52 protein-coding genes, 1 tRNA gene and 1 riboswitch (2 of these 54 only partly in view) are annotated in these 56,789 nt (G+C 56.9%); of the genes, 35 read left to right on the top strand and 18 right to left on the bottom strand.

The window, feature by feature from the left end; all coding sequences use genetic code 11:
* Both ACFSW5_RS25545 and ACFSW5_RS25540 read right to left on the bottom strand, forming a co-directional pair.
* Nucleotides 1–816: the 5' portion of a sensor histidine kinase gene (locus ACFSW5_RS25545; protein ID WP_379279977.1), read on the bottom strand. It extends 447 nt beyond the left edge of the window; the window shows 816 of its 1,263 coding nt (coding positions 1–816); it begins with the start codon at nt 814–816; its stop codon lies beyond the left edge, outside the window.
* Nucleotides 816–1,493, bottom strand: a complete 678-nt coding sequence (locus tag ACFSW5_RS25540) for a response regulator transcription factor (RefSeq protein WP_379279974.1) — start codon at nt 1,491–1,493, stop codon at nt 816–818. The genes ACFSW5_RS25545 and ACFSW5_RS25540 overlap by 1 nt, the downstream gene beginning before the upstream one ends.
* Nucleotides 1,494–1,722: 229 nt before the next feature.
* On the opposite strand from ACFSW5_RS25540, the gene ACFSW5_RS25535 reads away from it, so the two are divergent.
* From ACFSW5_RS25535 to ACFSW5_RS25485, 11 genes are all read left to right on the top strand, one after another.
* Nucleotides 1,723–2,463: a polyphosphate polymerase domain-containing protein gene (locus ACFSW5_RS25535; RefSeq protein ID WP_379279970.1), complete on the top strand. Its 741-nt coding sequence runs from the start codon at nt 1,723–1,725 to the stop codon at nt 2,461–2,463.
* Nucleotides 2,456–3,145, top strand: a complete 690-nt coding sequence (locus ACFSW5_RS25530) for a DUF4956 domain-containing protein (protein WP_379279967.1) — start codon at nt 2,456–2,458, stop codon at nt 3,143–3,145. The genes ACFSW5_RS25535 and ACFSW5_RS25530 overlap by 8 nt, the downstream gene beginning before the upstream one ends.
* A 32-nt stretch (nt 3,146–3,177) precedes the next feature.
* Entirely contained in the window at nt 3,178–5,355 is a 2,178-nt protein-coding gene (locus tag ACFSW5_RS25525) for a carbohydrate-binding domain-containing protein (RefSeq protein WP_379279965.1), read from the top strand.
* Between the two features lie 528 nt (nt 5,356–5,883).
* Nucleotides 5,884–6,210 carry a hypothetical protein gene (locus tag ACFSW5_RS25520; RefSeq protein ID WP_379279961.1) on the top strand — a complete coding sequence of 109 codons (327 nt, stop codon included), beginning with the start codon at nt 5,884–5,886 and terminating at the stop codon, nt 6,208–6,210.
* A 12-nt stretch (nt 6,211–6,222) separates the two neighbouring features.
* Nucleotides 6,223–6,627: a hypothetical protein gene (locus ACFSW5_RS25515; RefSeq protein WP_379279947.1), complete on the top strand. Its 405-nt coding sequence runs from the start codon at nt 6,223–6,225 to the stop codon at nt 6,625–6,627.
* Between the two features lie 248 nt (nt 6,628–6,875).
* Nucleotides 6,876–7,568: a response regulator transcription factor gene (locus ACFSW5_RS25510; protein WP_379280255.1), complete on the top strand. Its 693-nt coding sequence runs from the start codon at nt 6,876–6,878 to the stop codon at nt 7,566–7,568.
* A complete protein-coding gene (locus tag ACFSW5_RS25505; RefSeq protein WP_379279944.1) occupies nt 7,565–8,569 on the top strand; it encodes a sensor histidine kinase in 1,005 nt (334 codons plus the stop codon). Before ACFSW5_RS25510 ends, ACFSW5_RS25505 begins: the two co-directional genes overlap by 4 nt.
* Before the next feature lie 99 nt (nt 8,570–8,668).
* Nucleotides 8,669–9,424, top strand: a complete 756-nt coding sequence (locus ACFSW5_RS25500; RefSeq protein WP_379279941.1) for an ABC transporter ATP-binding protein — start codon at nt 8,669–8,671, stop codon at nt 9,422–9,424.
* Complete coding sequence (locus ACFSW5_RS25495) at nt 9,421–11,358, top strand: FtsX-like permease family protein (protein WP_379279938.1); 1,938 nt, start codon at nt 9,421–9,423, stop codon at nt 11,356–11,358. Before ACFSW5_RS25500 ends, ACFSW5_RS25495 begins: the two co-directional genes overlap by 4 nt.
* A gap of 198 nt (nt 11,359–11,556) precedes the next feature.
* Nucleotides 11,557–12,222 (top strand): YdeI/OmpD-associated family protein, encoded by a 666-nt coding sequence (locus ACFSW5_RS25490; protein WP_379279907.1) that lies wholly within the window; start codon nt 11,557–11,559, stop codon nt 12,220–12,222.
* A gap of 167 nt (nt 12,223–12,389) precedes the next feature.
* Nucleotides 12,390–12,887, top strand: a complete 498-nt coding sequence (locus ACFSW5_RS25485) for an HPP family protein (RefSeq protein WP_379279904.1) — start codon at nt 12,390–12,392, stop codon at nt 12,885–12,887.
* A 57-nt stretch (nt 12,888–12,944) separates the two neighbouring features.
* Here ACFSW5_RS25485 and ACFSW5_RS25480 read toward each other — a convergent pair whose 3' ends face one another.
* A complete protein-coding gene (locus ACFSW5_RS25480; RefSeq protein WP_379279902.1) occupies nt 12,945–13,871 on the bottom strand; it encodes a LysR family transcriptional regulator in 927 nt (308 codons plus the stop codon).
* Nucleotides 13,872–13,983: 112 nt separating this feature from the next.
* Here ACFSW5_RS25480 and ACFSW5_RS25475 point away from each other — a divergent pair, with 112 nt between their 5' ends.
* The 3 genes from ACFSW5_RS25475 to ACFSW5_RS25465 all read left to right on the top strand — a co-directional run bounded on the left by ACFSW5_RS25475 (nt 13,984) and on the right by ACFSW5_RS25465 (nt 20,000).
* Nucleotides 13,984–15,204: an MFS transporter gene (locus ACFSW5_RS25475; protein WP_379279900.1), complete on the top strand. Its 1,221-nt coding sequence runs from the start codon at nt 13,984–13,986 to the stop codon at nt 15,202–15,204.
* A 336-nt stretch (nt 15,205–15,540) separates the two neighbouring features.
* Nucleotides 15,541–18,333 (top strand): sensor domain-containing phosphodiesterase, encoded by a 2,793-nt coding sequence (locus ACFSW5_RS25470; protein ID WP_379279898.1) that lies wholly within the window; start codon nt 15,541–15,543, stop codon nt 18,331–18,333.
* A complete protein-coding gene (locus ACFSW5_RS25465; protein ID WP_379279895.1) occupies nt 18,330–20,000 on the top strand; it encodes a thiamine pyrophosphate-binding protein in 1,671 nt (556 codons plus the stop codon). The genes ACFSW5_RS25470 and ACFSW5_RS25465 overlap by 4 nt, the downstream gene beginning before the upstream one ends.
* A gap of 164 nt (nt 20,001–20,164) precedes the next feature.
* On the opposite strand, the gene ACFSW5_RS25460 is transcribed toward ACFSW5_RS25465, so the two are convergent.
* From ACFSW5_RS25460 to ACFSW5_RS25445, 4 genes are all read right to left on the bottom strand, one after another.
* Nucleotides 20,165–20,416 carry an SDR family NAD(P)-dependent oxidoreductase gene (locus ACFSW5_RS25460; protein WP_379279893.1) on the bottom strand — a complete coding sequence of 84 codons (252 nt, stop codon included), beginning with the start codon at nt 20,414–20,416 and terminating at the stop codon, nt 20,165–20,167.
* 26 nt (nt 20,417–20,442) lie between these two features.
* Nucleotides 20,443–20,859 carry a MerR family transcriptional regulator gene (locus ACFSW5_RS25455; protein WP_379279890.1) on the bottom strand — a complete coding sequence of 139 codons (417 nt, stop codon included), beginning with the start codon at nt 20,857–20,859 and terminating at the stop codon, nt 20,443–20,445.
* 126 nt (nt 20,860–20,985) lie between these two features.
* Nucleotides 20,986–21,609 carry a hypothetical protein gene (locus ACFSW5_RS25450; protein ID WP_379279888.1) on the bottom strand — a complete coding sequence of 208 codons (624 nt, stop codon included), beginning with the start codon at nt 21,607–21,609 and terminating at the stop codon, nt 20,986–20,988.
* 24 nt (nt 21,610–21,633) lie between these two features.
* Nucleotides 21,634–22,674: an LLM class flavin-dependent oxidoreductase gene (locus ACFSW5_RS25445; RefSeq protein WP_379279886.1), complete on the bottom strand. Its 1,041-nt coding sequence runs from the start codon at nt 22,672–22,674 to the stop codon at nt 21,634–21,636.
* Nucleotides 22,675–22,893: 219 nt separating this feature from the next.
* Nucleotides 22,894–22,997: riboswitch (purine riboswitch) on the top strand.
* 164 nt (nt 22,998–23,161) lie between these two features.
* Between ACFSW5_RS25445 and ACFSW5_RS25440 the strand changes: the two genes are divergently transcribed.
* The 5 genes from ACFSW5_RS25440 (at nt 23,162) to ACFSW5_RS25420 (ending at nt 29,367) form a co-directional block, all read left to right on the top strand.
* Nucleotides 23,162–23,767, top strand: coding sequence for a xanthine phosphoribosyltransferase (locus tag ACFSW5_RS25440; RefSeq protein ID WP_379279883.1), 606 nt, complete (start codon nt 23,162–23,164; stop codon nt 23,765–23,767).
* 3 nt (nt 23,768–23,770) lie between these two features.
* Nucleotides 23,771–25,066, top strand: coding sequence for a nucleobase:cation symporter-2 family protein (locus tag ACFSW5_RS25435; protein ID WP_379279880.1), 1,296 nt, complete (start codon nt 23,771–23,773; stop codon nt 25,064–25,066).
* A 378-nt stretch (nt 25,067–25,444) separates the two neighbouring features.
* Entirely contained in the window at nt 25,445–26,149 is a 705-nt protein-coding gene (locus ACFSW5_RS25430) for a response regulator (RefSeq protein WP_379279877.1), read from the top strand.
* Nucleotides 26,146–27,471 carry a sensor histidine kinase gene (locus ACFSW5_RS25425; RefSeq protein WP_379279875.1) on the top strand — a complete coding sequence of 442 codons (1,326 nt, stop codon included), beginning with the start codon at nt 26,146–26,148 and terminating at the stop codon, nt 27,469–27,471. The genes ACFSW5_RS25430 and ACFSW5_RS25425 overlap by 4 nt, the downstream gene beginning before the upstream one ends.
* Before the next feature lie 69 nt (nt 27,472–27,540).
* Nucleotides 27,541–29,367, top strand: coding sequence for an APC family permease (locus ACFSW5_RS25420; protein ID WP_379279872.1), 1,827 nt, complete (start codon nt 27,541–27,543; stop codon nt 29,365–29,367).
* Between the two features lie 10 nt (nt 29,368–29,377).
* Here the strand turns inward: ACFSW5_RS25420 and ACFSW5_RS25415 are convergent, their stop codons facing one another.
* Nucleotides 29,378–30,391, bottom strand: coding sequence for a GtrA family protein (locus ACFSW5_RS25415; protein WP_379279868.1), 1,014 nt, complete (start codon nt 30,389–30,391; stop codon nt 29,378–29,380).
* Nucleotides 30,392–30,397: 6 nt separating this feature from the next.
* On the bottom strand, nt 30,398–31,342 hold the full coding sequence (locus tag ACFSW5_RS25410) for a phosphodiester glycosidase family protein (protein WP_379279865.1): 945 nt from the start codon (nt 31,340–31,342) through the stop codon (nt 30,398–30,400).
* 186 nt (nt 31,343–31,528) lie between these two features.
* On the opposite strand from ACFSW5_RS25410, the gene rlmN reads away from it, so the two are divergent.
* Nucleotides 31,529–32,611, top strand: a complete 1,083-nt coding sequence (gene rlmN, locus ACFSW5_RS25405; protein ID WP_379279862.1) for a 23S rRNA (adenine(2503)-C(2))-methyltransferase RlmN — start codon at nt 31,529–31,531, stop codon at nt 32,609–32,611.
* A 127-nt stretch (nt 32,612–32,738) separates the two neighbouring features.
* Here rlmN and ACFSW5_RS25400 read toward each other — a convergent pair whose 3' ends face one another.
* Both ACFSW5_RS25400 and ACFSW5_RS25395 read right to left on the bottom strand, forming a co-directional pair.
* Nucleotides 32,739–33,584, bottom strand: a complete 846-nt coding sequence (locus tag ACFSW5_RS25400; RefSeq protein ID WP_379279859.1) for an aldo/keto reductase — start codon at nt 33,582–33,584, stop codon at nt 32,739–32,741.
* A gap of 114 nt (nt 33,585–33,698) precedes the next feature.
* Entirely contained in the window at nt 33,699–34,928 is a 1,230-nt protein-coding gene (locus tag ACFSW5_RS25395) for an MFS transporter (RefSeq protein ID WP_379279856.1), read from the bottom strand.
* Between the two features lie 134 nt (nt 34,929–35,062).
* Here ACFSW5_RS25395 and ACFSW5_RS25390 point away from each other — a divergent pair, with 134 nt between their 5' ends.
* Nucleotides 35,063–35,437: a winged helix-turn-helix transcriptional regulator gene (locus ACFSW5_RS25390; RefSeq protein ID WP_379279854.1), complete on the top strand. Its 375-nt coding sequence runs from the start codon at nt 35,063–35,065 to the stop codon at nt 35,435–35,437.
* Nucleotides 35,438–35,562: 125 nt separating this feature from the next.
* On the opposite strand, the gene ACFSW5_RS25385 is transcribed toward ACFSW5_RS25390, so the two are convergent.
* Together ACFSW5_RS25385 and ACFSW5_RS25380 are read right to left on the bottom strand one after the other, a co-directional pair.
* Nucleotides 35,563–36,411, bottom strand: a complete 849-nt coding sequence (locus ACFSW5_RS25385; protein WP_379279852.1) for a sugar phosphate isomerase/epimerase family protein — start codon at nt 36,409–36,411, stop codon at nt 35,563–35,565.
* A 22-nt stretch (nt 36,412–36,433) separates the two neighbouring features.
* Nucleotides 36,434–37,243, bottom strand: coding sequence for a phytanoyl-CoA dioxygenase family protein (locus tag ACFSW5_RS25380; protein WP_379279850.1), 810 nt, complete (start codon nt 37,241–37,243; stop codon nt 36,434–36,436).
* A gap of 122 nt (nt 37,244–37,365) precedes the next feature.
* On the opposite strand from ACFSW5_RS25380, the gene ACFSW5_RS25375 reads away from it, so the two are divergent.
* The 5 genes from ACFSW5_RS25375 (at nt 37,366) to ACFSW5_RS25355 (ending at nt 42,237) form a co-directional block, all read left to right on the top strand.
* Nucleotides 37,366–38,184, top strand: a complete 819-nt coding sequence (locus ACFSW5_RS25375) for an AraC family transcriptional regulator (protein WP_379279847.1) — start codon at nt 37,366–37,368, stop codon at nt 38,182–38,184.
* A 39-nt stretch (nt 38,185–38,223) separates the two neighbouring features.
* A complete protein-coding gene (locus tag ACFSW5_RS25370; protein WP_379279845.1) occupies nt 38,224–38,556 on the top strand; it encodes an MGMT family protein in 333 nt (110 codons plus the stop codon).
* Between the two features lie 64 nt (nt 38,557–38,620).
* A complete protein-coding gene (locus tag ACFSW5_RS25365; RefSeq protein ID WP_379279842.1) occupies nt 38,621–39,370 on the top strand; it encodes a MerR family transcriptional regulator in 750 nt (249 codons plus the stop codon).
* Between the two features lie 329 nt (nt 39,371–39,699).
* Nucleotides 39,700–41,490, top strand: a complete 1,791-nt coding sequence (locus ACFSW5_RS25360) for an ABC transporter substrate-binding protein (protein WP_379279840.1) — start codon at nt 39,700–39,702, stop codon at nt 41,488–41,490.
* A 471-nt stretch (nt 41,491–41,961) separates the two neighbouring features.
* Nucleotides 41,962–42,237 carry a hypothetical protein gene (locus tag ACFSW5_RS25355; protein WP_379279838.1) on the top strand — a complete coding sequence of 92 codons (276 nt, stop codon included), beginning with the start codon at nt 41,962–41,964 and terminating at the stop codon, nt 42,235–42,237.
* A gap of 634 nt (nt 42,238–42,871) precedes the next feature.
* Here the strand turns inward: ACFSW5_RS25355 and ACFSW5_RS25350 are convergent.
* The gene (locus tag ACFSW5_RS25350) at nt 42,872–43,489 is read right to left on the bottom strand and encodes a DedA family protein (RefSeq protein WP_379279835.1); all 618 of its coding nucleotides are present in this window, start codon (nt 43,487–43,489) and stop codon (nt 42,872–42,874) included.
* Nucleotides 43,490–43,898: 409 nt separating this feature from the next.
* On the opposite strand from ACFSW5_RS25350, the gene ACFSW5_RS25345 reads away from it, so the two are divergent.
* Nucleotides 43,899–44,921, top strand: coding sequence for an agmatine deiminase family protein (locus tag ACFSW5_RS25345; RefSeq protein WP_379279833.1), 1,023 nt, complete (start codon nt 43,899–43,901; stop codon nt 44,919–44,921).
* Nucleotides 44,922–44,981: 60 nt separating this feature from the next.
* Nucleotides 44,982–45,863 (top strand): N-carbamoylputrescine amidase, encoded by an 882-nt coding sequence (aguB, locus tag ACFSW5_RS25340; protein WP_379279830.1) that lies wholly within the window; start codon nt 44,982–44,984, stop codon nt 45,861–45,863.
* A 161-nt stretch (nt 45,864–46,024) separates the two neighbouring features.
* On the opposite strand, the gene pepT is transcribed toward aguB, so the two are convergent.
* Nucleotides 46,025–47,260, bottom strand: a complete 1,236-nt coding sequence (gene pepT / locus ACFSW5_RS25335) for a peptidase T (RefSeq protein WP_379280252.1) — start codon at nt 47,258–47,260, stop codon at nt 46,025–46,027.
* 213 nt (nt 47,261–47,473) lie between these two features.
* Between pepT and ACFSW5_RS25330 the strand changes: the two genes are divergently transcribed.
* Nucleotides 47,474–47,758, top strand: coding sequence for an alpha/beta-type small acid-soluble spore protein (locus ACFSW5_RS25330; RefSeq protein WP_379279828.1), 285 nt, complete (start codon nt 47,474–47,476; stop codon nt 47,756–47,758).
* A gap of 68 nt (nt 47,759–47,826) precedes the next feature.
* Here ACFSW5_RS25330 and ACFSW5_RS25325 read toward each other — a convergent pair whose 3' ends face one another.
* Nucleotides 47,827–48,786, bottom strand: a complete 960-nt coding sequence (locus tag ACFSW5_RS25325) for a DNA-3-methyladenine glycosylase family protein (protein ID WP_379279826.1) — start codon at nt 48,784–48,786, stop codon at nt 47,827–47,829.
* A gap of 146 nt (nt 48,787–48,932) precedes the next feature.
* On the opposite strand from ACFSW5_RS25325, the gene ACFSW5_RS25320 reads away from it, so the two are divergent.
* Entirely contained in the window at nt 48,933–49,520 is a 588-nt protein-coding gene (locus tag ACFSW5_RS25320; RefSeq protein ID WP_379279823.1) for a bifunctional transcriptional activator/DNA repair enzyme AdaA, read from the top strand.
* Nucleotides 49,517–50,110, top strand: coding sequence for a methylated-DNA--[protein]-cysteine S-methyltransferase (locus ACFSW5_RS25315; RefSeq protein ID WP_379279820.1), 594 nt, complete (start codon nt 49,517–49,519; stop codon nt 50,108–50,110). Before ACFSW5_RS25320 ends, ACFSW5_RS25315 begins: the two co-directional genes overlap by 4 nt.
* Before the next feature lie 172 nt (nt 50,111–50,282).
* On the opposite strand, the gene ACFSW5_RS25310 is transcribed toward ACFSW5_RS25315, so the two are convergent.
* A complete protein-coding gene (locus ACFSW5_RS25310; RefSeq protein ID WP_379279817.1) occupies nt 50,283–50,717 on the bottom strand; it encodes a DUF1284 domain-containing protein in 435 nt (144 codons plus the stop codon).
* 153 nt (nt 50,718–50,870) lie between these two features.
* Entirely contained in the window at nt 50,871–52,241 is a 1,371-nt protein-coding gene (locus ACFSW5_RS25305) for an MATE family efflux transporter (protein WP_379279815.1), read from the bottom strand.
* A 213-nt stretch (nt 52,242–52,454) separates the two neighbouring features.
* Here ACFSW5_RS25305 and ACFSW5_RS25300 point away from each other — a divergent pair.
* The 4 genes from ACFSW5_RS25300 to ACFSW5_RS25285 form a co-directional block, all read left to right on the top strand.
* A tRNA-Lys gene (locus tag ACFSW5_RS25300) sits at nt 52,455–52,527 on the top strand.
* A gap of 153 nt (nt 52,528–52,680) precedes the next feature.
* Nucleotides 52,681–53,736: an autoinducer 2 ABC transporter substrate-binding protein gene (locus ACFSW5_RS25295; protein WP_379279810.1), complete on the top strand. Its 1,056-nt coding sequence runs from the start codon at nt 52,681–52,683 to the stop codon at nt 53,734–53,736.
* Nucleotides 53,726–55,618 (top strand): cache domain-containing sensor histidine kinase, encoded by a 1,893-nt coding sequence (locus tag ACFSW5_RS25290; RefSeq protein WP_379279806.1) that lies wholly within the window; start codon nt 53,726–53,728, stop codon nt 55,616–55,618. Before ACFSW5_RS25295 ends, ACFSW5_RS25290 begins: the two co-directional genes overlap by 11 nt.
* On the top strand, nt 55,619–56,789 hold the 5' portion of the coding sequence (locus ACFSW5_RS25285) for a response regulator transcription factor (RefSeq protein ID WP_379279804.1). It continues 674 nt past the right edge of the window; 1,171 of the gene's 1,845 nt are visible here — the first part of the coding sequence; it begins with the start codon at nt 55,619–55,621; the stop codon falls past the right edge of the window.

The raw sequence follows: 56,789 nt of genomic DNA, 5'->3' as shown, positions 1-56,789 counted from the left end.
GAACAGCATATCGGTTTGGGAATCGTCCAATTGGGTCAGGAACAGCAGGTCGCCGGTCAGCTTGGACATTCGTTCGGTTTCCGACTTAATATAATGCAGCCACTTGGCTTGATTCTGAATCGTGTCTTCGCCGCCCGCAAGCAGAACGTCCGCATTGGTGTTGATGATGGTGAGCGGCGTCTTCAGCTCGTGGGAGGCGTCGGCGATGAACTGCTTTTGTTTCTCGAACGCTTCCTTGATCGGGGCGATCGACCGGTTGGCGAAGTAGCGGCTCGTAAAATAAATGACGATCAGCATCGCCAGCCCGACGGCCGCAAACGTGTAGATCAGGTTGGTCAGGATCGCCTGACGGTCGCTGACGTCCAAATAAACGGCCATATACCCGTCGTACGTTTGCTGGACGGTATAAGCCCACTCGCTCCCGTCCAGCTCGAATTGGCCGCTATCCTTGCCGGCGGCGGAAGTCTCCCGAAGCGCAGCTTCGTAGAAGGCGCCGTCCATCTCGAACCGGGACTCGATGCCCGTCAGCGTCCAATTCGAATCGGCGCGCAGCATGAACGAGACGGCGCGAGCCGGCGGCGGAACGGTCTTGCCGCCGTTTACGGGTACAAACGGGTCTATGGAACCGACGGGATGCTGGTCTTCGAGTCCGCCTTTTTTATGATAGGAATCCATCACTTTCCCGAGCTCCATCCGGATATCGTTCTGCACGTCCCGGTACGTGATCGTGTAGATGGCGGCGAAAGCGACGAACATGATGATCGAGATAATAACGAGATTGACGATCAGAAACCGGTTTCGAAGCTTTGTAAACATTACTCGTTCACCTCTAATACATACCCGAGTCCCCGGATGGTGGCGATACGCACCGAGGCGTTCAGGAACGTCAGCTTTTTCCGCAGGAAGGAGACGTAAACCTCGACGTTGTTATGCTCGGCCTCCGAATCGAAGCCCCACAGCTTCTCGATGATTTGTTCCTTGGAGGTAATGCTTTGCTTTCGCAGCATCAGAAGCTCCAGCAGCTCGCTTTCCTTCAGGTTCAGCTTGATATCCTTGCCGCCTGCGGAAAGCTTCAAGGTCGCGGTATTCAATTCGATATCGCCGAATTTCAGCGCGGTATCCTGCACGACCTCTCCTTTGCGCCGCAGCGCCGCGCGGATGCGGGCCAGCAGCTCGCCCGAAGAGAACGGCTTCGCCACGTAATCGTCGGCGCCGTGGTCGAGCCCGGCGATTTTGTCCTCGACTTCGCCTTTGGCCGTCAGCAGGATGACCGGCGTGGAAATTCCTTTCTTCCGAAGCTTCTTCAGCACGCTGATTCCGTCCATCTCCGGCATCATAATGTCCAGCAGCAGCAAATCGTAAATGCCGCTTAGCGCGTAGTCCAGCCCGGTCACCCCGTCGTGAACGGCGTCTACGGAGTAATGGTTTTTCTTTAGGATTTGGGTAAGCGCTTCGGCCAGGTGCTGCTCGTCTTCCACGATCAATATTCTCATCGCAAGTCATCCTCTATTTATAATGTTGTCCTCATTATAGCAAAGCGGCCTTTAATGAACCTTAACGGAATCGAGTGCGGCGGTCATCCGCGGGGAGCCGGAGCTTTTGTTAAGAAAAAGCAAAAAAAATTGAAAGAAACGGAAAAAGGTTTAAGCTTCGTTAAAGGTTCGGGGGCTAATATACAGACATGCAAGCGAGACATGTTGAAACGAAAGGAATGGAAGCAAGATGGCCATCGAGGTATTTAACCGCTACGAAAGCAAATATCTGATGAACGAAGAAGCTTTTCGTAACATTTATAGCGCCTTGCTCGATTATATGGAGAAGGACGAGTACAACAAAAACGAGTTTTATTCGATCAGCAACCTGTATTTCGACACGGAGCACGATTCGCTGATCCGCGCCAGCATGATGAAGCCGAAATATAAGGAGAAGCTGCGCCTGCGGGCATACGGCGTACCGGACCGGGACGCGAAGGTGTACCTGGAAATCAAGAAAAAGGTAAACGGCCTCGTCAACAAAAGGCGGACGGCGCTGAAGCTGGACGAGGCTTACGAGTTCGTCCGGACGGGAGTCGCTCCCGAGCTGCAAAGCTACATGAACCGTCAGGTCGTAGGGGAAATCGGCTATTTCTTGCGGCTGTACGACCTGCAGCCGAAGCTGTACTTGTCGTATGACCGCAAAGCGCTGTTCAGCAAGGAAAGCCGCGATCTTAGGATCACGTTCGATACGAACATCCGCTGCAGACGGTACGATCTGAAGCTGGAGATGGGCGATTACGGCGAGCAGCTGCTGGAGGAAGGGCAGTGGCTGATGGAAGTGAAAGCGGAGAAGACGGTTCCCGTCTGGTTGTCCAAGCTGCTGTCCGAGCACCGGCTGTACCGGACCAGCTTCTCCAAGTACGGCACCGAATACAAGAAGCTGCTGAAAAACCGGATGGCGGAAAAGGAGCGTGTCCTGTATGCTTGATTCTCTCTTCACGAATGCTTCGCTGACGACGGCCAACCTGACGCTGTCGAACGCGCTGCTTACGATTGTCGTCTCGATCGTGCTCGGCGGCATTATCAGCTGGACTTATATGAAAACGAACGCGAACGGCTACGCGCAAAGCTTTACGTTAACGATGGTGCTGCTGCCGGCGATCGTAGCCATTATTATTTTGCTGATCGGCAGCAATATCGCCAGAGCGTTCAGCTTGGCCGGCGCCTTCTCCATCATCCGGTTCCGCAGCGCGCCCGGCGATCCGAAGGACATCGCGTATGTGCTGTTTACGATGGCGGCGGGTCTTGCCTGCGGGGTCGGCCTGTTCGGCTACGCGGTATTGTTCACTTTGATTCTATGCCTGCTCATGTTCGTGCTGAGCCGCTTTAATTTCGGCGCGAGAAAAACGCTGCAAAAAACGCTTAAGGTGACCGTGCCGGAAAATCTCGGCTACGACGAAGCGTTTGACGAAGTGTTCCGCAAGTTCGGCGTGCAATACGAGCTGAAAAAAATCCGCACGACGGAGCTCGGCAGCTTGTATGAGCTGGTATATGCCGTTACGCTGAACCAGCTGACGAACCAGAAGGAGTTTCTCGACGAAATCCGGGCGAGAAACGGCAACCTGGATCTTTCTTTAACGATGAGCCCTGCTCCGGTTAACGATTATTAAAAATTCGAGGTGTATGAAAGGATGATACCGATATGAAAAAGATACAAAAGCATAAAATCGCGATCGCTTTGCTGAGCATGGCGGTTGTGCTTGGAGCGTGCAGCAACGCCGCCGCGACGGAAAGCGGCGAGACAGCGACAACGGCGGAAACGGTCTCGTACGACAGCGGCGCGGCCGCCGTCGATCCGGCAAGCTTGTCGATGGCCGACCTCGTTACGTTCGACGATGACGATACCGCCGCCGAATGGAGCGCGGACGGTTCCGTCTCCATCGAGCTGAGCGGCACGAGCGCCGCGATAAGCGGCTCCGGGGCTGCGGCCGCGGACGGCTCGGTGACGATTACGGAAGCGGGAACGTACGTCCTCAGCGGCACGTTAAACGACGGACAAATCGTCGTCGACGCCGGAGAAGAGGACATTGTTCGCCTGGTGCTGAACGGCGTAAGCCTCACCGACCAAGACAATGCCCCGATTTATGTCAAAGGGGCGGACAAAACGGTCATTACGCTTGCCGACGGTACGGAAAACACGGTGACGGACGGAACGGAATACACGCTGGAGGACGGGGAAGACGAGCCGAACGCGGCGATCTTCAGCAAGGACGACCTGACCATTAACGGCACCGGCAGCTTAACGGTTAAAGCGAATTACAACGACGGCATCGCCAGCAATGACGATTTGAAAATCGTAAGCGGCAAGATTCAAGTGCAATCCGCGGACGACGGCATGGTCGGGCGCGATCTGCTCGCCGTCCAAGACGGCGAGATTACGATCGACGCCGGCGGCGACGGAATGAAAGCGACCAACGACGAAGAAGCCGACAAAGGCGTTATCGCCATCGCGGCAGGAACGTTCGACGTTGTTGCGGAGAACGACGCGATTCAAGCCGAAACGACGCTGCTGGTCGACGGCGGCGACTATAACCTGGTGACGGGAGGCGGCAGCGCCAACGCCGAGCCGCATGCAGAATCCGGCTTCATGGGCAAAGGCGGAATGGGCGGCGGCCGGCCGATGCCGGGCGGCCAGACCGACGCATCCGGCACGGAAGCGGGCGCCGCGGACGCGGCTTCAGGTACGGCACCGGCCGTGCCTGCGGAGCCGCCGGCAACGCCAGCGGCGGACGACGATACGGCCGATGCGAGCGCGGCGGCGGATGCGGCCGCGACAACGAGCACGGCGGATGGATCCGCCAGCGCCAAAGGCTTGAAAGCCGGCGGAGCGATCGCGGTCAACGACGGCACCTTTACGATCGATTCGGCCGACGACGCGGTTAACGGCAACGCCAACGTGACGATTAGCGGCGGCAAGCTGACGATCGCTTCCGGCGAAGACGCGGTTCACGCCGATGCGACGCTCACGATCGCCGCCGGAACGATCGATATTACGGCCAGCTATGAAGGGCTGGAAGGCGCGGAAATCGCGATGGCCGGCGGCGATGTGCACGTTACGGCTTCCGACGACGGCGTCAACGCGTCCGGCAGCGACACGACGATGACGAATGAAGCCCAGGATACGGCCGAAGCGGCCGAGGATGCCGCTGTAGATGCGACTGCAGATGCCACTGAAGATGCCACTGAAGATACCGCTGCGGATGGGGCGGCCGGGCAGCGGCCGGGCGGATTCGGAGGCGCGTCGAACGGCAAGCTGACGATCAGCGGCGGCTATCTGTACGTGGATGCCGACGGCGACGGCTTGGATGTGAACGGGTCGGCTTCGATGTCGGGCGGCACCGTCATTGTGAACGGCCCGACGAACAGCGGCAACGGTTCGCTTGATTACGACGGTACGTTCGAAGTAAGCGGCGGAGTATTGATCTCGGCGGGAAGCTCCGGCATGGCGCAAGCCCCGTCAACCGATTCCGGCCAGTCTTCGATCGCCATGACGTATCCGGAAACGCAGGCGACAGGCACGATCGTTCGCTTGGAGGACGCAAGCGGCAACGCGATCGCCACCTTTGCCCCATCCAAGGATTACTCGATGATCGTCATCAGCTCGCCGGAACTGAAGCAGGGCGAATCGTACACGCTTTACTCGGGCGGAACGTCGACCGGCACCGCGAAGGACGGCCTGTACACGGACGGCGAATATTCCGGAGGTACGAAAGTCGTCGGGTTCGAGCTTTCCTCGGCCACGACCTGGTTGAACGAATCGGGCGTGACGGAAGCGCAGACCGGCCGCGGCTTCGGCGGCGGCGGACGCCGTCAGCCGTAACGCTCCAATAAACGAATCTTGTGACACGACCCGCAAGCTGGGCGCTTCGAACGAAAGCGATCCGCTTGCGGGTCGTTTTTTCTTTGCGAATTTTTAAGGCGGAGAAGCTCTTCCACTCGACCGTTCCTTCACTTCGCTGCAATCTATGGCCAAATTTTATCCAAAAGTCTCGCACGGAATGAGTAAGAGATGAATAAATTGGTGAAAATATAATAAAAATATTGAACAGAAAACAAACAAGAAAAATGCTTAAAATTTTGTTCGGAATTTTTGACATATTCATTTGCTGATGTTAATATGGAAAGTGAGGCGACCATGTAGCCCATGCCGAGTTCGTATAACGATGGAGATCATAAAGAGTCATCGGTTGATGAAAAACGAAAAAACGAAAAACGTGTACACAGGTCGAATAAGCAAAGTAAAAACAGTGAAAAGTTAGATCATCTCAATAAACATACGGATAATAATAGTTCTATTCACAGTCTAAATAGTGGTAATGGGATCCGTGTTAGAAAGGATACTTTAAAAATGATAACGAAAACGTTTGAACCAAAGGAAATGTTGCCGTTCAGTCAGTTGAGGACGCTCAATCAAAAAGAGCTGCTGCACTCTTTGGAAGAAAACGACAAGCTCGGCATTGTGATCAAAGACCAACTTAAAGTGGCGATGATCGACATGGACAAATATCAAATGATGGTGGATCTCCTGCAAGAGTACGAACGGCTGCTAGAATGGATTGAGGAACGCGAAGAGTACGAACGGATTCACCACCGTTTGGATAGCGATCGCGTTGTAGAATACAAAAAAGGCATGTCCCTTTTGGAAATGGCAGGCATTCATCGTCAAGGAGGATGAATGTAGCAATTTATGAGTACGCAGACGCAGATTTTATTGGAGCAAGAAGTCCTCGATCTGGACATTCATGACATCGCCGCGGCATTCGGGAATGACGTAAATGGACTTCAAGAATGTATGGGGTTGATTCAAGAAGAATTGGACCGAATTGGCTTGCATCCGGTCCGTCAAGGCAAGGATTGCGAATATGAGCCGCTTAAATCCGCTGGGTATCGTAAGGTAAAATTATATTCAAGCAAAGCTTTACGAACAACAAAAGGCGAAAAACCCGACCTGCGTATCATTTACAAATATGACGAAGCCGATGATATGGTGAGAGTGGTCTCCATTGGGTTTCGAGCGAAGGAAAAGCCCCGCCCTGACCATGATCCCTACAGCAAGGCAACGAAACGAGAGAAAGAACGGCAACAAGTATAAATAGCAAAAAAGGGCAACGTATAGGCAGGCCTATGCATTGCCTTTTTATTTTGCCGTGAAACGTAAGCTTTGTCCTCAGGACAAACGGCTACAGCTCCTCATGCACCTTTTGTTCGTGTCGCTGCTTGGGGTGTTTATACGGGCTCCAGGGGTGGTATACGATTGGGTTGGGGAGGTGTACCACAAACCGCCGCTTTGCTATACACTGGAAACGATGTGTTTATTATAGAAAATGTGTGGTGACCGAATTGTTCAAAATTATGCTGATCGAAGACGACGTTACGCTGTTCCAGGAAATCAAAGAGCGGCTGCTGCAATGGTCCTACGATGTGTATGGCGTCCGCGATTTCGGCAAAGTGGCGCAGGAGTTTACCGAAATCAACCCGCATCTTGTCCTTATCGACATCCAGCTTCCGAAGTTCGACGGCTTTCATTGGTGCCGGATGATCCGCTCTCATTCCAACGTGCCGATCATCTTCTTGTCTTCGCGGGATCATCCGACCGATATGGTCATGTCCATGCAGCTCGGCGCGGACGATTTCGTCCAGAAGCCGTTTCACTTCGAGGTGCTGATCGCCAAAATTCAAGCGACGCTGCGCCGCGTCTACAATTACGGCGCCGAGCAAGCGGAGCTGCGCGCTTGGCGGGGAGCCGCCGTCGAATATGTCCGCAATATCGTTACGAACGAGGAAGGCTCGGTCGAGCTGACGAAAAACGAGATGTTCATCTTGAAAATGCTCATCGAGCGCAAAAACCAAATCGTCAGCCGGGAGGAGCTGATGAAAAGCTTGTGGGATAACGAGCAGTTCGTCAGCGACAATACGTTGACCGTCAATGTCAACAGGCTGCGCAAGAAGCTGGAGCCGCTTGGGCTTGCGCCCTTCATCGAAACGAAGGTCGGGCAGGGCTACATGGCGACCGAAGAGGCGGGCTCCTTATGATCGGGAAGTTTCTGCGGGAACGGCTGAGCTGGATCGTTTTATTCCTGTTTCTTCAGTTGCTCGTCTTGTTTATGGCCGCTATCGACACTTCGATTCCGTTCGGGTCGCTGCTTTATATTGTCTTCCTGTCGGTTCTTGTATTTGCGGCCTTCCTGTTCGTCCGATACCAGAAGGAGACCCGGTTCTACAAGAGTCTGGAGGCTTGGGACGACACTTATGAATTGGCGTCCATCGCCTATCCTTCCAGCCCGTTCGAGGAAATCGCCATGGACGTGCTGACGCTGCAGACGAAGCGCTATAAACGGGAATCTTCGCTGCGCCAGATGGAGCTTGAGCAGGAGAAGGACGAGCTGCTGAGTTGGATTCACGAGGTGAAGACGCCGCTGACGGCGATGCAGCTTATGATCGAGCGGCTGGACGACGACGCGCTTCGGTCGCGGCTGATGTACGAGTGGCTCCGCATTCACTTGCTGCTGGACCGGCAGCTGCACCAGAAGCGGATTCCTTTTATGGAGAACGATCTGTTTATCGAGGAGACGCAGCTTGAGCCGATCCTTCACGCGGAGATTATGGCGCTGAAGTCCTGGTGCATGCAAAAAGGGATCGGGTTTGACATTACGCTTCCCGCGGCCGAGGCGCTGACGGACGCCAAATGGCTTGGCTTCATTCTCCGGCAGCTGCTGACCAATGCCGTGAAATACAGCGAAGCCTCGGATATTGTCATCGAAAGCGGTACAGCGGAAGAACGGGTATGGCTCCGCATTCGGGATTTCGGGCGCGGCATCGATCCGAAGGATTTGCCCCGGATATTCGACAAAGGGTTTACTTCGACCGTTCAGCACCAGGATGCCGCCGCCACCGGGATGGGGCTGTATCTTGCGCGTAAGGTCGCCGATTCGCTGCACATCCGCATCGACGCGGAATCGGCGCCGGGACAAGGCACGGCCTTTACGTTAACGTTCCCGCGTCCTAACGATTTCGTGCGTTTCACAAGCATGTGACGAACTTGTCACATGCTTGCTTGCTTTGTTCGGCGAATCGAAGGACTGTCGGCGCCGCTCGGGGTTATGATAAGGGCATGAACGATAGGAGTGATCAAGATGACGATATTGGAAGCGAACAAAATTTATAAAAGCTACGGCAACAAATTCAACAAGCAGGAAGTGCTGAAGGGCATCGACCTTCGTGTGGACAAAGGCGAGTTCGTCGGCATCATGGGGGCGTCCGGATCGGGCAAGACGACGCTTCTGAACGTGCTTTCCTCCATCGACAAGGTGAGCCTCGGCAGCATCAAGATCGGCGGGAAGACGTTTACGGAGATGAAGGAGAAGGAGCTTGCGGAATTCCGGAAGCGGCATCTCGGCTTTATTTTCCAGGAATACAACCTGCTGGACACGCTGACGGTCAAGGAGAACGTGCTGCTGCCGCTGTCGATTGCGGACGTGTCGAAGAAGGAAGCCCACCGCAAATTCGAAAGCATCGCGAAGGAGCTCGGCATCTACGAGCTGAAAGACAAATATCCGAACGAAATATCCGGCGGGCAGAAGCAGCGGACATCGGCGGCCCGCGCGTTTATCCACGATCCGAGCATTATTTTCGCGGACGAGCCGACGGGAGCGCTGGATTCGAAATCGGCTTCCGATCTGCTGGGCAAGCTGGGCGAATTGAACCGGAAGATCGAAGCGACCATCGTCATGGTCACGCACGATCCGGTCGCCGCCAGCTACTGCAGCAGAGTCGTCTTCATCAAAGACGGACAGATCTATACGCAGCTGAACAAAGGCGAGGAAACCCGCCAATCGTTCTTTAACGACATCATCAAGACGCAAGGCGTATTGGGCGGTGTTCAGGCATGAGTTTGAGCTCCCTCATATTCCGCAATCTGAAGAAAAACATTAAAAATTATTACTTGTACGTATTCGCTCTTATGTTTAGCGTCGCGCTTTATTTCTCCTTCGTCACGCTGCAATACGATCCGGCCATGGACGAGTACAGCAGCTCGATCAAAGGGGGAGCGGCGCTCCGGGCGGCATCGGTGCTGTTGGTTGCCATCGTGGCCATCTTCCTGCTGTACGCCAACAATATCTTTATTAAACGGCGGGGCAAGGAGATCGGGCTGTTTCAGTTGATCGGCTTGACGAAGGGGAAAATATTCCGGATTTTAAGCAGCGAAAATTTGCTCTTGTATTACGGCTCGATGATCGTCGGCATCTTAATCGGCTTCTCCGTTTCCCGGCTGCTGCTGATGGTTTTGTTCCGGGTCATCGGGGTGGAAGCGCGGGCGGAGCTTAATTTCTCGAGCGAAGCGCTGATTCAGACCGTCATCGTGTTTTCGGCCGTTTACTTGCTCATTATGGCGATGAACTATGCCTTTATTAAAAGACAAAGCATTCTTTCGCTTTTCCGCGTCGTCTCGACCGCGGAGAACCGGGTGAAAAAGATGTCCGTTCTCGAAATGCTCGTCGGATTGCTCGGGATCGGCCTCATTCTGCTGGGATACTTCATATCGACCAAATTGTTCGGCGGCGACTTCGTGGAGATGAAGGAGCTGTTTCTGGCGATGATTGTGATTTTGGCTTCGGTTATTATCGGAACGTATTTGTTTTACAAAGGCTCCGTCAGCTTTCTGTTCAACGTCGTCCGGCGGAGCAAGAGAGGGTACCTGTCGCTGAGCGAGGTGTTGTCGCTTTCGTCCATCATGTTCCGGATGAAATCGAACGCCGTGCTGCTGACGATTATTACGACCGTATCCGCGCTGGCGATCGGTCTGTTGTCTCTCAGCTATATTTCCTATTATTCGGCGGAGCATACGGCGCAGCAAAGCGTCCCGAACGATTTCTCCGTCATGGAGGAAGGCGATATCGCCGCCTTTACCGAAGCGCTGAACAAAGCGGGGATCGGCTATGAGTTGACGCGCCGGGACGTTATTCAAATGAATGCGGACGCATCGGACATTATCGACATGTCGCTGGCCGGAGGGGGCAGCGGAGCGGTTACGTTTCCCGTCGTCAGCGATGCGTCGCTGGAAGGCGTCGACGTCGCTCCGGACGAGGTATTGCTTGACGGCTCCAACGACGCGCTGATGAAGATGCTGTCTCTCCGCGAGACGGGAGAGGTCGTGTTCAAAGGGAAGAAGGAGTCAATTCCGCTCCGTCTGGCCGGCTTAAGCAAACATACGTCCGTATCGCTTTATTATTCCGGCAACTGGCCGTCGGCGATCGTCGACCAATCGGTCTTCGAGCGGCTGGCAAAGGACGCCGATCCGGCTCTTCAACGGGAAAGCTCGGTATATGTCGGCATCGACATTACGGACAGCTCCAAGCAGAACGAAGCGAACGAGCTGTTCCGGGGAATGGGCCTCGGCGATAAAACGGGCGGCTATTCGCAGTACGACATTATGATGAGACAAAAAACGAACATGGGACTGGTCATGTTTATCGTCGCCTTCCTGGGACTGACCTTCCTGATCACCTCGGGCTGTATTTTGTACTTTAAGCAAATGGGCGAAAGCGAAGAGGAGAAACCGAGCTATACCATTTTGCGCAAGCTTGGCTTTACTCCGGGCAATCTGGTCCGCGGCATTCAGTTCAAGCAGCTGTTCAATTTCGGCATTCCGCTGGCCGTCGGGCTTGTTCATAGTTACTTTGCCGTACAATCCGGCTGGTTTTTATTCGGAACCGAGCTGTGGACGCCGATGGTGCTGGTCATGCTGCTGTATACGGCGCTGTACTCCGTCTTCGGGCTGTTGTCGGTACTGTATTACAAACGGGTGATTAAAGAATCGTTGTAACGTCCGGACCTTGCAGCGCTTACGAACCGGGCGCAGCCGCAAGGAGAACGAAGCCGGCCTTCCCGCCATTTTCGCGAGGGGGCCGGTTTTGCTTTGGAAAGGTTGAGTTCGGGCGGCATGAAGATGTAAGCTAGGTAGTATCGAATAGGGCCAAGCATCATCAGGTCAAAAAAACGTACCGAATTTGGAGGCAGACCGATGTCCAAAACGATCGTCGAAAAGCTGAATCTTCATAAATATAAAAAAGCCGCCGTGCTGAATAGGCCGGAAGGCGGCAATCCGCTGGCGGGCCTGGCGCCATACGATACGGAGCTGAAGGACGGCTCCTACGATTTGATCTTTGCGTTTGTGTTCGATATGGAGCAGCTGCGTAAGCTCGTGAACAACGTGATCGTTAGCGGCTCCCTCGAAGAAGGGGGGTATTTGTTTGCCGCCTATCCGAAAAAAGGAAACAAAGTGTACCCGACTTATATCCATCGGGACGAGCTGCTGGAAGGGCTCGGCGCGGACGAGGACGGCTATATCGGGACAAGCGGCATCAAGTTCGCCCGCATGGTCGGCATGGACGACGTGTTTACCGTCGTCGGCTTGAAGGCGGAAGCGCGGAGCGCCGTTAAGAAAGCTTCCAGGCCAAGCGCCCGGGTGGACGATTATGCGGCGATGATCCCGAACGTGGAGCAGGATCTGCAGGACGATCCCGCTTTGCTTGCTTTTTATCAGTCGCTCACCCCGGGCTACCGCAAAGATTGGGCCCGTTACGTCTACAGCGCGGTCCAGGAGGAGACCCGCGCGAAGCGGCGGGAAGAGATGAAGGAAGTGCTGGGAGCCGGCTATAAAAGCATGGACCTGTATCGGCGGAAATAACGGCAGCCAATCGTTCCGGACTCGGGGAATCCGCCCGGAAGCGGTCTATTCCTTCTAAACAACTCTCTTTTAACGGATTGACATCCGCGGCAAAACTCTATAGAATGGTGCAGGCTGCAGCAAAGGGCTGCACCAATCCGTTTTGCCCGGGGGTTAAGTCGGTTGGCATGAAGATAAAAGTCGTGTTTGTTTGTACATATATCATGTTGATTTATTGGTTGTCTTTGCACGTTTCGTTTTTGGACACTTTATTTTTTCCGACGATCGGGGCGTTCAGCTTCCTGTTCGTATCGAGGTCGTTCCGTTACGCGGAGCTTGGCAAAATTACGCTCGGCGCCGTTATTTCGTCGGCGATCGGCACGCTGCTGTATTCCGTTTATCCGAGCCCGGTGTCCCTGTTCGTCAATGTACTGATCACGATCTGGCTCATTACGAAATTCAAGTGGAACGCGCCGCCGATCGTCGCGGTGTCCCTGATTCCGTTTTTCTCGCATTCTTCCCATCATTGGATCATTCCCGCATCGGTATGCGCGGCGCTGCTTGGGCTGATGCTCGTCTTGTTTGCGGCCGAGCGCGCGGAGCGGGGATGGGGCAACGTAACCGCAGTCTGGTTGGGAAGCAAGCGAGTCCCCGAAACCGAGAAGCTGGATGCGGCAAGCCGATAAACGCGCCGCTCCAGCCATTGCTAGCCCCCGTTCCGATGGAGCGGGGGTCTTTTGCGTTTATGGCGAAGCGGCTTCGTCCGCCGGATCCCCCGGCGTTTGATTCCCCGCCGGTGTTAAAAACCGCAAAAATTGCTTCGCCGCCGGCGCCAATTCGCCGAACGAATGAGCTATCACCCCGATCTTACGGGCGATTGCCGGCCGAATTTCCTTGACTGCCAACTCGTGCGTCACGGAAGACAGCGTGAAACTCGAGATGAGTCCGATGCCCAAACGGCTCCGGACCATGCGGACCAGCGTTTCGGCCGTTTGCACCGTCAAGCTCTCCTGCAATTCAATGCCCTGCTCCCGAAGTATGGCCGATACGGCGATCTCGTGACCGCCTTTGCAAAAAATGATTTCAGCCCGGCGCTCCTTCAGGTCGATGACCGCTTCGTCCGCCAACGGATGGTCGTCCGGAACGATGGCGACCATATGATCGCGAGACAAAGTTTCCGATTCATACGGCTCGAAAGGAGTTGTCACGATGCCGAGTTCGATTGTCCGGTTCTCCACCCATTCCTTGATTTGACTCGAAGTTCCTTCGATCAGCTCGATTTTGACCAGCGGATATTCCGACCGAAAGGCTGCGATGGCTTGAGGCAGCAAGATCGCGGACGCGGCGGGAAAGGAGCCGATCTTCAGCTTCCCGCTAAGCAGCCGGTTGGCCTTGCCGGCGATTTGATAAATGCTCGCCTCGATCGCCTTCATTTGACGCGCCAGTACAAGAATTTCCCGCCCCTCCTCGGTCAGGAGCAGCCCGTTATGCTTATCCCTCAGGAACAGACGAATTTGCAGAGAAGCTTCGAGGTTTTGAATCGCCTTGCTGACTGCCGGCTGCGAAATAAACAACGCTTTGGAGGCCTCCGTCATATTCATCTTCTCGGCAACCTGCACGAAAATGCCGAGGTTGTTCAAGTTCACCGGCTTACCTCCTCTCCAAATCATAACCATATCGTTATGGCGTATATTCGAATCATGTATTTCAGTTATCCAAAATTATAACCTATAATGGGGTCCGACACGAATAACCGTGAGCTCTTTAAAGGAGGTAAACGTTATGTCTCCCCTCGCCAAAACGACCGAACGTATCCCGGCTTCCGTTCAAGCGTCAAGCGTCCGGCGAATCTGGACGGCCGCCTGGACGATCACGTCGGTGTTCGTACTCTCCAACTCGGCAACACCGCTTTACGTGCGCTGGCAAGCGGAAATGGGCTTTTCGAGCGGCACGCTGACTTTGATTTTTGCCGCTTATATCGCCGGTTTGCTCGGGACGCTGCTGTTCGCGGGGCGGCTGTCGGACCGGTACGGCCGCAAGCCGGTTTTGTTCCCCGGTCTTGCGGCGGCGGTTATCGCTTGTTTCCTGTTCGTATCGGCTTCCACGGTCGCCGCTTTGCTCCTCGCCCGCCTGCTGTCGGGCATCGCCGTCGGCGTCATCGTTTCGGCCGGCATGGCTTCGGTCATGGATGTCGGAGGCGCAGCCCGGCGAACGACAGCTTCGCTTGCGGCATCGGTCGCCATGGTGCTCGGCGCAGGTCTGGGACCGCTGCTTTCGGGCGTCCTGACCGAGACGCTCGCCGACCCCATCGTTGCAGTCTACGGAGCTCAGCTGGTTATACTGGCGAGCGCGTTCATTGCCGTCGGGTCGCTTCCGCTTCCGCGTTACGCTCCGGCGGGGGACGGCGGCCGCCGATTGCAGCTGCCCAGCGTGCCCGAACGGAACCGCCGGCATCTCGCTTTCGGAATCGCCGTCTTTGCGCCCGGCATTACGGCTACTTCGTTCGTTCTGTCGCTTGGCCCTTCGCTGTTTTCCAAGCTGCTTGGCGCCACCAGCCCGCTTGTATCGGGAGGAACCGCCTGCATCATGTTTCTGACGGCGACGGGTATCCAGTTTGTTCTGAAGAAGCTTCCGGTTCGAACGCTGCTGCTGCTTGGCGCCTTGGCCACGCTCTTATCGATGGCGTGCACGGCGGCCGCGGTTTACGCTTCCGCGGTCGTACCGCTCGTGCTGGCCGCCATGCTGGCCGGCGCGGGCCAAGGCCTGGGGCAGCTCGGGGGCTTGACGCTGATTGGGCTGCACGTCCCGGAGAACCGCAGAGCCGAAGCGAACGCGGTTCTGAACATGGGCGGCTATATTCCGGCGGCGCTGCTGTCCGTAGGCACGGGCTATTTGACGGATTTCGCCGGATTGGCCCCCGGAGCCACGGTTTTCGCTGCCGTGCTGGCCGCGGTATCCGTCGGCGCGATGCTGGCGATAGGAGCGAAAAGAGAATTCGACTGAATTTAGCTAGGGTTCGCTTCAAAAAAATAGTTGTTCCGTCGGAAAGCCGACGTCGGGAAATAACCGGCGCCGGCTTTCCGTTTGTAGCAAGACCGGCTTCGGCCATTAGGAGCGGACTAGTTCCCGGGGCTTTGCCCATGCAATATTATGGGTGCGTTTCCAAGTAAAATAAGCCGGAGAGAAGCTATGGAACTATTGAATTAGTTACAAAATCTGATTTTCTAATTATAGGGTGAAAGGATATTCAAACTATTTGTAGAATCTTGTAGGTTAATATTATTTCAGTCTGACTCTTGATATCGTCGCATTATCCCAGATTGAAGAACGGGTGATGAAATGCTGAAAGAACAAATGAGATATTCGCGGCTCGCCACTTTGACGAAATTGATCAACACGAAGCTGGAGCTGCGCGAGGTGCTGGAGCATGTCACCTCGGCCATATCCGAGGAAATCGTCCAATGCGATTCGGTCGGCATTTATTTGCCGCAGGAGGACGGGACGTTCAAAGGCTATGTGGGCAAGCCGGAGGTCATTAACGGCTGGACGCTGGACATGCACGTTATCGATACGGATGACGACCTGCTAGCCCAAGAGGTCATCGAAACGCGGAAAACGATTTACATCCCCGACACGTCGGCGGACGGCAGACCGGACCCCCGAGCCGTCGACGGCTTCCGAATCCGCTCGCTCCTTGCGCTCCCCATATCGTTTGAGGAAGAATTGTACGGACTTGTTTTTCTATTCAACTACGGCACCCCGATGAACTTGACCGAATCGGAAATTCAGACGGTGGAGGCTTACGTGAATATGGCCGCCGTCGCCATCCGGAACGCCAACAATTTGACCCACAAAACGAATTTGATTGCGGAGAAACAGCTATTGCTCGACGTCACGCGGGATTTATCGATGTGTTCGACGATGCAGGAAAGCTTGGATATATGCTTTTATTATTTGGGCAAGGTGCTGAACAACTTCAACATCGGCGTTCATTTGCTGGACCCGATCACCGAGTCGGTCATGCAGCCGGCGAAGCTGTATAAGGACAGCGACTGGACGGAAGAAGACTGGATGAGGGAGCATCACAAGTTTCGGATCGACGACAACAACGATCTGGTGTTCCAAGAGGTCATCCGGACGAAGAAGGCGATTCTGATTCCGAACGTGTTCGCGGACGATCGTCCGAATCATGAGCTCTGCCGCAATTTCGGCATGAAGGGCTTGTTCATGCTTCCGCTCGTATCCAGAGGCGAAGTGTTGGGCGTCATCCCGGTCGTCAGCCTGAAGGAAGGAGAGCTGAAGTATTCGGAAGCGACGATCCAGCTCGCGCAATCGATTGTGGATGCGACCGCCTCCACCTTGTCGAACCTGCTCTATATGGAGCAGCAGGACATTATTATCCAGGAGAGAACGTCCGAAATCATGGTCAAAAACAAGGAGCTGGAGCGGGTTGTCGCCGAGCTGCGGCAGCTCAGCCGGGAGAAGGAGCTCATCCTGAATTCGGCGGGCGAAGGCATTTTCGGGCTTGATCTCGACCGCAACATTACGTTCTGCAATTCCGCGGGGATTACGATGCTGGGCTACGACTCCGAAGAAGAGCTGATCGGAAAGCCTTCTTCCGTTATTTTCGACGATCCTGCCGCCGACCTTCAGACGGTGCATGACCATTATTTTCAGGAAAACAAGTTTTTCCGCAAGAACCGCTCGGGCTTTCCTGTCGAATACGTCATCTCCTCGATCAAGGAAGGGGACGAAATCGTCGGCGAAGTCGTCACGTTCAAAGACATTACGCAGCGGAAGCAGCTGGAGGAGGAGATCCGCTACCGCGCTTATTTCGACAGTCTGACCGATCTGCCGAACCGCATGCTGCTGAAGGACCGGCTCAGCCAAGGCATTATTTACGCGCAAACGCACGGCGAGAAGCTGGCGGTTCTTTATTTGGATTTGGACCGGTTTAAATTCATCAACGACACCTTGGGGCACAGCTACGGCGACTTATTGCTGCGCGACGTCGCGCAGCGGCTGACGAATTGCGTGACGAAAGGCGTGACGGTTTCCCGCCAGGGCGGGGACGAATTTACGATATTCGTGCCGAACATCTCCAGCGAGGAGGAGGTGCTGGAGGTCGTCCAGCGGATTATCGATTCGTTCGCCGATCCGTTCCGGCTTATGGATCACGAGATTTACATTAAAACGAGCATCGGCATTAGCCTGTATCCCGACAATGGAAGCAGCGTTGATGAACTGATTAAAAACGCGGATACGGCTATGTATAAATCCAAGGAAATATCCGGCAACAGCTATCATTTTTTTAGAGAGGGGATGGATACGCGGACATTCGACAGCGTGAAGCTGGAGAACGAGCTGTATAAGGCGCTGGATCAACAGGAGCTCGTTATTTATTATCAGCCGCAAGTGGACTACGGGACGAGCCGGATCGTAGGGGTGGAGGCATTGCTTCGGTGGAACCACCCGACAAGGGGAATGATCGCGCCGGACCAATTTATTCCGATCGCCGAGGAAACGGCTTTGATCGTGCCGATCGGCGAATGGGTGCTGAAAGAAGCTTGCAAGCAGCTGAAGGCGTGGCAGTCGCAAGGCTTGCCGCTCTACAGCATCTCGGTCAATTTGTCGGTTCGCCAGTTCGAGCAGAACAACCTGTTTGCGACCGTCAAGCATGTCCTGGACGAAGTCGGCCTGTCGCCGGAGTGCCTGCATCTGGAGCTGACGGAAAATCTCATAATCAAAAACACGGAATTAACGCTGATGACGATGAAGCAGCTGAAAGGGCTCGGCGTTAAAATCGCGATAGACGATTTCGGCACGGGGTACTCGTCTTTGGGGTATTTGAAAAATTTGCCGATCGACACGCTCAAAATCGACAAATCGTTTCTGCAGGACATTAGTCCGGACGGCGACAATGCGGCGATCACCAACTCGATCATAATGCTGGCGCAAAATTTGAATCTGAAGGTCATCGCGGAGGGCGTGGAAACGAGCCATCAGGCGGATTTCCTGGCAACGCGAAACTGCCATCTCATGCAAGGCTATTACTTCAGCCGCCCGATGAAGGCGCAAGATCTGACAGAGAAATTGGCCGAAAATTATAATTTGGGAGGAATCATACAGTGAAAGCGGCACGAATGGTATTGGAATTTTTGAAGAAAAACGGCGTTAAGCATCTGTTCGGCATTCCGGCGGGCTCGGTTAACGGATTTTTCGACGCGCTGGTCGAAATGCCGGAGATCGAACCGGTCGTCGCGAAGCATGAAGGCGCGGCTTCGTATATGGCGGCCGCCTACGCGAAATATTCGGGACGGCTGAGCGTGGCCATCGGCTGCAGCGGACCGGGAGGCACGAATCTGATTACGGGTGCGGCCAATGCAATGCGCGAGCACTTGCCGGTGTTGTTCCTGACCGGCGCCGTGCCGGTCAATACGATGGGGCTGAACGCTTCGCAGGAGCTGGATGCCGTTCCGCTGTTTAGCCCGGTTACGAAATACAGCGTTCGGATCGAGAAGGCGGAAGACCTGATGCATGAGCTCGTCAAGGCATGCCAGATCGCAATCTCCGGCGTGCCGGGCCCCGTCCATCTTTCGATACCGATCGACGTGCAGCATACGGAGATCGGCCAAGCGGACATTCCGGAGCTTCCCGCCAGAAAGCCGATGGTGCCGAATCTGGATACGATCATCACGGCGGCCAAAGAGCTGTCCAAGCGGAAGGACGGCTATATTCTCGCCGGGCAAGGCGTGCGGGATTCGGTCGACTCCTTGCTGGAGCTGGCTGAGCTTTTGAACTGGCCGATCGTGACGACCCCGCAAGCCAAAGGCTACATCCCGGAAGAGCATCCGCTTCTGGCGGGCGTCTTCGGCTTCGCCGGCCACGAGGCCGCATCGTCTTTAATTACCGAAGGGAAAGGACAAGCGCTGCTGATCGTCGGCTCCAGTCTGGGCGAAACGGCGACGAACAACTATAACGCCAGCCTCACGAAAGGCCGCTTTACCGTGCAGCTGGACTTCGACAATTCGGTCTTTAACCGGAAGTATCCGATCGACGTGCCGGTGCTGGGGGATATTCGGCTCAGCCTGCTTATGCTGATCGAAGAGCTGAAAGGATTCGGCGTGACCGAGGAAGGCCGGGCCGCAGCGGCGGCCGCGGCGGCGGCGAAAGCGGAGGCGGCCGCAGCAAGCGAGGCCGTGAAGCCTGCGGACGAATACAACACGCAGAACGTGCTGCTCAGCCTGCAGCGCCATCTGCCGGGCAACACGCGTTATACGGTCGATATCGGCGAGTTTATGTCTTATGTCATTCATTATATGAAAGTGCTCGATCATAACACGTACGACATCAACGTTCATTTCGGAGCGATGGGCAGCGGCATCGGCTCCGCCATCGGCGCGAAGCTGGCCGATCCGGACCGTCCCGTCGTGTGCATCACCGGCGACGGCTGCTTCTTCATGCACGGCATGGAAGTGCTGACGGCCAAGGAATACCGGCTGCCGATCCTGTTCGTCGTCGTCAACAACGCGCGGCTCGGGATGGTTTATCACGGCCATGCGCTGCAATTCAAAAGAACCCATCCTTCGTTCGAGCAGGAGCCCGTATCGATTGCCGGCATGGCTGCGGCGATGGGCATCCCGAGCTGCCGGGTGAACGAGCTTTCCGACATTAACGAAGACGCGATCGGCAAGCTGCTTGGCGCCGGAGGACCGGCAATTCTGGAAGTGGCCTTGACCGACAACAACACGCCGCCGATGGGCGACCGGGTGAAATTTTTATCTTCCTTCGGCAAATGATGTGAAAAGCGGCAAGCTAAGACTCGAAGTCTTAGAATGCCGCTTTTTTTGTTGTGCGATCCTCTCTCCATTGGAGGAACAACCGTAAAAAAGGGGAGGTTACCATTCGGCTGTCATACGATTTCGAAAAAAACCGCCGTTTGGACCGTTATCATCGAGTGTAGCTAGCCATACGGCGGTATCCGCTCCTTCGGCGACCGGCAGCGCTTCGCGAGTACATCAAGACGGCCGTACTTTATTTTTACACGCTTCATCAATTGGTCGATGCTATTGCGGCAATTCACATCAACCGCTTCTAAATCAACGTCCACTCCCGACGTGCTTAATTTTTCAATTGCGATTCTGCCCCTTTCCTCGTCCCGGCAGCCGATCAAGACTTTTAAACCTTTCATGGAAAGTTGGCGGGCGATTTCCATTCCGATTCCTCTGTTCCCTCCGGTTACTAACGCAATTCGCTGTCTGTCCGGTTGACTATATTTTTCCACCTCCATAAACTCCTTTCTAATTGCGATTCGGCTTTACGCAAAAATTCGATTTGGATTTTGATTTCGTTTAATTTTCTTTCTCCAACTTCAATAGCATTAGGCAGGCATTGCAGTTTATCTTCATTTTGGAATAAGCAGTCAAAGAAATCGGTTATTTCTTTCGTTGTAAGCCCAAGGTTAAAGTAAAGTTGAATAAACTTCACTTTTTCAATATCCGACTCCGCATAGTCCCGATAGCCATTTTCCAGGCGGGTGGGTTTTAGTAATTTTTTTTCTTCGTAGTACCTTAACGAACGCAAGCTTACACCTGTTTTTTTTGATAACTCGCTAATATGTATCGAAATCCTCTCCCATGATTTGATTAATAACCACACTAAACCATCACATGATGTGAAGGTCAAGAATTTCTAATGAGAAGGGGAAAGATATCTATTTCCGGTAGATAATAAAAAGTGGATAGAATTCAGATCTCTCTGAATCTCTATCCACCTTTATAAATATCAATGGGAGCGGGTTTGACGGATGGCGTCCAAGACGGCTTTCATCGTTTGGCCTTTAAAAGCGTCCGGTACGGCTTCGCCGGTTGGGCTGAGGTAATAGCAGCTTCCCGTTTCCGGTTCGAAGTCGAATCCCAAACGGACGAGCTCGCGAACCAAGTGGTCGGGCAGCTCCTTCGCCCCGGTTTGCCGGACGAAGGAAGGGGCGGGCGATATGCGGACGTCGAGGTCGCCTTCGCCGGTATAAACGATAAACAAATCCGAATCGTCGCGAACAATCCATTGGCCCTTGGAAAACAAGGAGATGCCGGCTCCGTCAAGCGCCGAGATGGCATCCAGATTAATGCCGAACGATTCGTTGATCATCGTCCGGATTTCCGCGCCGGCTGCCTGGCGGCCGCATTGCTCCAGCCAAGCGCCGATGGCCGTACGGGCATCCGTCTTGTCCGCTTCGGCGGAAGCCGCGCCAAGCAGGGGGGCCGACTCCAAATCGATGTTATAAATTTCGTTCACGGCCGCCACGATATCCGGTACGCCGATGCCGGCAGCTTCGGACTTCCGGGCTTCAAGGTACTGGTCCATTCGTTCGGATTTGGTGCGGATTCGGTTATCCGGACCGGTCATCATGGAAACAACCCCTTCTACAAAAGATTAAGATTGAAGCGCCTTGCGCACGATCGGGGCAACCTTGGTGCCGAGCAGCTCGATGGCGCGCAGCACTTCGCGATGCGGTACCGCGCTGACGTCCACATGAAGGAAAAATCGCGTAACGCCAAGATTGCGGCGCAGCAGGACGATTTTCTCCGCGACGTATTCGGGGTCGCCGACGTACAGCGCCCCCCTCAAGCTTCGGGCCGAGTCGAACGAATCGCGCGTGTACGGCGCCCAGCCCCGCTCACGGCCGATCACGTTCATCTGCTCCTGCACGGCGGGAAAAAAAAGGCTGCATGCCTGCTCCTCCGTCTCGGCGATAAAGCCGTGCGAGTGCGTCGCGATTGGCAGCGTATCCGGGTTATGGCCGGCTTTGGCGGCCGCCCGCTTATACAGATCGACTAGCGGCGCGAACCGCTCCGGCATGCCGCCGATGATCGCGAACACGATCGGCAGCCCCAGCATGCCCGCACGGATCGCCGATTCCGGTGTGCCGCCGCTGGCGATCCAGACGGGGAGCGGGTTCTGGACGGAACGCGGATAGACGCCGAGATTGTGGATGGCCGGCCGATGTCCTCCGCGCCACGTCACCTTCTCGGATTCCCTGATCTTCAGCAGCAGCTCCAGCTTCTCCTCGTACAATTCCTCGTAATCGTCCAGCTTGTAACCGAAGAGCGGAAACGATTCGATGAACGAGCCGCGGCCCGCCATAATTTCGGCCCGGCCGTTCGATACGGCGTCCAAGGTGGAGAAAGACTGATAGACGCGAACCGGATCGTCCGAAGACAAGACGGTAACGGCGCTTGTCAGGCGGATCCGCTTGGTGAGGCCGGCAGCGGCCGCCAACACGACGGCGGGCGCGGAGGCCGCGTAATCGGCCCGGTGATGCTCGCCGATGCCGTAGACGTCAAGGCCGACCTGATCGGCGAGAACAATCTCCTCGATCGCTTGCCGCAAACGCTCGTCATGGCTGACGGCTTTGCCGGACGCCGGATTCGGCAATGCTTCCAAAAACGTGCTAATACCTATTTCGATGGTCATAGGGTGACCTCCTGTTTTTTATCGTCCGCAAGCAGAAACGGCTTCGTCGGCCTTGCCCCGGGATGAACCGTATCGTCGAGGCTTGTTTCGGTTTGCTTCCTTCAGTTTACTTAAATTTTTAATGTTTCTCAAGTATCGTAAGTCAAGTAGCGCCGGAAACAACGAAACATGTCGAAATTCCCACTTGCTCCGCCGCGAGAGGGTGGTGTAGTATTAGTTCTATATTTTTCGCTAACTGCTCATATAATTTTGGGAATATGGCCCATAAGTTTCTACCGGATAACCATTGCAATTGTCCGACTATGAGTGAGACCGTGAATGCTCGGCGAAGAAGCGCGAACCCGATTGCCGAATCGGGCCGGGCGGACAAGCCGCATGCAACCGGCGCACTGCATTGGATATAAAATCTGTAGAGACAGGCCTGACTTAAGCGAGTCGCTTAGGAGGTTTGTCTTTTTTTTCATGAAAAAAGGAGCCGTGATGACAGATGAAAGAGTTGGAAGACCGCATTAGACAGGAAGGAGTGATCCTGTCCGACACGGTGCTTAAGGTCGATTCGTTCCTGAACCATCAGGTCGATACGGAGCTGGCGCTGTCGATCGGCCGGGAATTCGGCCGGCTGTTCGCGGACAGAGGCATTACGAAGGTGCTGACCATCGAAGCGAGCGGCATTCAGTTTGCGATGGCCGCGGGCATCGCGCTGAAGGTGCCTTTCGTTTACGCCAAGAAGAAGAAGGCGGTCACGCTTGCCGAGCAAGTCTATTCGGCCTCCGTTCACTCCTTCACCCGCCAGGAGACGTATCAGGTCAGCTTGTCGCGGAATTATTTGGGACCGAACGACAGGGTGCTGATCGTGGACGATTTCCTTGCGACGGGCGCGGCGCTTGTCGGCCTCGTGCAAATCGTCAGGGAAGCGGGCGCGGAGCTGGCCGGCGTCGGCTGCGTGATCGAGAAGGGCTTCCAGGAAGGCCGCAGACTGCTGGAGGATATGGGCGTGCATGTCCATTCGCTGGCGAGAATTTCGTCGATGGCCCCGGGGGAAATCCATTTTGTCGACAATGACGCTCCAATCCATGTAAAGGAGAAAGTATAATTCATGCTAAGCAAGAAAAAGGTTGTAGCGCTGGGCTTCCAGCATGTCCTGGCGATGTACGCGGGCGCCGTTGTCGTGCCGCTGATCGTAGGCGGCGCGTTAAATCTGAATGCGGCGCAGATGGCGTATCTGATTGCCGCCGACCTGTTCACCTGCGGCATCGCCACTCTGCTTCAGGTGATGGGAACCCGCTATTTCGGCAGCCGCCTGCCGGTTATTCTCGGGTGCACGTTTACGGCGGTCGGCCCGATCATCGCCATCGCGTCCGGCTCGAATCTGGCTACCGCTTACGGAGCCATCATTTTATCCGGTTTATTCGTCGTGCTGGCCGCACCGTTGTACGGAAAGCTGCTCCGATTTTTCCCGACGGTCGTCACCGGCTCGGTCGTTACCATTATCGGCTTGTCGCTCATTCCGGTCGCCATGAACAACGTGGCGGGCGGCGACGGCAGCGAAGACTACGGCGACCCGCAAAATTTGCTGCTCGCGCTTGGCACGCTTATCGTCATATTGCTCGTTAACCGGTTCGCCAAAGGCTTCTTGCGCTCGATCTCCGTCTTGATCGGATTGGCGGCGGGAACGCTCGCCGGATACGCGCTTGGCATCGTCAGCTTCGCGTCGGTCGGCGAAGCGTCTTGGTTCAGCATTGCGCAGCCGTTCTATTTCGGCTGGCCGGAGTTCAGCCTGACCGCCGTCGTTACGATGATTATCGTCAACATCGTCAGCATGGTGGAGTCGACGGGCGTCTATCTCGCGGTCGGCAAAGCGACGAACCAGACGGTGGAGAAGCAGCAAATCGTAAACGGCCTTCGATCGGAAGGCGCGGCGATTATGCTGGGCGGCATCTTCAACGCGTTCCCTTATACGGCGTTCTCGCAGAACGTCGGGCTCATTACGCTGAGCGGCGTCAAGACGCGCAACGTCATTGTGGCGGCCGGCGGCATTATGGTCGTTCTCGGCCTCTTGCCGAAGCTTGCCGCGGTAACGACGGTAATCCCGAACGCGGTGCTCGGCGGCGCCATGATCGTCATGTTCGGCTCGGTCGCGGCTTCAGGGATGTCGATCTTGTCGGAAGTGAATTTGCGCGAAGAGCGCAATCTCTTGATCGTGGCGACCAGCATCGCCGTCGGCCTCGGCTCGGCAGCCGTGCCGGCCGTGTTCGATCAGCTGCCGGATTTCGCGAAGATGCTGACGCAAAGCGGCATCGTAACCGGCTCGCTGACGGCTATCGTGCTTAATTTGCTCCTGCGGAGCAAGAAGGACAAGCACGGTCAAACGGCGTCTTCTTCGCCGCAATAGAATTTATAATATCGTTTTTCCCATAACAAAACGCTCCTGTGCCTTGACGGCGCAGGAGCGTTTTGGCGTTTTGCGAGCCTTGACGTTTCAAGATAATGCGAGGTTCTCGATCTATATCAGGATTAGGCCGATGATGCCGTGGATCCGGTACGTGCCGAACCGCTTGGTATCGAGCTGTCGGTCGGGATCGGCGACGATAAAGATGGAACGCCTCCTCCCTTAAGGGGATTTTTTTGAGGATAAACGGCTGCGCCGCTTCAGCTTGAATGTTGCGAACTTATGACGGCGGCCTGCGGGTTCTGTGAAATTTCGGCCCGGCCCGCGATAAAGGCGCATGCCCTGTGGCATAATGGGTTCAAATGAAAGGGGGAGGCCGAAATGGCTCATACGATCTTGATCGCCGACGACGAGCGGAAGATGCTCGATTTCGTCAAGCCGTTTCTGGAGGATGAAGGGTATATCGTATGGACGGCATCGGACGGGCAGGAAACGCTGCGTCTCGTGCGGGAACGGGAGCCGGATCTGGTGGTGCTGGACTGGATGATGCCGGGAAAAAGCGGAATCGAAGTATGCGCCGAGCTGCGGAAAACGAGCCGCGCCGGCATCATTATGGTGACGGCCAGAACGGAAGAAGCGGATAAGCTTGTCGGTCTGGAGGTCGGAGCCGACGATTATATGACCAAACCGTTCTCGCTGCGGGAGCTGGCGGCGCGCATCCGGGCGGTATTGCGCCGGCTCCATCCTCAAGGGAGCGTCCCTTCCGAAGAGCGGCTGGAACGGGGAGAGCTTACGATATCGCCGGCGGAATACCGCGTATGGAAAAACGGGCGGGAGCTATCGTTAACGCCTACGGAATATAAGCTGCTGACGACGCTGGCCGAGAGGCCGGGCGTCGTGTACAGCCGTCTGCAGCTGTTGAGATTGGCCTTGCCCGACGATCTGCTGAACGACGAACGGACGGTCGACGCCCATATAAGCCGCTTGCGCAAAAAGGTGGAGGACGATCCCGCCCGGCCGGTCTATATCCATACCGTCTACGGTTTCGGCTACCGGTTCGCGGACAAGGCAGGCGGCCAGCCATGAGCGTCGCCCGCAAAATTTTTGCCGGATATTCGGTGCTGATTATCCTGATGGGCGTGTTTATGTTTGCGGGGGTCTATACGATGGCGAACCGCCTCGTCAATCATCTCGCGGAAAACCGGCAGGACGAAACGATGGACGCGATAGTCGGCGGGCTTGAAGCCCGTTACGTCCCGTCCTCGGGCTGGAGCGGATTGCCCTCGGAGCTCATTCGCGAGCTGACCGGCGACGGCAACGGGACCTTGATCGTGAAGGACCGGAACGGGAAAACGGCGGCTGTATTCGGAAACGAGGACGATGCGGAGTTTGCCCGAGTCGGGATAACCGAAACGTTCACGACCCCCGACGGCACAACGTGGACAGTCGAATATACCGATCCGACAATCCGGTTCGCCGCCGTATTCCGATATGCGTTCCGCGATTCGCTTGTGCTGGTGCTCGGCGTGCTGATGCTTCTGTTTGCGGCCGCCGGCATTATGTTCTCCTACGGGCTGTCCAAGCAGCTGACCGCTCCGCTCCGCCGCATGATTCCGGTCCTCGACGAGCTTGGCAAGCGGAACTTCGGCGTGAAGGCCGACGCCTCGTCGAACGACGAGTTCGGCATAATCGCCGCCGCCGTTAACGCCATGTCCGCCGAGCTCGAGCGGTCGGAACAGACCAAAAGGAACATGACGGCGGATATCGCGCACGAGCTGCGGACGCCGCTTGCCATCGTGTCCGGGAAGCTCGAATATTTGCAGCATCGAAGCTTGCCCGTACAGCCGGAAGAGCTGCTTCCGCTGCAGGACGAATTGATTCGGCTCGACCGGCTCGTGTCGGATCTGAAGGAGCTGTCGCAAGCGGAGGGAGGCCGGCTTGTGCTGCATATGGAGGAAGTCGATTTAGCCGAGCTGCTGGCCCGCGTGGCGGAACGTGTCGGCGTCGAGGCGGAGGCGAAAGGGATTCAAGTGAAGCAGGCCGAATCCGGACTTCCGGTCCGCGCTTGGGCAGACCGGCATCGGACGGCGCAAATTCTGCTGAACCTCGTCATCAACGGCATTCGATATACGCCTGAAGGCGGGGAAATACGGCTGTCGGCCGGATTCGAAGAAGGGTTCGCCGTCGCCGAAATCGCGGATAACGGCATAGGCATCGAAGAGGAGCATTTGCCGCATCTGTTCGAACGGTTTTACCGGACCGACCGCGCCAGAAGCCGCGACAGCGGCGGTTCCGGGTTGGGCCTTGCGATCGCGGCCGAATACGCGAAAGCGCAAGGAGGCGGCATAACGGTGCAAAGCCGCGCCGGCCAAGGCACGACATTTAAGGTGAAGCTTCACGCGGTGTAAGGCTGGTTCGTCGGGACGGAAACGGGACACTATAAAGGCATCCAAGTGAAACGGGGTGAGCCTAACGTCATGTTGTCCGGTTTAAAACGGTTGCTGATCGGCCGTCCGCTGAAATCGAACGAGCTCTGCGAGCAGAAGCTGAACAAGACGAAAGCGCTGGCGATTTTATCCTCGGACGCCTTGTCCTCCGTCGCTTACGGGCCGGAGCAAATTCTGCTCGTGCTTATGACGGTGGGGGCGGCCGCCTTCTGGTATTCGATACCGATCGGCGTCGGCGTATTGATTCTGCTTCTGGCTCTTATTTTGTCTTACAGGCAAGTGATTTACGCTTACCCGCACGGGGGCGGGGCGTATGTCGTATCCAAAAGCAATCTGGGGGAAAATGCCGGACTTATTGCCGGCGGCTCGCTGCTTGTCGATTATATATTGACGGTGGCGGTCAGCATCTCGGCCGGCACGGACGCCATTACGTCCGCCTTTCCCGTCTTGCATCCGTATCATGTCCTGATTTCCTGCCTGCTGGTCGTTTTTATTACGGTGCTTAATCTTAGAGGCATTACGGAGTCGGCCTCCATACTGGCCTATCCGGTTTATTTGTTCGTGCTCGCTTTGTTTATTCTGATCGGTACCGGGTTATACCAGATCGCGTCCGGGGCGGTGCCGGACCATCTGCATGCGCCCGTCGGAACGCCGGTTGCGGGCATTACGCTGTTTCTGCTGCTGAGGGCTTTCGCCTCCGGCAGCTCGGCGCTGACCGGGGTGGAGGCGATCTCGAACGCCATTCCGAACTTCCGGGAGCCGGCTCCGCGCAATGCGTCCCGTACGCTTGCCGCCATGGGCGTTTTATTGGCGCTGTTGTTCGCGGGCATCGTATACCTCGGTTATTATTACGGGATCGTTCCAAGCGAGAAGGAGACGGTCGTATCGCAAATCGCGTCAACCGCCTTCGGCCGCGGTATCCTGTATTATTTCGTGCAAGCGACGACGGCGATGATTTTGGTGCTGGCCGCCAATACCGGCTATTCGGCCTTCCCGCTGCTTGCGGTCAATTTGGCCAAAGACAAATATATATCCCGCATGTTTACCGTCCGGGGCGACCGGCTAGGGTATTCCAACGGCATCATTTCCTTGGCCATCCTGTCCATCATCCTCATTATCGTGTTTGAAGGCCGGACCGAGCAGCTAATACCGCTTTACGCCGTCGGCGTCTTTATTCCGTTCACGCTGGCGCAGACCGGCATGATGGTAAAGTGGCTTCGGGAAAAGCCGGGCGGCTGGACCGCCAGGTTTATCGTCAATTTGATCGGCGCGGTTATTACTTTCGGCGTCCTGATCGTGTTTTTCGTCACGAAATTCGCCCAAGTATGGTCCGTTCTCGTCTTTCTGCCGCTTATCGTCATCATGTTTCACCGGATCAAAAAGCATTACGACGCCGTCGGCGAGCAGCTGCGGATTACGAACTGCGAACGGGCGCCGCGGGCTCATGGAAATATCGTCATCGTGCCGGTTGCGGGCATTACCCGTGTCGTCGAAAATTCCTTGAATTACGCCAAGTCGCTGCAGCCCGAACAGCTCATCGCGGTTTATGTCGCCTTTGAGCGGGAGCAGGAGAAGCAATTCGAGGAGAAATGGAACAAATGGCAGCCGGACGTCCGCTTGGTGACGCTTCATTCCCAATACCGGAGCATCGTCCAGCCGCTTACGAAATTCATCGATACGATCGAGCATAAAGCGAACGAATTGAATTACCGGGTTACGGTCGTCATCCCGCAATTCATTCCGAAGAAGCGGTGGCACAACGCCCTTCATAACCAGTCCAGCCTGCTCATCCGCGCAAGGCTGCTGTACCGCAAGGACATTATCGTTACGACGGTGCCGTTCCACTTGAAGAAATAACGCGCGCGGCCTAATAGACGAACTTGCGCTGCGACCAATAGCTGAACACGAAGAGTACGCCTTCGGTCAACAGCTTGGCAAGCAGAAGCGGCAGTCCGATCCGCTCGTGAAGAACGGACAACAATTCGTAGTTGAGCAGCAGGATCAGCAGGACGAGCGCGAAATACTTGGGCGCCGAGCGCAGGACGGCGGCGCTTCGATCCTTCCTTTGGAACACGAATTTCCGATTCATGGAGTAATTGAACGCCGAGCTGCATATCCGGGCGCCCGCCACCGCGAGCAGCAGACGGCCGGTCAACCATTGAAGGATGAACAGCAGCGCGAAATCGATAGCCGCCGACAACAGAGAAGAGCCGCTGAATTTCAGAATCGGGGCGTAAATTTTGGCCGAATCGGCCAGCGGCCGGAAATGGGACGATTGATTGTCGTTCAAGTAAACCGTGTCGATCGGGATCTCCACCATCGGGACGCCTTCCTCGTGCGCCGCAAGCAGCATGTTCATCTCGTATTCGAACCGGTCGCCGGGGATGCGGCACAGAAACTCCAGCATCGAGAAGGAGAAGCCCCGCAGTCCCGTTTGCGTATCGTGAAGCCTGATGCCGGTCGTGAAGGCGAACACGCCCCGCGTGACGGCGTTGCCGAATCGGCTGCGCGCCGGCACTTTGCCGGTAAACCGGCGGCCTCCGAGGACGATATGCCCCGGATTCTCCCGGACTTGCTCGGCAATTCGCTTGATGTCTCCCGGCAGATGCTGTCCGTCGCTGTCCGCGCATACGACGCCCTCGCGGACGCCAAGCGTTTGGACGTACCGGAAGCCGGTTTTTAGCGCTTGTCCTTTGCCGCGGTTCGCTTCGTGGGCGAGGACGACGCATCCCGCCGCCCGGGCCTCCTCGAATAGATGGGCGTAGTCGCCGCCGCTGCCGTCGTCGACGAGGACGATGGATAAGTTCGTGTTGTCTTTCAAATCATGCACGAGCCGAATGAGACGTTCGTCCGGCTCGTAAGAAGGGATTAAGCAGATCATGTTCGCTCACTCTCCGATATAAATGATGTCGCTGACGCCGCGTTCCTCGTTTTTGCCGCCTTGCGGCTGGTTGACGACGCGGCCCATGAAATACATGGTGGAGGAGCCTCCTCCGTCCAGGTTGTAAGCTTCCGTTGCGCCCAGCTCCTTGAACAGATTCGCGAATTCGGTCAAGGTCATGCCGCGGCTGTAGCCTTCGTCGCGTCCGTCCACTACGACGAATACGTAGTGGTTCGGAGCGATCATGCCGATGCCGGTGCGCGGATTGGCGCCTTCGATCGACCGGTTGCCGAAGTTGGTGTCGATGCTGACATGGTCCAGATCGCCGGCGACTTGTCCGTCCTGCACGAGAATGGGGCCAAACGACAGCGTGTCTTCTACGCCTTGCTCCAGCAATTCGGAGGAGGAGATCTCCTCTTCGTCGAACGTTTGCAAGGTGCCGTCGGCGAACAGGCCGAGCGCGTCGCGCGCGGGCTCGTCCCGGTACAGCGTGCCGTTCCGAATAATGACGCCGTCGTCGCGGAAGCCGTAGTAGTCGCCGTTAATGGCGAAGATGGCGTTGTTGTTTTCGGCGATGGTCGACGTGTTCTCGATAATGTTCCGGCCGAACGCGTTTTTGGCGAGCGCCGTTTTTAATGCCGAAGCGTCCTGCAGCATGACGTCCGCGACGAAATAGGTGACCGTGTCGTCACCCGAACCGGTTTGATTTTTCGTAATATGGATGGAGACGTCGTCGCTTTCGTAATTCCAATCGTCGTAAGCCGCATTCTGCGGCTCCGTTTCCGCGGAGTCGCCTTGGCCGGCAGTTTCCGCCTCGTTGGCGACGACGGCCTCGACATGTTCGATTAAGTAGCGGTCGGCAAGCTTATATAGAATCGCTCCAACCAGCAGCAGAACAAGGGCGGCGATGAGCGGCCATTTTTTTCTTTTTCGGGTTGCGGATGTATTCATCGTTCTCCAACTCCTTGCGTCGAAAATGTATGCAAGAAGCATAAGCCGGCAAGCTGAAATGAATCTTAACTAAAGCCGGTCTTGTTTTCGCCATAACTTTTTGGGAAAATAAGAAACAGACTTCCGGCTGCGGCTGCGCAGCCTGAAATCAGGCTTGCCAGGGAAGATTCGAAAAGAGGGTAATTCATGACAAAACATTCAATATACGGTTTGACGTTCGACCAGCTGGCGGAATGGCTGCTTGAGCGGGGACATAAGAAATTCCGCGCCTCGCAGGTATGGGAATGGCTGTACCGGAAGCGGGTCCGCTCGTTCGCGGACATGGAGGACGTGAACAAGGAATGCGTGGCGCTGTTGTCCGAGCATTTCGCCATCGAGACGATGGAGGTGCATACGCGGCAGGAATCGTCCGACGGCACGAACAAATTTCTGTTCCGCCTGCAGGACGGGAACCTGATCGAGACCGTGCTGATGCGCCACAAATACGGCTTGTCCGTATGCGTCACGACGCAGGTCGGCTGCAACATCGGCTGCAGCTTCTGCGCCAGCGGGCTGCTGGCCAAAAGCCGCGACCTGACGAGCGGAGAAATCGTGGAGCAGGTTATGAAGGTTCAGCATTTCCTGGACGGAAGAGGGAATGAGGAGAAAGTCAGCCATATCGTCGTGATGGGCATCGGCGAGCCGTTCGACAACTTCGTCCATTTGACGAATTTCTTGCGGATCGTCATTGACCATAAAGGGCTTGCGATCGGTTCCCGCCGGATTACCGTATCGACGAGCGGACTGGCGAAAAAAATCGTCGAGTTCGCGGATACGGACCTGCAAGTGAATCTGGCCATTTCGCTGCACGCGCCGAACAACGACCTTCGGACCCAAATCATGAAGATCAATAAGGCGATTCCGATCGAGAAGCTGATGGAGGCGGTCGATTATTATTTGGAGAAGACGAGACGCCGCATTACGCTCGAGTATATATTGCTCCGCGGCGTGAATGACCGGCCGGAGCACGCGCTGGAGCTGGCGGAGCTGATCGGCGACCGCAGGCCGCTCGTGAACGTGAATCTCATTCCGTACAACCCGGTCGACGAGCACAGCCAATACCAGCGCAGCACGCAGGAAGCCATTACGGGTTTCTACGATACGCTGAAGAAGCAGAACGTCAGCGTCAGCGTCCGGCTGGAGCATGGCGCGGACATCGACGCCGCCTGCGGCCAATTGCGGAGCAAGCAGATGAAGCGCTCCGGGGAAGCGGGCAGCGCCGCCGTTTGATGCGGCAGGTCGTCAATCTGTTAAAACCAAACGCGAAATAGGCGCAAAAAGCCGCCTCTAACGCCATTTTTAGGCGCTGAGGCGGCTTTTTGCGTTTTTTCATGCGTTCGGATTGTCCATTGGAACATTAGAAGTCGAAGTTGTCCGGGTCCGGGCCGATGCGTTGATCCCGGTTCAAGCTGTCGATCCGTTCCATGTCCTCGTCCGACAGCTCGAAGTCGAATACGGAAGCATTCTCCTCGATGCGCTGCGGACGGATCGACTTCGGAATCGTGACGACGCCGTGCTGCAGATCCCAGCGGATAATGACCTGCGCAATAGACTTGCCGTATTTGTCCGCGATCGCTTTCAGCTCCGGGTTGTCCAGCAGCTGGCCTTGCATAAGCGGGGACCACGCTTCGAGCTGAATGCCGTGACGCTTGCAGAACTCGCGCAGCTCCGTCTGCGTCAGGCGGGGATGGAATTCCACCTGGTTGATCATCGGAACGACTTGCGCGTCCTTCATCACATCTTCAAGATGGTGGATTTGGAAGTTGCTAACCCCAATGGCTTTGACGCGCCCGTCGGCGTACAGCTTCTCCAGCGCTCGCCAAGCATCCTTATATTTGCCCTTTACGGGCCAATGAATCAGATACAGGTCGAGATAATCGAGTCCGAGCCGCTCAAGGCTTGCTTCGTATGCGGCAAGCGCCGATTCGTAGCCGAGATCGGCGTTCCATACTTTGCTCGTCACGAACAGGTCTTCCCGCTTGAGGCCGGTTTCGGCAAGCGCCTCGCGGATGCCTGCTCCGACGCTTTTTTCGTTCTTATAAATCGCCGCGGTATCGATGCTTCGGTACCCGAGCTTGACGGCGGCCTTGATCGCTTCGACCAGCTCCTGGCCTTCCTCCACCTGGAATACGCCGAGGCCAAGCCAAGGCATCGCAACCCCGTTGCGCAGCTTTGCCGTATCGTGCAGTTGCAGTTGTGTCATGATCGTATCCTCCTGTTATTGATTTACTTTCCATTTTAATTTGAGCGGCATGTTGCCGCAACGGATCGCGCCAACCCGCCGCGGCGGCGTTCTCCGGTCCGGCCTCGTCGCCGGTCAGGCGGGCTGCCCGTATCCGGACGGCTTCTCCTGCTTCTCGTCGCCGCTTCTGCCGCCGGCTGCGAGCTTCCGGCTCCAGCCGGTCAGGATCACGGCGAGAGCGACCATCGCTGCGCCGGCCCATGGCGTATATAGAAGTCCGACAGAGTCCGTGACCAGTCCGCCTATCCAGGCTCCGACGGCGATGCCGGCGTTAAAGGCGGCGATGTTGACGGCGGATGCGGTGTCGATCGCCTTCGGCGCGTATTTCTCCGCGAGAACGACGACGTACGACTGCAGACCCGGAACGTTCATGAACGCCAGAAGGCCCATAAAGAACACGGTCGTAAGACCGGCAACCCGGTAAGGCGCCGTAAAAAACAATACGACCAGCACCGCCGCCTGAGCGATAAACATATAGAACAAGGCGCGGAGCGGGTTGCGGTTCGCCAGTTTGCCGCCGGCGGCGTTGCCGATCGCGATGGCAATGCCGTACAGCAGCAAAATGAGCGCGACCGACGATTCGGAAAAGCCGGTTACTTCGTGCAGCAGCGGGGACAAATAAGTGTAGACGACGAACGTGCCGCCGTATCCGAGCGCCGTTACGGCAAACAGAAGCAGCAGCCTTTGGTTTCCGAACAGCTTCCCTTGCTCGCGAAGCGGCGTTCGTTGCCCTTTGCGCAGGTTGCCGGGCACCAGCACGGCGTTGGCGGCAAAGGCGACGACGCCGACTGCGGCGATCGCCAGAAACGCGATGCGCCAGCCCCACAGCTGGCCGAGATACGTGCCGAGCGGCACGCCGGTGACGGTGGCGATCGTCAGGCCGGAGAACATGACCGCAATGGCGCTTGATCTGCGGTTCTCGGGCACGAGATCGGCCGCGATCGTCGAGCCGATGGACATAAAGACGCCGTGCGCGAACGCCGACAGCACCCTGGCGGCCAGCAAAACGGCGATGCCGGTAGCCGTAGCGGCCAGCGCGTTGCCCGCGATAAATACAATCATGATCCCGAGCAGCAGCTTTTTGCGGGAGACGCTTGCGGTCAGAGAAGTCAGCACAGGAGCGCCGATCGTTACGCCAAGCGCGTACAGCGTTACCGTCAATCCGGCTGTCGTGACGGATATATGCAAATCATCGGCGATAAGCGGCAGCAAGCCGACGCTGATGAATTCTGTCGTTCCGATGGCGAAAGCGCTGATGGCAAGAGCAAGGAGCGCAAGCGTGCTTCTCTTTTTATCGAATATCATACTTTTCCACTCCTACAGCATGGTATTGCCGGCCGGCAAGTGATATTATGAGGGACAATAGCCGAAGTGAACAGTACGCACTTCTAAGTACCGAAGGCACAAAAAAGTTACTTTTGGAAAGGAGCGCGCCTTGCATGCCTATAACCACGCAGAAAAAGTACAACATTTCCGTCGAAGCGACGCTGGAGGTGATCGGCGGGAAATGGAAGACGGTCATCTTATGCCACCTGACGCATGGGAAAAGACGGACCAGCGACCTGAAACGTATCATGCCCCATATTACGCAGAAAATGCTAACCCAGCAGCTGCGCGAGCTGGAAGCCGACGGCATCGTAAGACGGATCGTCTACAATCAGGTGCCGCCGAAGGTCGAATACGAGCTTACGGAATACGGCTGGAGCTTGAAGCCGATTCTCGATTCCTTGTGCAAGTGGGGGGAAAACCATATTTTGCGGGAGTACGGCGATTTGTCCGGCGTCCTTGAGGATAACGGGCTGAACAACCTGTAAACCCGGGGCAAGAGGGGCAAGGGATGCGGCGGTCTCGGCATTGCGCCATTATGGACGGGAAGCGCAAACGCTTAAACAGCTCTCTCCGGGGTGTCCGGAAGAGAGCTGATCATGAATCGGGGGGCTTAAGCTCCAAGCTCCGCCCAGAGCCGGCGGGCAAGCCGCTGCAGCTCGAGCGACTGCCGCCAGCGGTCGCTTATTTCGCGTCCGTCGCCAGCCGTAATGGCGTAGGGCGGCGGCCCAAGCTCGACGACGAAAGGCAAAGCGTCCGTTCCATGCCCGGACCGCTCCCGCCAGCTTAACATGCCGGCCGACCACCAGCGCGCGAAATGAGCCAGCATCGGGTGGCTGTCTTCCCCGAAGCCCGGATCGATCTGCACCTGCTCGCCGTTCGAGACGCGCGCATGGATGCTCGCCGTATGGGGAAGCAGCTTGCCGAGCCATTCCTCGGCTTGCGGGGTAACCGTATGGAGCTCGCCCGCCACGACGTAATGCGAATAATCGATCGTAAGCCGCAGGGACGGGAGCGCTTGTGCATATTCGACGGTGCGGATCAAGTCCTGGGTAATCGTCCCCCGGTGGGTCTCGACGAAGACGGGAATGCCGGCCTCCCGCGACAGCCGGTCGATGCCGGCCAATAGGCGGACCGCTTCGTCTCCGACGAGGAACGGCTGCATCACCTGCGCGTTGATATAATCGATCGTGCCTTCGTAGCTTTTCGCCTTCTTCAAAAATTCGTCCATGTCGGCAAGCGACGCCGGATAAGCGTTTACGCTGAACGACAAGCCGTAATGCGCCAGCAGGCGCCGCCATTCGGCGGCGTTTTCTTCGGCCGGCAGGAAGCCGTTAATGCCGTCGAAGCCGTGCTCCGCGATCAAACGGCAGCGTTCCCCGGCCGACTCCGCTTCTCCTTCCGTCCCGGCGAGGCTGTTCATTTCCCACCACGACATTTCCACTTTTAAATTTTTGTCCATAGCCGTTTCGCCTTCGCTCCGCTTAGTGCGGGTAAGCGGCGTCGAATTCAATGCCGCAAGGACCGCCGTCCGGATTGATTTCGAGGTCGACCGGCGTTCCGTCGCCGCGGTACAGCGGGCGGTAATGCGTATTGATGCGGGCGGCGGAGGCGTTCGCGTAATGACAGATGAACGCGCGGCGGAAGCGGTCCTTCGTCCGGTTGCGGTACGAGCCGTGAATCAGATTGCCGTTGAAAAAAAGCACGTCCCCCCGGTCCATGACGGCCGGCACGATGCCCCGGTCTTTCGGCGGCTTCACGAAATGCTTCGTGAACGACTCGTTCTCGTCCGCGAGCTCCGGACAGACGATGTCGAAGCCGCTTGTGCGCGGCACGACCAGCAGTCCTCCGTTCTCCTCGTCCGCGGGATCGACGGCCGTCCAGGCGGCGATGCAGTTGCCCGGCTCCACCTGCAAATAGAAATTGTCCTGATGCAGCGCCTGGCCCCGCGAGCCCGGCGGCTTGTAATAGAACATGCTTTGCGCGGCAAGCGCTTCTTCGCCGTACAGATCCTCCAGCACGTCCATGACCGGACGGTGAAGCATGTACTTCATCGCGGTTTCGTTAAACCGGTGCGGGTGCATGACGCGCGGATATCGCTTCAGCGGGTCCTCGCTTCCCCCGCTCAGATCCGGCTCGAAATAGCCGGGAACGGTCGTATGGCTGATCGCCTCGAACGTTCGGTCGATTTCCATCAGGTCGCTTTCGCTGAACAATCCTTTGACGATGAGATACCCTTCGGTATGAAACTGGTCGAGCTGCTCGTCGGTGAGCGCTTTGCGGATCGTGTCCATCGTTTCCTCTCTCCTTTGGTTTGTGCCTTGACTCCAGCTTAGAGCATTGGCTATCGTAGAAGAAGTCGGATTACGGCTGAAAAGTATCGGAATTCTGCTGAACGAGTGGAGGTGCGCTTCCTGTGCCCGCATATCCGCAAGATCCCGAGTATAAAGAAACCCCTTACGGCACGATGCTGGCGGGCCATTTCGACCAAGACGACGGATACGGCCACAGCCGGCCGAAAGGAATGGGCGACTGGCTGATTACGTATACGATCGAAGGCGCCGGTTATTTCCGGACGCCTGCGGGGGAGCGGCGCTGCGGAGCGGGCCAGGTCGCTTTGCTGCGCTCGGGCGTTCCTCACGTATACGGCACGGTAAGCGGCGAACGGTGGAACTTTTATTGGGCGCATTTTGCCGCGCTGCCGGAAACCGGCTGCCTGCCGGACGAAGAGGTGCTGGTGCAGACGATGCCGGAAGGGTTCCACCGCGAACGGACCGTACAGGCTTTCCAGAGCATTCTGCATTACTCGAGGGAACGGTCCGCCCATTGGTACGCCTTATGCGAGAACGCGGTCCGGGAGCTGGTGCTCCTGCTCGCGCAGCGGCTGGACAAAAAGCGCGATCCGCGCGTGGATCAAGCTTTGAAATGGCTTGCGCTTCGCATGAAAGAGGAGGTCCGAGTGGAAGAGCTGGCGAAGGAGATCGGTTTGTCGGCCTCCCGTCTATCCCATCTGTTCAAGGAAGAGACGGGCGAGGGCGTCATCGAGCATTTGAACGGCATGCGGCTGCGCCAGGCGGCTTTGTATATGGAGCATATGGGGCGCACCGCGACCGAAGCTTCGCAGGACGTCGGATTCAATCACTATAATCACTTTGCGGATTTGTTCCGCAAACGGTACGGCGTAAGCCCGAGAGCTTACGCGAAGCAGGCGAAAGGCCGGCGGGACGGGAATTAGCCGCGTGACGGGCCGTTCGCCGGTTGAGGAGGGTATTGGATGCAGCCATTTACGGAACGGGTAATCGGCATTATTCGAAGCATACCCGAGGGCAAGGTGATGACGTACGGCCAAGTGGCCGCCCATGCCGGGAGCCCGCGGGCGGCAAGGCAGGTCGTGCGGATCTTGCACGCCATGAGCGCCGCGCATAAGCTGCCGTGGCATCGGGTCGTCAACGCGCGCGGAGAAATCGCGATCCGCGACGGGGATTCGCGCACGCAGCAGATGCTGTACTTGAGCGGCGAAGGCGTCGAAGTCGGCGACGAAGGCGCCGTCGACCTTTCCCGATACGGGTACGTTCCGGGAGAACCGGAACCGGCTGAATTTTTTTGAATTCGCGTCTTGACTCTCACGTAACGTGAGCCCTTAAAGTGATCCTTGAAGGAGGGATGAAGGCATGGCGATGATGGTGAAGGAGGTTGCGGAATTGACGGGGGTCAGCGTGCGCACGCTGCACCATTACGACGAGATCGGCCTGCTCGTGCCCGACGAGGTGACGGAGGCCGGATACCGGCTGTATTCCGACCGCAATCTGGAAATGCTTCAGCAGATTTTGTTTTTCCGAGCGCTCGAATTTCCGCTGAAGCAGATCAAGGAAATCGTCAGCCGGCCCGATTTCGACCGGCTGGAGGCGCTGGAGCTGCATCACAAGCTGCTGCTGGAGAAGCGAAGCCGCCTCGACCGGATGATCGCGACGCTTGAACAAACGAAGCGTCATATGAAAGGGGAAATTCGGATGACGAACGAAGAAAAATTCCAAGGCTTTGATTTCAGCAAAAATCCTTACGAGAAGGAAGCCCGCGAGAAATGGGGCGACCAAGCGGTCGACGGCATGAAAGCGAAGCTGGTCGACATGGGCGAAGCGGGGCAGGAGAAGCTCGGCGCCGAAATGAACGCCATCTATGCGAAGCTCGCGGAGCTGCGCGGCGGAGCGCCGGATTCGGACGAGGCGCAGGAGGCGATCGGCGAATGGTATTCGTTCCTGAACCGCCTCGGCAGCTACACGCCGGAGGCGTTCCGGGGACTGGGCCAGCTGTACGTCGACGATACGCGCTTTACGAACAACATCGACAAGTTCGGCGAAGGGTTGGCGCTGTTCATGCGGGACGCGATGGCCGTTTACGCGGACCGTCTGGCAGGACGGTAGGACAAAACGCTAAGGCCTAGGGCCGATGAAGACGGGTGGAGCGGCCGCCGGATAAGTTAGCGGGCAAGGGATAGCCGGTTACGCGAGTGGCGTAACCGGCTTTTTTTGATCTATAGGAAAGCTCGTTTGGGTCAATCGTTCCAAGCATGCGAGTTCCTCCCTTTACTTCCGATATGCGCCCCCGTATACTTTCTAAAAAGACGAACAAAAAGAGAACAGGGGCGGGATTCGCTTTCGCCTTTTAACGAGCAAAGCTGGCTCATACAGCCGAAGTCGATTTTTGCCTGAAGACGACCAAGAAGCGAAGCCTATTACAAAAGGAGGATGGCATGGACGCAATTGCGTATTACGATCGTTTGAAAAATCAATACGCCTCCGTTCCCGAAGGCGAGCCGTTTGCGCTGCCGATCGAGGAGCTTGCCGAGGCGCTTGGGTGTACGCGAAGGAACGCCCAGCTCGTGCTGAAGAAGCTGGAGGCGGAAGGCTATGTCGAGTGGCGCCCCGGACGGGGGAGAGGGCATCAATCCCGGCTGGCGTTTCTCGTCTCCGACAGGGAGCTTTTGCTGCGCAAAGCAAAGACGCTTGTTATGCGCGAGAGCCTCGGCGAAGCTTGGAAGGTGCTCGGACAGCTTCGCGCGGACGACAGCCTTAACGGGCAGTTCGAGGAATGGCTTGCCGGTCTGTTTGGCGTCCGGCAGGACGCGGAGCGGCAGGACGTGCTTCGCTTCCCGTTTTACCGGCCGGTTCCGGCTCTCGATCCGGCGAGTGTGGTGAGCCGGGCCGAAGCCCATTGGGTGATGCAAATGATGAACACGCTCGTAGCTTGGTCCGGCAAGGAGCGGCGAATCGTACCGCAGCTTGCCCATGCTTGGGAATCCAACGACAGCTGTACGGAGTGGACGTTTTATTTGCGCAAGGGCGTACGGTTTCACAACGGCAAACTGCTGACCCCGGAGGATGTGATTCATTCGTTCGGACGGGCGTTAAACGGGCCGGTATGCCGTTGGATGGGAAAGGTTATCGCGTCCATGCGCCCCGCGGGAAAGCACGGCGTTTCGTTTAGCTTGAACGAGCCGGTCTCATCTTTTCCCCATTTTATATGCACAGAGCATTACTCCATTGTTCCCGTGGGATGGAACGGCGAAAACCCCGGAATGCCGATCGGTACCGGACCGTTCCGCATCGTCAAAAATAACGAGTCGATGCTGGCGGTCGAGGCGCACGAGCACTATTACGAAGGACGTCCGCATTTGGACCGGATCGAAATGTGGGTATGGCCCAACTATCAAGGCGAACTGGACCGCCATATCGATGAACGCGACATGCAGCTGCTTTATTCCGAGGGCCAATTAAATAGGGGAGGTTATACCCGTCCGGTTCTCAAACAATTGGAGCAGGGCAGCACTTATTTGACGTTTAAATTGAATAAGCCCGGACCTCTCCGGGACGAGCGGTTGAGGCGGGCGCTGCATTACGGCCTCGACCGGAGGCGGATGGTTCATGAGCTCGGGGGAATCAGGGAGCGTCCCGCAGCTGGATTTTTTATTCCTTCGGCAGAGGAGAGCGCCGATTTGGAAGAGGAAGGCGGATACGATTACGACCCGGAGCGGGCCCGGGAGCTAGTGGCTGCGTCATCGTACGAAGGCGAGACGCTTAGCCTGTACACTTATGAAATGAGCATAGAGGATGCCGAATGGATGATCCGGGAATACGGCCGATTGGGCATTCGGATGCGCATGGTCAAGCTGCCGGTCGAACAACCTTCATCCCCGGCCGTGCTGGCCCAAGCGGATATGGTTTTATCGGGCGAAGTGCTGGGCGAGCAGCCGGATATATCCATGATCGAAACGTACAGCCGGGACAACGGTTTCGTGCGCAATCATTTGAGCCCCGCCGAGCGGCAGGCGCTTGATCGGCTCATTTCGGCTTGCCTGCGGGCGGAGGACGCCTCTTCCCGGCTTTTATTGCTGACCGAATGGCAAGAAACGATGAAAAGGGCCTGTAACGTCTTGTTCTTGTACCATTCCGTACAGGTGGCGGGCCATCACCGCTCGCTGGGCGGCGTCGCCATGAACGCATGGGGCAAAATCAATTACAAGGACATATGGGTTCGGCCATGAGCGGCGGCTTCGGCTCGCGCTGACTGTGTAAGAAAGACGCTCCATTAAGGCATGGGGTGTCTTTTTTGTATTTGGAGTGCCGCTTCGCCGCTATTGTAAAATATTTACTGAGTGAAGAGCGCGGACCTCCGGCGATAAATAAATGTAAAAAACATCCAGTCTTTTAAAGGAATAAATTTACAACCCCATTCTCTCTCCCTCACCCTTCTTAACGGTAACATGCGGCTTCCGGGGCGCAAAATCGGCCTCTTTTTGGCAAATTTCCTCTTATTATCGCATTTGAAAGGCCGATCCGGCTCGAATAAGTGGAGGTTTCGTCGTTGTCGATGCGTTTGGGGACGGTCATGGCCATCGCCGAAGGAAATAAGAAGCAGGAAACAAAGGGGTGCAACGATCGAAGCGGGAAGCATGGTATCGGGCTCGCTGCATCATACTAATACGGACCTTTGAGACGATAGGAGATGACGGCGAATGAAGGAATGGAACGAAAAGGAGCTGCTGGACTTTGTGGCGAAGGAGACCGGGCTCCACGAAAAGGATGTCGCGCTTGTTCTAAAGCATGAACAGTCGTACATCGATAAAGCCGAGGTGAATGCGGAAGGCGAGGCCGAGATCGACGGCGACGAGCTTGTCGATTACATTATGAGCCGGCCCGACGTACAACTGAACGAGCTTGAAATCGAATCCGTCCTGGATACGGAGATGGATTATTTGGCCGATAAAGGGCTGGCCGGGCCAGTCGGCTAATCCTTGTTTGTCCAAGGCCCCGGCTATTACTGGGTTTGGGAATATTTAACTGAGGGCCGGAGCGGCATGGCGAAGCCTTCTCAAATGTAAATATTATACATGAAACGATTGGATAAAATTTACATACAAGAGATTGCTCCCTCACCCTTTTGGACGGTCTTATGCGGCTTCCGGGGCCTAAAACCGACCTCATTTTACCAAAAACGCCGAAAATCGCAGCCTTTGCATCGCGGATGTTCTCGGTCCGTCGGTTATTTTGCCGAATCGAAATGCCGAACGGACAACAAATGGTTCTGGGGAAGCCGGCTCGATCTAAAGCAGCCGCTTGACGGCTCACCGGTAATGGTCCGGGGGAGAGGTGTATGCCTGTCTAACGTTCCGACGAGGACTAGCAGGAAGCAAGTCCAATAACGATTGGTTTGACACGGGTACGGGCAGACTTTGGCTGTAAATCGCTTAGCCTTTCGTACATACGGGCGCTTTATCGCCTGCGTCCTCGCGCAAAAAAACGGTCGCAAAAGGTTGAAAATCGATAAAAATCGTAAAGATTCGAAAAGGGGATAAATGCGAAAAAACCGCCTTTCTGAAAGGCGGTTTCACAATTTGTCGGTTTATCGCGATTGGGTGATTATCGTTATTTGTTCTTTTTCAAGAAGCGCGTCTTGATAAACCAGCCTGCGGCGGCAAGCGCAATAACGGCGATCAACGCGTAAGCGACGTTAGAATAGACGTCCATATATTCGACGATCGTTTCCCACGAATCTCCCAGGACGGAGCCCAAATACACGAGAATCGTGTTCCATATAACGGATCCGAGGACGGTCAACAGAAGAAAAGGAACGATCTTCATCCGCGACATCCCGGCCGGAATCGAAATGAGGCTTCGAATGAGCGGGATCAACCGGCAGAAGAACACGGTCCATATCCCGTATTTGTCGAACCAGGCATCGGCCTTGCGAATATCTTCTTTTTTCAGCCGCAAAATATGGCCCCATCGTTCGACTATGCGCTCCAGACGGGTGACGTCCAGCAGCCGTCCGACCGCATAGAGCGCCAAAGCCCCGATGACCGAACCGAGCGTGGCCGCGATAATGACCCCGATGACGGTAAGGTCGGAATTCGTCGTCATAAAGCCCGCGAACGTAAGAATAACCTCGGAAGGGATGGGCGGAAACAGGTTTTCCAATCCGATCAGGAGGAATACGCCCAAATAGCCGAAATCGCTCATAACTTCCGTAATCCATTGTTCCATACGGTCTCTCCTTATTCTCTTTATATTTTTTAAAGTGTCGTACCTGCGGCGAATTCGTCTGCGCCGATCGTCAAGCTGAAATTGATAATCTTCTGAATCAGGGCATGCGCAGCGGATTCTTTCTTCTTTCTGCTTTTACTATAGGCGGTTTGCGAGCTTCCAACCATCTAGGCAGCCGAAAGAGAAGTGACATTTTCGTCACTTGGGCAATGCCGCTTGCGGACGTGCTCCGAACACTTACGTTCGAGCGGCCGCGAGGTTTCATGATTTAGGGTAAAGAACAATGGAGGAGAAGGGGAAAACCGCCATTGAGCCGAGGGCCGATTTGTTATATGATGAAAGCTGCGCGAGTGGGCGGATCGCCCGTATCCGCGCAAGGTTCCATTATCAACTTCAAGCGAGGTAAGCTATGTATCCTAGAGATCTTTCTTATAAAATGCCGCCCGAATGGGCGCCGCATACCCGTTCTTTTATTTCGTGGCCGGTTAAGGCGTCGATGGTGCACCCGGACAATTACGAAACCGTCTGCGCCGGTTATGCCGCCACGATTCGCGCCATGGCCGAATTCGAGCCGGTTACGGTCATCGTGAACGAAGAAGACAAAGCGAAGGTTGAAGCTTTGTTTGCCGGCAACGATCGCGTAGATTGCCTCGTCGTTGAGCATAATGATGCATGGCTGCGCGATAACGGGCCGACGTTCGTCGTGAACGACCAAGGCGATGTCGCGGGGGTGAACTGGAAGTTCAACGCCTGGGGCGGCAAATATTCGCCGTGGGATCTGGACGATGCGGTTGCGCCGCAAATTATCGAGCACTACGGGAAGCGCCGGTTCGACGCTCCGCTTGTTATGGAAGGCGGCTCCCTGCATGTCGACGGCGAAGGCACGCTGCTGACGACGGAAGAATGCTTGCTTAATCCGAACCGCAATCCGGAGCTGAGCCGGGAACAGATCGAGGAATACTTGAAGCGGTACTTGTCGGTGGAGAAGATTATATGGCTGAACCGGGGCCTAAGCGGCGACGAAACGGACGGCCATGTCGACAACGTGGCGTGCTTTGCCGCGCCGGGCAAAGTCATTATCCAGGTGTGCAACGATCCGTCGGACGACAACTATGCGATTTCGCAGGAAAATTTGCGGATATTGCGCGAAGCGACCGACGCGAAAGGCCGCAAGCTTGAAATTATAGAAATCGAGCAGCCGCCGTACCGCGAGTATGACGGCGACCGCTTGACGCTTAGCTACTTGAATTTTTATTTTGTGAACGGCGGCATCGTGCTGCCGGTGTTCGGCGGGGACGCGGAGGAGACCGACCGCAAGGCGGTTGAGGCGCTTCAAGCGGCGTTCCCCGACCGCGTCATCCGTACGGTAGACGGAATGGCGGTTATCGCCGAAGGCGGCAACGTGCATTGCACCACGCAGCAAATGCCTTAACCATGTTTCGGCAAAGCGCGATGCTTTCGAAGCAAAATTAACCTTTAGGAGGGAATAAGCATGAGAAACGTAACGGTAGCGGCAACTCAAATGAGCTGCTCTTGGAATATCGAAGACAATATCCGCAAAGCGGACAAGCTTGTCCGCGACGCGGCGTCGCAAGGCGCGCAGATCATTCTGCTGCAGGAGCTGTTCGAGACGCCTTACTTCTGCCAGAAGGAGAAGGCGGATTATTACCGCTACGCGACGGAACTGACCGACAACAAAGCGATCAATCATTTCCGCCAGCTGGCGAAGGAGCTGCAGGTCGTGCTCCCGATCAGCTTCTACGAGAAGCATAACTATGCGCGCTACAATTCCCTTGCGGTGATCGACGCCGACGGCGAGGTGCTGGGCCTGTACCGCAAGAGCCATATTCCCGACGGCCCGGGATACGAGGAGAAATTTTATTTCAACCCCGGCGACACGGGCTTTAAAGTATGGAATACGCGTTATGCCAAAATCGGCGTAGGCGTCTGCTGGGACCAATGGTATCCCGAAGCCGCCCGCGCGATGGCGCTGATGGGAGCGGAGCTGCTGTTCTATCCGACGGCGATCGGCTCCGAGCCGCAGGACAGCACCATCGATTCCAAGGATCATTGGCAGACGTGCATGCTGGGACATGCGGCGGCGAACCTGATGCCGGTTATCGCTTCGAACCGGATCGGCACGGAGACGGACGAGGATATGAGCATCACGTTCTACGGATCTTCCTTTATCGCGGGTCCGCAAGGCAATAAAATCGTAGACGCCGGACGTACCGAGGAGTCGGTGATCGTCGCCGAGTTCGATCTCGACCAGCTGGAGAACCAGCGCCTCGAATGGGGCATCTTCCGCGACCGCAGGCCGGATCTGTACGACATTATCGGCACGTACGACGGATCCACACGCTTTAAAAAATAAACTAAACCGAAGGGGATGCCTCCGTCGCTTCGCTTATGCGAGCGGGAGACATCCCCTTTTTTCGTTAGTTTATTGCCGCCGCCTACCGGCATTGATCCGGTTGGGACAGTCAGGCGTGAGGCGTTTATGGTTAGAAGCCTAACCCGGCTTTTGGCCTCGGATCAGGAAGCTTGCTCCTCGAACAGCCGCGCGATTTCGACGATGACCTGCACCGCTTTTTCCATCGATTGAACGGATATATATTCGTATTTGCCGTGGAAGTTTTCGCCCCCGGCGAAAATATTCGGCGTCGGCAGTCCCATGTAGGACAGCTGGGAGCCGTCGGTGCCGCCGCGGATCGGCTGAACGATCGGCTCGACGCCGACGTTTCTCATCGCCTGCTTGGCGATGTCGACGATGATCTTCACCGGCTCGATTTTGTCCCTCATGTTGTAATACTGGTCGTACATATCAAGCGCAATGTTCTTTTCCCCGTATTGGGCCTGAAGCTCTTGCACGATAGCGCGCATATTCGCCTTCCGTTCCTCGAACCGGTTCCGGTCGAAATCGCGGATAATGTAGTACATGCGGGACTTCTCGACGTCGCCCTCGAGCGACAGCAAATGATAGAAGCCTTCGCGGCCGTCCGTATATTCCGGCGCTTCTTCCCGCGGAAGGCGGGCGTTCAGCTCCATGGCGATTTTGACGGAGTTGACCATCTTTCCTTTGGCCGTACCGGGATGGACATTGGCGCCGGTTATCGCAATTTTGGCCGCGGCGGCGTTAAAGCTTTCGTACTGCAGCTCGCCGAGCGGGCCGCCGTCGATCGTATAGGCGTATTTGGCGCCGAAGGCGGCGACGTCGAATTTGTGCGGGCCGCGCCCGATTTCCTCGTCCGGCGTAAACGCGACGCGAATGGCGCCGTGCTTGATTTCGGGATGCTGCGCCAAGTAGCGCATGGCGGTCATAATTTCGGCGATCCCCGCTTTGTCGTCCGCGCCGAGCAGCGTCGTGCCGTCCGTCGTGATCAGCGTTTGTCCTTTGTAGGCCGCCAGCTCGGGGAAGCTATTCGGCGACAGAACGACGTTCAGCTCCTTGTTCAATACAATGTCTCCGCCGTCGTAGTTTTCGACGATTTGCGGATTGACGCCCGCGCCGGTAAAGTCGGTCGCCGTATCGAGATGGGCGAGAAATCCGATGACCGGTACCCGTTTGTCCGTATTGGCGGGAAGGGTAGCCATCAGGTAGCCGTTCTTGTCGAGGGATATATCCGTGAGGCCGATGGCCTTCAGTTCGTCCGCCAATTGCTTGGCTAGGACAAGTTGGCCGGGAGTGGAAGGGCAAACGTCGTTATCCTCGTTCGACTGGGTATCCAGCCGGGCATATGACGTAAACCGTTCGATCAGTTCGTCGCGTATCGATGACATGGCTATCGGTCCTTTCGTTTCCAATCATTTGATCTTATCTCATCATACCATGTCCGTTAGCCTGGATGAAGGGAGACGATTCTGTGCGGCCGGTCGAAAATCGTCAGGACCGGGAAAGCGGCAAATAAACGCCCGCTTAAAGGGGAACGGTAATAAGCAAGCCGCGTTGGTTAGTGGCATCGAAGTGCACGAGGAGGTGAGCGTATGGGCAGAAGGAGCAACAGAAGGCTGCTTGTGCCGGAAGCGCGGAGCGGCATGGAAACCTTCAAGGCGCAAGTGATGCGAAGCGAAGGCTATGCCGTTGATCCAAGCCGCCCGGAGGAAGTGAAATACGAGGTTGCGTCCTCGCTGGGCATACCGCTGCAGCATGGCGATAACGGCGAGCTCACGACGGAGTCGGCCGGCAAGATCGGCGGCAAAATCGGGGGAACGATGGTCCGCGAGATGATTCGCCTGGCGCAGGAGCAGCTGAACCGGGACAAGCAATAGAAGGCGAGGCTTCCGCGCGGCGGCGGACGGTTCGTTCGGGCCGCGCGGAACGCTTCACACTTCAGGTTTTAACCGCAGACGCGCCACAAGTAAAACGTCGCGTACGCTTCCCATCCCGACCAGCCGGCCGCGAGCCGCATAATTTCCGATTTCGACGGCTTCGCCTCCGAGCCGATGACCGTTTTGATCGCGTTGTGCAGCCCGACGTCGTCGATCGGAAAAGCCGCCTTCAGCCGCAAGCATCTCATCATGACGTAGTTGGCCGTCCAAGGGCCGATGCCTCTTAAGCCGACGAGGCTTTTTTCGATTTCGGCAACGCTCCCTTTCGCCAGAAGCGATTGCTTGTCCAGCCGTCCTTCGGCCATCAGCCTTGCAACGCCGATCAGATACTCCGACTTCCGCGCCGTCAGCTGGAGCGGGGTCAAGTCGCCGACCTCAAGCTCCGCGATGCGCTGCGGCTCCGGAAACATCCACAACGTATGCCCCTCCGTCTCCGCGCTTTGTCCGAACGTTTGGACGAAACGTTTTTTGAGCGTATAAGCAAAAGCCAAATTGATCTGCTGCCCGATAATCCCCCAGCATAACGCTTCGAACAAATCCGGTATGCCCATCAGCCTAAGTCCGCGAAACCGGCCGGCCGCGCCCTGCAGCAAAGGATCGGCGTCCGCCATCGCATAAAAGGGCTGCAGCTCATGGTCCAGATCGAACCATTCCCGTACGTAACGGGCCGCTTCGTCCTTATAATCGATCCGCGCGGCGTCCGCCTCCGCCGGATTGAATGCCGCCTCGGCTTCGCCGAGCGTCTCGATCCGGACGTCGAGCCCGGGTTCGACGTCCTCCGCTTCCCGTATTTCCAGCAGAACGGGCCGATCTCCCAGCCGGACGGCGCGATGGATGACGCCGCCGTCCGCGATCCGGTACAAGCATTCGTCGGGCGATCGCCGCAAATAATCCAGGTTATGCGCGTAGCTGAACGGCTCCGCCGCGGACAATCGAATAAATTCGCCGTTAGGGCGTTGAAGGGTCATAACTCGTCTCTCCCCGCTTTTGTCGTGTTGTATTAGTTTTACCATAACCCGGCGGCGAATGCTGTTGAAATGTTGCGCTCTCACTCTCGCCCGCTATCTATCCGCCAAGCCGCTTTGGTATAGTGGAGAAGGAGGTGCATGACGCGATGAAACCGTCCTTGGAGCTGAACGATGAATTATGGCTGGCCATCGTGGAGAACAATGAGGCGTACAACGGAAAATTTTTTTACGGGGTGGAAACGACGGGGATCTTCTGCCGGCCGTCCTGCGTTTCCCGGCAGCCTAACCGCAGCCATGTCAAAGTGTTCGTCTCGCCCGGCGAAGCGCTTGAAGCGGGATTCCGCCCTTGCAAACGATGCGAGCCGACCGCGGCGGCGCTGCCGGAGGAAAGCTGGGTCGATTCCGCCGCCTTCTGGCTCGAGACGCATTACGCGGAAGCGTTGACGCTGAATGTTCTGGCGGAAGCGATGCACCTAAGCCCCTATTATTTGCAGCGGACGTTCAAACGGGTAAAGGGCGTTTCGCCGACCGAATATTTGCAGGAAATCCGCATTAAGCAAGCGAAGCGTTTCCTCGCCGAAAGCGGCGGAACCGTCGCCGATATCGGCCTTGCGGTCGGCATGCGGAACCCGGCTTATTTCGCCGCCGTCTTTCATAAGCAAACGGGCATGACGCCTACGGAATATCGTGCGCTGGCGCAAAAAGCCAAGCGGAAAGGAGATGAGCCGCGATGAACGGACGGAAGGAGAAGATGGCAAGCTTGGCTGAGAACGTCTATTGGGACGAGCTGCAAGCCGGAGATTGGCGGATCTATATCGCCTGTACGGAGAGAGGCTTGTGTTATGTGGGCACGCCAAACGATTCGTTCGAGACGCTGTCGGCTTGGGTTCAGGCCAAAATGCCGCAAGCGAAGCTGGAACGCAGGGAAGAGAAGGTCGCCGGCCTGAAAAACGGGTTAGCCGCTTATTTGCGCGGCGAAGCCGCCGATTGGCGTTGTCCGCTCGATCTGCGGGGAACGGACTTCCAGCGCTCCGTCTGGAACGCCTTGATGGCCGTCCGACCCGGCGAAACGGTGTCCTATTCGGACATTGCGGGACAGCTCGGAAGGGCGGAAGCCGTCCGCGCGGTCGCTTCGGCCATCGGCGCCAATCCGGCGCTTGTCGCCGTGCCGTGCCACCGGATCATCGGCAAGAACGGCGCCTTGACGGGCTACAGGGGCGGCTTGCCGATGAAGGAGCGGCTGCTTCGGCTGGAGCGGGAGGGGGTTGCAGCGTCAGGCGCAGCGGCGCTCGCCGCGGGCGATCGCGTTGCGCCGGCGCGTTAGCCGGAGAGAAAGCATGGCGCAGCGTGGCGCGGCGTAGTGTGGCGTGGTGCGCCCAGCGCGCCACGCGCCCCGGAAGCTTGCGGATGCCGGGCACTCTTGAAAGCTCGCAGGCATTTGGTACGGCCTATCCTCCGGCGATCGCCGAATGCAGACGGGCACTCGGATGACGCATTCAGCCCGCCGTGCCGTCCGGAAGCTCGCGAAGGCTGCGCGCATCCGCCATATGGGCCACGCCTTCCTCGCATAATCCGTACGGCTGCCAGCGGCAATCGCGGCACAGCACGCGAATATCGGCCGGCCGCAGCGATTGGCCGACGGCCGCGCAGACGTCCTTCCAGCGGAAGCTGTCCCCTGCCTTTACGCCGAGCCTCGCCGCGATTTCGCGGTCCTTCCTGTAGACGCTTGCGTTCTCGCAATGCGAAGGCTGGTCCTTCGGGAATGCGGCGCATATGTCGTCGGGCCCTTCGATGAGCTCGATCAACGTGTCCGGGTCCGTTCTTAACGTTTCGTAGACGGCGGTCATATTGGCGCAGAAGCCGTCGGAATAGCCTTTGCCGCGATAACCCATTAGACAAAGCAGATGATGCCCTCTTAATCGAACCGCCACTTTCGTCACGCCTTTCTATTGTCAACTATTCTCAATTGGTTACAGGTTAACATATGGGGAGTTGTCCCATCAATGCCGCAAATTAAAAACAACCGGAGAAAACGGGTTTCTCCGATTGTTTTTTTGCTTTTATCCGTAATAGGAAGGACTCCGTTACTGCGGCTGCAAAGCTCCTTGCCTCTTAAAGCGGCGCTGGATGTACAGCAGCCTGACGGCAAATCCGGCGGCCGCGCCGGTCAAGCCGATCGTAATGCCGACCCAGAAGCCGAACGGGCCGAAGCTTGTCCAAGCCGACAGCGCGTAACCGGCCGGCAGGCCGACTCCCCAATAGGCGGCTAAAGCGATGATAAACGGGACGGCGGTATCCTTATAGCCGCGAAGCACGCCTTGCAGCGAAGCTTGGGCGGCGTCGGACAGTTGGTAGAACACCCCGAACACCAGAAATTGCATCATCATCCCGATGACTTCCGGGTCTTGCGAGTACATCCTCGCAATTTGCCCGCGGAACAAATACAGGAAGACGGAAGTGAAGCCGAGCAGCCCGATCGCTGACCCCACTCCCAGACGGCTGTAGGCCCGCGCATTCTGAAGACGGTCCGAGCCGACTTCGAAGGCGACCAGAATCGTTAGGGCCGATGCGATGCTAAGCGGGATCATGAACAGCAAGGACGTAAAGTTGATGCTCGATTGATGGGCCGCAACCGTCGCCGTATCGTACATCGACCCCATCAGCAACGTCACGATGGAGAAGATGCTCGCCTCGAAAAAAATCGACAGACCCATCGGCACGCCGAGGCCAAGCTGCTCCTTCCACGCTTTCCAGGACGGCTTGAACCATTGCTTGAACAGCCTGAACGAACGCACCGCTTCGATGCGGAACGTCATGAAGACGCTCAGCGCCAGAATGAACCAATACGTAATGCCGGTCGCATAGCCCGCGCCGACGCCGCCAAGACGCGGAAACCCCCAGTTGCCGAAGATCAGCAAGTAGTTCAGCAGCACGTTCACGGGGACGGCAATGACGGTAATCGTCATCGTAACGCGGGTATAGCCTTGCGCGTCAAAAAAATACCGGATGACATTCGAAGCGAACAACGGCACGATGCCCGTACACAACCCGATTAAATAATGGAAGGCGATGTCCTGCACATTGCGCTCCAGATTCATGGCTGTCAGAACCGGCTGCAGCACCAAGCCGCCGATGAGCAGCACCGCCAGCGCCAATAGGACGGACAAGTATAACGCCTGCGCGACGGTGCGGGAAATTTGCCGCCGGTCCTGACGGCCCAGCAATTGGGCGATCATCGGGGTTATCGCCATCAGAATGCCGTTCAATCCGACGGATACCGGCATCCATAGGCTTGCTCCGATGGCGACGCCGGCCAGATCGGCCGTCCCGGCGCGGCCGGACATCATCGTATCGAACATCGTCATCAAGTTGTAGCTGACTTGCGTCACAAGTATAGGCAGCAGTATCGTCAAAAACAAGCCGATCCGCTGTTTCCAGGTTGTTGCGTGATACATGTCTGAAAACTCTCCAATCTGCCGGACAAGCGCCGTCCACCAGGCCGCTCTTGCCCGAGTAAAAGGTAATAGGCCGTTTTTCGTTTCTTCAAAAAAACCGCAATTTTTTTATTATACATGAATTTGGAGGGGGACGCGAGAATGGACACGCGCGGATTTTGAGCCTGTTGGATTGATTCTGCCTTGGATGCCTGTTATAATTTTCCTTAATAAAGGTCCGTAGCTCAGCCGGCAGAGCAGGTGACTCTTAATCATCAGGTCGTGGGTTCGATCCCCACCGGGCCTATATCCTGGCAGCATGACGATAACCGTCGTGCTGCTTTTTTTGTGTCCCGCGCCGTCGCCCATCCGGCCGGGCAAGCCGTGATCTTTTCAAGCCGGACGGGGAATGTTACCCTTAGATTATCAACAATAAAGCGCATTCAAATGAGGTTATGGAATGAGATGGAAATGGTTAATCGTCCTGCCGCTATGCTGCCTGTTGACCTCTTGCGCGGCGTTCGGCGGCGGTCCGACATACGAAATCGTTTATGAACTGAAAGGCGAAACCGCCGGCTCGACTCCAACGTCCGGCTCCGCCGAGCCGGGAGGGGATCGGTATACGATTGCCCTCGTCCCCAAGTCGACGGACAATCCTTATTTCAAGGTCGCGAACGACGGGGCGCAGGAAGCGGGGGACGATCTTGGCGTCGAGGTGTTGTATCAAGGGCCCCGGACGGCCGACGCGGCCGGGCAGGCGAAGACGATCGAGGCGCTTGCGGATGCGGGCGTCGATCTGATCGCCGTCTCGGCGAACGATCCCGATCTGCTGGCTCCGGCCCTTAGGCGCGCGCGGGAGAAGGGGATAAAGGTCGTGACGTGGGATTCCGACGCCAGCGCGAATGCGAGGGATTTTTTTATCAATATGGCGGACCCGGAGACGCTTGGACGTCATCTGATGGACACGCTTGCTTCGCATACGGGGCAGAGCGGCGAGTTCGCCGTGCTGACTGGGGCGCTATCCGCGGCCAATCTGAACGAGTGGATCAAATGGATTCGCGTCCAGCGGGAGCAGTATTATCCGGGCATGAAGCTGGCGGAGGTCGCGCCGACCGACGACGACCCGCAGAAAGCTTACGCCGCCGCCAAGCAGCTGCTGGAGGAGCACCCGAATCTGGCGGGCATTATCGGCAACTCCTCTATTGCGACCCCGGCGGCCGCGCAGGCGGTGCAGGAAGCGGGGAAAGCGGGGGAGATCAAGGTCGTGGGCTTGTCGACGCCGGTTCTGATCGGCCCGTATTTGCGGGACGGCTCGGCGCAGATGGCGACCTTGTGGAGTCCGAAGCGGCTCGGTTACTTAACGGTAGCTTTGGCGAAGCAATATTTGGACGGGACGCTCCCCGAGAACGGCCAATACGTGCGGAACGTCGGCAGCATCCGGGTGAACGGCGACACGGTCATTATGGGAGAACCGCTCGATTTCACGAAGGAGAACGTGGGGCAATATGATTTTTAAAAGCAAGAAGCGGATTCGCCCGGAAATCCGCAAGACGCTAAGCGGAGCGGGGCTTGCCCGGCGCATATGGCCGCTTGGGGACGCCCGGCTCAGCACGAAGCTGATCGTCGCTTATTTGCTGCTGACCGTCGTGCCGATGTCGCTGCTCGGTTTAATCTCCTACCGTCAGTACATGCAGTCGATCGAGGAGCAGAACGGCGAATATATGCCGAAGCTGCTCCGGCAGGCCGGATTGGGGATCGAGAGCCGGATGGACGAGCTGGCCGCGCTGCCGGAGCAGCTCGCCTCTTCCGAGGCGGTCATGACCATTTTGCGCAAGGAATCGGAAGGAAGCCGGGCGGATGCGAACCGCGACCGGTTTACGGTGAACAGCTTTTTGGCCAGAACGTATTTGGAGGGCGGCAATCCGGACGTGCTCGGCGTGTTCGCCGTTTCGGGAGGGCGGTTGTTCGCCAGCTCGAGGACGCCGTATGCCGGGCTTGACGGAGACCGGGCCCAATGGCTGCAAGAGTTGAACCCGGAGCTTGGCCGGCATGCCCGGATTCTGCTTCCCGGCGACGCCGGCTTGACGTTCGGGGACGGCGAGCCTTATGTGCTGCTCGTTCGGCAGCTTCACGACGCGGACAACCAGCGGGCGCTCGGCACGATGCTTATTGCCGCGGACCTGTCGTTTATGGACGAAGCGGCCAGCCATTTGAACTTAACCGGCGATGCCGTGCTCCGGCTGCAGACGGCGGAGGGAGCGATCGTTTACGACAGCGGCGCGGCACGCATCGGCACGGTCGATCCGGAAGCGGCCCGTTACCCGACCCGCAACGGCAGCTTTGTTCGGACGGACGGGAGCGAAGCGGCCCTTGTCAGCGTAAGCGAATCGGAAACGTACGGCTGGCTGCTGTCGTACAGCGTGCCGATGAAGGCGCTGACCGAACGCACCGACCTGATTCGGGACGTGACGATCGCTTTGTTTATCGGCTTCGCGGCCGTGACGACCGTGATCTCGATCGCGTTCGCCCTGAATGTGACGCGTCCGCTCAAACGGCTCAGCGGGTTGATGCGGGAAACGGAGCTTGGCCGGCTTCGCCGGGCGGACGAGCGGGAGCTGAAGGGCGCCGAGGTCGGGATGCTGGCGCGAAGCTTCAACGCGATGGTGTCGACGATCGAAGAGCTGATCGACAAGAACGTACGGATCGAAACGAGCCAGAAGGAAGCGGAGCTGTACGCGCTCCAGTCGCAGATTAACCCGCATTTTATATACAACACGCTGGAGACGATCGGGATGGCGGTCGAAGAAGGAGAGCGGGAGTCCGCGGTCGAGATGGTCACGCTGCTCGGCCGCATGCTCCGTTTCTCGGTCGGCAACCGCTCGAAGTTCGTGACGGTGGAGGAGGAGCTGAGGAACGTGAAGGACTATCTCGCCATACAACGGTTCCGGTTCGAGGACCGGCTCGATTATGCGATCGAAGAGGACGGCGCTTCCGGTCTGGATCGGATCTTCACGCCGAAATTCGTTTTGCAGCCGATCGTCGAAAATGCGGTCAAGCACGGACTCGAAGCGCGAAGGCGCCTCGCGGTAACGATCCGGGCGGAGCTGATTCGCTTGCCGGAAACCGGAGAGGAGCGGCTTGTGTTTACCGTCATGGACAACGGACCGGGCATTCCGGAGGACAAGCTTGCGGAGCTGCGCGCGCAGCTGTCCGGCGGGGAACGGCTGAAGAAGGCCGATTCCGGGCTTGGTCTGGCGAATGTCCACGCCCGCATCCGGCTTATGCTGGGAACGGATTACGGACTGAGCCTCGAAAGCGGGACGAAGGTGGCCTTGCGGCTGCCGGCCTTGCTCGGCCCGCAGCCGGAACACCGATTGACTGGGGAGGGGGATCGCTGAATGAGCGCGATTAAAGTGATGATCGTCGACGACGAGCCGCGCATCCGGCGCGGCGTCGAACGGCTTGTCGCCTCCTGCGGCGGCGGGTGGGAAGTGGTGGCGGCGCTTGGCGACGGAGCCGAAGCGCTCGAATATATGCGGAACCATGACGGGGGCGTGGATTTGCTCATTACCGACATCAAAATGCCGGAGATGGACGGGCTTGCCCTGATCAAAGAAGGACGGAAATCGTACGGATTCAGCCCGCTGCTGCTGACCGGCTATGACGATTTCGAATATATGCAGACCGCCTTGCGGGAAGGGGCGATCGATTATTTGCTGAAGCCGATCGACCGGGAGCAGTTCCGTGAGCGGCTCGCCGCCTTGAAGGAGCGGATCGAGCGGGAACGGCTGAGCAGGCAGCGCTGGGCGGAGCTTAACCGCAAGGCGGGCCAGCTGGAGGAGATGCAGCGCAAGCAGGCGCTCGCTTATATTACGTCGTCGGCCGGCGAGGATTTGTCGCATCTCGGCTTCTGGACCGACGATTTTCCGCGCGGTTTCTATGCGCTCCTGTACGTCGGCTTGGACGTCATGCCGGTCAAAACGCGCGCCTATACGGAGAAGGATTGGCAAGCCTTCTATTACGCGCTCGACAACATCATCGACGAGATCGTATCGGGGCCGTCCGCCCGAACGCCGATGACCGGCGCGGAAGCGGGAACGGGCGGCCGGCGCGCCGTATCGTCGGAGGAAGATACGGCCCGGCCGGGGAACGGCGGCGGTTCCGGCGGACAACGTCCGGCCGGGGAGGAGCGCGGCGCGTTCGGCGAGGCGGAGGATGAAGGGCTGTCCGAGCCTGGTGAAGGATACGCATTCTGGGATGCCGTAATGCCGCCTGCCGGTTCCCGCGGCTGGTCGTGGCGCGGCCGGGCGTCGGATTTCTGGGTGCTGCTTTATTGTCCCGCGAACACGGGCGGGGATGCGCTCGACGGCTATGCGGAAGCGGCGGCAGACGCTATCCGTGCGGCCGTCCGCGCGTATACGCCTTTTACGGTGTCGGTCGCTTACGGCGATTGGCTGGAGGATTTGTACTTGCTCCCCGGCGCGAAGCGGGAGGCGCAATCGCTTATCCATTACAGGCTGCTGCAGGGCGGCAACCGCAATTTCACCCCCAAGTCGGCGGCAGCGCAAA

The sequence above is a fragment of the Paenibacillus thailandensis genome, assembly GCF_042685365.1.
Taxonomy (GTDB): domain Bacteria; phylum Bacillota; class Bacilli; order Paenibacillales; family Paenibacillaceae; genus Paenibacillus_AP; species Paenibacillus_AP thailandensis.
Note: the sequence above shows the minus strand (reverse complement) of the source record. Positions and strands in the feature narration are given on the sequence as shown.

Excerpts from the sequence above, each read along its gene's own strand:
- ACFSW5_RS25345 (WP_379279833.1), top strand. The coding sequence starts at position 43,899 with ATGTATCCTAGAGATCTTTCTTATAAAATGCCGCCCGAATGGGCGCCG.
- ACFSW5_RS25360 (WP_379279840.1), top strand. The coding sequence starts at position 39,700 with ATGGACGCAATTGCGTATTACGATCGTTTGAAAAATCAATACGCCTCC.
- ACFSW5_RS25500 (WP_379279941.1), top strand. The coding sequence starts at position 8,669 with ATGACGATATTGGAAGCGAACAAAATTTATAAAAGCTACGGCAACAAA.
- ACFSW5_RS25540 (WP_379279974.1), bottom strand. The coding sequence starts at position 1,493 with ATGAGAATATTGATCGTGGAAGACGAGCAGCACCTGGCCGAAGCGCTT.
- ACFSW5_RS25480 (WP_379279902.1), bottom strand. The coding sequence starts at position 13,871 with ATGATTTGGAGAGGAGGTAAGCCGGTGAACTTGAACAACCTCGGCATT.
- ACFSW5_RS25400 (WP_379279859.1), bottom strand. The coding sequence starts at position 33,584 with ATGACACAACTGCAACTGCACGATACGGCAAAGCTGCGCAACGGGGTT.
- ACFSW5_RS25530 (WP_379279967.1), top strand. The coding sequence starts at position 2,456 with ATGCTTGATTCTCTCTTCACGAATGCTTCGCTGACGACGGCCAACCTG.
- ACFSW5_RS25390 (WP_379279854.1), top strand. The coding sequence starts at position 35,063 with ATGCCTATAACCACGCAGAAAAAGTACAACATTTCCGTCGAAGCGACG.
- ACFSW5_RS25535 (WP_379279970.1), top strand. The coding sequence starts at position 1,723 with ATGGCCATCGAGGTATTTAACCGCTACGAAAGCAAATATCTGATGAAC.
- ACFSW5_RS25445 (WP_379279886.1), bottom strand. The coding sequence starts at position 22,674 with ATGACCATCGAAATAGGTATTAGCACGTTTTTGGAAGCATTGCCGAAT.
- ACFSW5_RS25385 (WP_379279852.1), bottom strand. The coding sequence starts at position 36,411 with ATGGACAAAAATTTAAAAGTGGAAATGTCGTGGTGGGAAATGAACAGC.
- ACFSW5_RS25370 (WP_379279845.1), top strand. The coding sequence starts at position 38,224 with ATGCAGCCATTTACGGAACGGGTAATCGGCATTATTCGAAGCATACCC.
- ACFSW5_RS25440 (WP_379279883.1), top strand. The coding sequence starts at position 23,162 with ATGAAAGAGTTGGAAGACCGCATTAGACAGGAAGGAGTGATCCTGTCC.
- aguB (WP_379279830.1), top strand. The coding sequence starts at position 44,982 with ATGAGAAACGTAACGGTAGCGGCAACTCAAATGAGCTGCTCTTGGAAT.
- ACFSW5_RS25330 (WP_379279828.1), top strand. The coding sequence starts at position 47,474 with ATGGGCAGAAGGAGCAACAGAAGGCTGCTTGTGCCGGAAGCGCGGAGC.
- ACFSW5_RS25305 (WP_379279815.1), bottom strand. The coding sequence starts at position 52,241 with ATGTATCACGCAACAACCTGGAAACAGCGGATCGGCTTGTTTTTGACG.
- ACFSW5_RS25365 (WP_379279842.1), top strand. The coding sequence starts at position 38,621 with ATGGCGATGATGGTGAAGGAGGTTGCGGAATTGACGGGGGTCAGCGTG.
- ACFSW5_RS25380 (WP_379279850.1), bottom strand. The coding sequence starts at position 37,243 with ATGGACACGATCCGCAAAGCGCTCACCGACGAGCAGCTCGACCAGTTT.
- rlmN (WP_379279862.1), top strand. The coding sequence starts at position 31,529 with ATGACAAAACATTCAATATACGGTTTGACGTTCGACCAGCTGGCGGAA.
- ACFSW5_RS25415 (WP_379279868.1), bottom strand. The coding sequence starts at position 30,391 with ATGATCTGCTTAATCCCTTCTTACGAGCCGGACGAACGTCTCATTCGG.
- ACFSW5_RS25525 (WP_379279965.1), top strand. The coding sequence starts at position 3,178 with ATGAAAAAGATACAAAAGCATAAAATCGCGATCGCTTTGCTGAGCATG.
- ACFSW5_RS25295 (WP_379279810.1), top strand. The coding sequence starts at position 52,681 with ATGAGATGGAAATGGTTAATCGTCCTGCCGCTATGCTGCCTGTTGACC.
- ACFSW5_RS25515 (WP_379279947.1), top strand. The coding sequence starts at position 6,223 with ATGAGTACGCAGACGCAGATTTTATTGGAGCAAGAAGTCCTCGATCTG.
- ACFSW5_RS25520 (WP_379279961.1), top strand. The coding sequence starts at position 5,884 with ATGATAACGAAAACGTTTGAACCAAAGGAAATGTTGCCGTTCAGTCAG.
- ACFSW5_RS25325 (WP_379279826.1), bottom strand. The coding sequence starts at position 48,786 with ATGACCCTTCAACGCCCTAACGGCGAATTTATTCGATTGTCCGCGGCG.
- ACFSW5_RS25470 (WP_379279898.1), top strand. The coding sequence starts at position 15,541 with ATGCTGAAAGAACAAATGAGATATTCGCGGCTCGCCACTTTGACGAAA.
- ACFSW5_RS25475 (WP_379279900.1), top strand. The coding sequence starts at position 13,984 with ATGTCTCCCCTCGCCAAAACGACCGAACGTATCCCGGCTTCCGTTCAA.
- ACFSW5_RS25430 (WP_379279877.1), top strand. The coding sequence starts at position 25,445 with ATGGCTCATACGATCTTGATCGCCGACGACGAGCGGAAGATGCTCGAT.
- ACFSW5_RS25460 (WP_379279893.1), bottom strand. The coding sequence starts at position 20,416 with ATGGAAATCGCCCGCCAACTTTCCATGAAAGGTTTAAAAGTCTTGATC.
- ACFSW5_RS25290 (WP_379279806.1), top strand. The coding sequence starts at position 53,726 with ATGATTTTTAAAAGCAAGAAGCGGATTCGCCCGGAAATCCGCAAGACG.
- ACFSW5_RS25410 (WP_379279865.1), bottom strand. The coding sequence starts at position 31,342 with ATGAATACATCCGCAACCCGAAAAAGAAAAAAATGGCCGCTCATCGCC.
- ACFSW5_RS25420 (WP_379279872.1), top strand. The coding sequence starts at position 27,541 with ATGTTGTCCGGTTTAAAACGGTTGCTGATCGGCCGTCCGCTGAAATCG.
- ACFSW5_RS25315 (WP_379279820.1), top strand. The coding sequence starts at position 49,517 with ATGAACGGACGGAAGGAGAAGATGGCAAGCTTGGCTGAGAACGTCTAT.
- ACFSW5_RS25435 (WP_379279880.1), top strand. The coding sequence starts at position 23,771 with ATGCTAAGCAAGAAAAAGGTTGTAGCGCTGGGCTTCCAGCATGTCCTG.
- ACFSW5_RS25425 (WP_379279875.1), top strand. The coding sequence starts at position 26,146 with ATGAGCGTCGCCCGCAAAATTTTTGCCGGATATTCGGTGCTGATTATC.
- ACFSW5_RS25495 (WP_379279938.1), top strand. The coding sequence starts at position 9,421 with ATGAGTTTGAGCTCCCTCATATTCCGCAATCTGAAGAAAAACATTAAA.
- ACFSW5_RS25355 (WP_379279838.1), top strand. The coding sequence starts at position 41,962 with ATGAAGGAATGGAACGAAAAGGAGCTGCTGGACTTTGTGGCGAAGGAG.
- ACFSW5_RS25320 (WP_379279823.1), top strand. The coding sequence starts at position 48,933 with ATGAAACCGTCCTTGGAGCTGAACGATGAATTATGGCTGGCCATCGTG.
- ACFSW5_RS25450 (WP_379279888.1), bottom strand. The coding sequence starts at position 21,609 with ATGATGACCGGTCCGGATAACCGAATCCGCACCAAATCCGAACGAATG.
- ACFSW5_RS25505 (WP_379279944.1), top strand. The coding sequence starts at position 7,565 with ATGATCGGGAAGTTTCTGCGGGAACGGCTGAGCTGGATCGTTTTATTC.
- ACFSW5_RS25395 (WP_379279856.1), bottom strand. The coding sequence starts at position 34,928 with ATGATATTCGATAAAAAGAGAAGCACGCTTGCGCTCCTTGCTCTTGCC.
- ACFSW5_RS25485 (WP_379279904.1), top strand. The coding sequence starts at position 12,390 with ATGAAGATAAAAGTCGTGTTTGTTTGTACATATATCATGTTGATTTAT.
- ACFSW5_RS25350 (WP_379279835.1), bottom strand. The coding sequence starts at position 43,489 with ATGGAACAATGGATTACGGAAGTTATGAGCGATTTCGGCTATTTGGGC.
- ACFSW5_RS25490 (WP_379279907.1), top strand. The coding sequence starts at position 11,557 with ATGTCCAAAACGATCGTCGAAAAGCTGAATCTTCATAAATATAAAAAA.